This is a genomic window from Salinisphaera shabanensis E1L3A, from assembly GCF_000215955.2.
Taxonomy (GTDB): Bacteria; Pseudomonadota; Gammaproteobacteria; order Nevskiales; family Salinisphaeraceae; genus Salinisphaera; species Salinisphaera shabanensis.
The window spans coordinates 1-55537 of the sequence record NZ_AFNV02000024.1; the positions used below are offsets into that span (position 1 = coordinate 1).

The following is a 55537-nucleotide window of genomic DNA, read 5'->3' on the forward strand; positions in this document are numbered from 1 at the left end:
CTTCGCCGCTTAAGTGAACGGCATTAGGCCGGAAGCCGGGCTTTTTAACTACGCCGCTATGGCGTTAATACAGCAACGTCCGCTTACGAAGCGTTGCTGTCGGTGCTACCGGGCGTAACCTCGGCGGCTGCCGACGGCGCCGGCGCGCTCGCTTTCTTGGTGGTGCGCTTGCGCGCGGTGGCAGTGCCGGATTTGGCATTCGACGCGCTGGCCGTGCTCTTGCGAGTCGACGCGGTCTTACGCTTGGTGGCCGTCGTCTTGCTCGCGGCAGTCTTGCCGCTCGCGCTCGTCGTGGCCTTCTTGGCGCTGGCTGTCTTGCGGCTGCTCGAAGCACTGCGCTTGCGCGTTGCAGACGCTTTCTTCGACGTATCGCCGGAGAGCTTGCCAATCACCGACTTGTAGCCGCTGGTGACAACGTTGCTCAGCTCGTTCGTCGTCTGTACCAGCAGGTCTATGGTGTCCTTGTAGGCCGACACGATCTGATCGCGGCCATTGGGCACATAGGCTTGCGGGTTGTTGGCGATCTTACGAACGCCGTCGGTACGCGCCTTGTCGAAGCTCGACTTGGCAGCGGCAAAAATGTTCTTGGCAGCACCGATCTCGGTGTTGGCCAAGGTCTGACCGTTCTTGGTGACGACACCGACAGCCTTGCGCTGGGCGTCGAAATAGGCCTTGAACGCGTCCTGATAATTGCGACCGGCGGTACCGACGCGATTACGGACATCCGAGACGATTTCCTGAATCTTCATGGTTGGCCCTCTCACAATAAGTTCTTTTCGTTTGCTGCGTCGCAGCATACGGATACCTTAACGCGCGTGTTGCAGCGCGTCAAACATGGGCCATAGCACGAATTCATTGCGCATAACCAGTGCAACTGGATATCCTTACACAATGAACGAGCTCACTGAAAAACAGCGCCGGGTATATGCCTTCATCCGCGACACGATCGCCGAACGGCATACGCCACCCACTCGCGCGGAGATCGCCGAGGCGCTGGGTTTTGCGTCGGCGAATGCAGCCCAGGCACATCTGCGCACGCTCGAGCGCAAGGGATTCATCGAACTCAACGCCCGATTGAGCCGCGGCATCCGCCTGACCGCCACCGACGATGCACCCGAGCCGAGCGATGTGGAAGCAGGTCACGCCTTGAATCTCGCCGTCATAGGGCGCGTTGCAGCCGGCGCGCCGCTGCTGGCCGTGGAGCACGTCGAACGCCATTGCGAGGTCGACCCGGCGCTCTTCGCGCGCACGCCCGATTACCTGCTGCGGGTCAGCGGCGACAGCATGACCGGCGTGGGTATATTCGATGGCGATCTGCTGGCGGTCGCCCAGGCAAGCGAAGTACGTAACGGCCAGGTCGCCGTCTTCCGTGTCGAAGACGAAGTGACGGTAAAACGCTTTGCGCGTGACGGACACACCGCACGGCTGCAGGCCGAAAATCCGGACTACGACGACATCATCGTCGATACCCGGCGCGAATCCCTGGCCCTGGAAGGCATCGCCGTGGGCGTGATTCGCAACCTGCAGTAAGTCTATGTTCGTACGGGCGCGCCGGCCGCGCACCCGCTAGCCGATGAAGGTTATGACCCCGACCGTGCGCGCCGTGCTTCGGGGCTGTCCGGGCCGGGGACGATTACAGCCTCGATGCGTCGATTGGCACGCCGCCCTTCAGCTGTATCGTTTGAAGCCACCGGGCGCGTGTCGCCAAAGCCGCGGGCACCGATGCGACGCGCCGGAATGCCGTTTTCGACCAGCTGCTGGGCAACGGTACGCGCCCGTGCTGCGGAAAGCGCGAGATTGAAGGCACGGACCTTGTCTTCGCGGGTGGGCGCCTGTTCTTCCAGCCCCGGATTGGCGGCCACGAATCGATCGATCGACTCGGACGATGGGCCCACGTTGTCGGTATGCCCGAAGATCGCCACGCCCACGGTTGGATGCGCCTTGAGCAGTTCGGCAAGCTGGCGCACCGTCGCCTGGGATTCGGCTTTTATGCGCGCGGTGCCGGTTTCGAAGGAGACATCGCCGAACTGATCGGGCACCACTTTCTGCCCGATCAGCTCGCGATCGGCCGCCGAAATCGGGCGCACCGCGCCAGCGGCTGCCGAGCCCGCGCTTTGTTCGGGCTCGCGTGCCTTGAGCTTGTCGTTGACAGCGATAAGGGTTTCGAGATTGATCTCGCGTATCGCGGTATAGCGCGCAATTTCGGCCAATCGTTGCGCCCGATGCGCCTGTTCAGCCACCTCGGCAAGCTTGGCATTGTCCGGACGCCGTTTGTTGGCAAGCGACTGCCAGCCCTGTTCGGCCTCTTCCAGGGCGCTGCGCGCGCCTGCGAGCTCGTCCGAACCGTAGTTGTCGACGTCACGCTGTGCCTCGGCCGCAGCCACGGCATCGCGTGCATCTTCGAGCGGCTCGAATTGGGCCTCACCGTCTTGAACCCGCTTGATCTGGCTATGCCAGGCGGCATTCTGGGCGTTGATCCCGGTCAGCGCCGGGCTTGGCGGCACCACGTTGGTTTCGAACACCGAACAGCCGGCGATCAGGGGCGCCAGACCCAGCGCAATCATCCAGGACTTTTTCATGGCGAGGCCTCCGTCTGCGCGGCACCCGAGCCATCGAGCTGACCCTGCAGTTCTGCAAGCTTGGTCTGTACAGCCTTTGCCTGGGTCTGGGTCAGCGCGGAGCGGGCATCAAGCTCGGCGGCTTCAACCAGCGCTTCCACGCGGGCCCGCTCGGTGTCGCTGAGCTCTCGATTGGCACGCGCTGCGCTATAGAGAATATCGCGTGCGGTGGCGATACGCCGGCGCGACGCATCGACGACACGCGGCGCAAAGGTATCGGCCTCGGCTGCGCGTGCCTTGGCCAGCGCCTGCTCGGCGGGCGCCAGTACGCTTTCATCGGGCGCGCTGGGCGATACCACCGTATTCGATGCGCACCCGGCGCTCGCGAGGATCAAAAGCCCGGCAGCCAGTGCGCGGATTAGAGGATTCGACGTACTCGCCGGCATGCGGCTTCTCCATTATCTTTGACGGTGCGCTCGACCCATTCAGCCCATCCGGCCAGAGCGGCAAGCCCGGGATTCTAACAGCGCTTTCGGTATCAGCCACGTACAGCCGTACGGCGAGCCGCCTCGAGCGCACTCGGACGCCCAACATCGATCCAGGCGCCGCGATGATGCTCGCCGCTGGCCCTGCCCTGATCCAGCGCTTCGCGTATGACCGCAGAGAGCGCAAAGCGTTGCGTCTCGCGCGCGGCAAAACGGGCCGGATGGAATACACCGATGCCGGCATAGGTCAGGCGCGGCCCGCGATCGATCAGACGGCCATCGACCAGACCGAAGTCGCCGTGTTCGTGATGCGCCGGGTTATCGACCAGCACGCAGTGCACATCGGCATCGGCACGGTCGCGCAGTCGAGCATAGTCGTAATCGGTAAAGACATCGGCGCTGATCAGCGCAAACGGTGCATCACCGAGCAACGGCAAGGCACGCCGTACGCCACCGCCGGTATCCAGCTCGCCGGGCGTTTCGCGGCTGTAGTGCAACCGCAGCCCCCAGGCACTGCCATCACCCAGCGCGGTCACGATCTGTTCGCCGCGATAGGCGACGTTGATCACCACGTCTTCAAAGCCACCGGCGGCGAGTGCATTCAGATGATGGCCGATCAGCGAGGTCTGGCCGACTTCGATAAGCGGCTTCGGCATCTCGTCGGTGAGCGGGCGCAGGCGCTCGCCGCGACCGGCGGCAAGAATCATCGCTTTCATCGGCACGCTCATGGCGCAGATCGGGCCAGCAACGGCGCCAACCCGGCCAGCGGCTCGTATTCGGCCACGACCGGTTCGAGATAACGCACGAATCGCGGCGTATCGGCCAGATAGCGCGGTTTGCCGTCGCGATGGGCGATGCGTGCAAAAATGCCCAAGACTTTCAGATGGCGTTGCGCGCCCATGAGCGCGAGATCGCGCTTGAATACATCGAAATCGTCGCCGACCGGAATACTGCGCTCGCGCGCGGCGTCCCAGTAATGCCGGACCCAGCCTTCGATTCGGTTGGCCGGCCAGCTGATGAAGGCATCACGAAACAGACTGGCGAGATCATAGGTCACCGGCCCGTAGCGCGCGTCCTGGAAATCGAGGACGCCCGGCAGCGGGTGGCTGATCATGAGGTTGCGCGGCATGTAGTCGCGATGCACATACACCTGCGGCTGGGCGCAGATCTCGTCGAGCAGGAATATGAATGCCCGGTCGATATCGGCCTGCTCTGCCGCGGTCGGCGTATAGCGCAGATGGCGTGCGAGATACCAGTCGCGAAACAGCTCCAGCTCCGCTGCGAGCGTGGCACGATCATAGTCGGGTAGTACGCCGGGCGCGCTGGCCTGCTGCCAATCGATCAACGCGCCGCTGGCTGCGCCGAACAGGGCGTCGGCATTGTCGGCATCGAGCACGTCGAGAAAGGTACGCGTGCCCAGATCGGAAAGCAGCAGGAAGCCGCGTTCGTAGTCGCTCGCCAGAACGCGTGGCACGTTCAACCCGGCCTCGGCCATCAGTTCGGCGATACGCACGAACGCCGGGTTATCCTCGCGCTCGGGCGGCGCATCCATGGCGATATAGCTGGCCGGCGCGGCGCCGTCGTGCACCTCGGCACGAAAATAACGACGAAAGCTGGCATCGGCAGAGGCCACGGTCCAGGTCGGCGTTGCGCCGAGTTGTTGCTCGACCCATGCTTCGAGCGCTGCGCGGCGGACATCGGTTACATGCGTCATGCCACGTGCTCCCGGCGCCGGCGCGCGCGTTGTTTTATTGCGGGTATTCGACGGGGTGCGCATAATCGGGCGAACTTGGGGGTTCGCTCGCGAACACAACCGCTTTCTGCGGCGCTGCGCCGTGGCCACTGCCGCGCCTGCCGCCGTGTCAAAGGGTAAGACATCCCGCCGTGATTCGTATCGCTGTTCACTATTGTCGTTTCGGTGCTGGTCGTTTGGGTGCTGGCTGTTCGCAGAGCCACGCCGCCTTGTCGCGTGGGCGCTTTGCGCTACGCTTGCCGACGGTGACGCCGCTCGTGGTGAGCGTGTCCCTGGCCTGTGCGGGCGCGCTAGCGGCCAAGCCTAGCATTGCCGCCGAGATGGGGTGTGCCGTGAACACCCCGCCGATCGCCCTGCCCGAGCCGAGCGCGGATTCCACGCTCATCGCCGATCAGGCCAGCCTCCAGAACGAAGTCGCCGAAGCGACCGGCAATGTGCGACTCGAACGCAACGGCCAGGCGCTGGAAGCGCCGTTCGTACGCTACAACCGTAATAGCGGCCGCGCCGAGGCACGCGACGGGCTGCAATATTATCGCCCCGGGTTGTTCCTGACAGCCGATAACGGCGATGTACTGATCAACGACGAAACCGGCGAATTCAACCAGGCGAACTACTCGGTACTCACCAACGGCGGGCGTGGCCAGGCCGCGACCGTGAACGCACTCGGTGCAGGCCGCTTCGAGTTGACCGACGCGAATTACACCACCTGCGACGGCGAAACCAAGGCCTGGCTACTGTCTGCCGATCGTATCGAGCTGGATCGTACCAGCGGTCGCGGCGAAGCCTTCGACACGGTCATGCGCTTCTATGGCGTACCGGTGTTCTACTCGCCCAATCTGAATTTCCCGATCGACGACAAACGCCATACCGGCGTGCTGCCGCCGACGTTCGGCAGCTCGAGCGATTCCGGCTTCGAACTGGCCGTGCCCTACTACTTCAATCTGGCGCCCAACTACGACGCGACCATCGTCCCGCGTGTGCTCGCCAAGCGTGGCGTGCAGATCGGCGGGCAGTTCCGCTATCTGTACGAACACCATCGCGGCGAGTTCGACGGCGAGTATCTGCCCAGTGATAACGAATACGACGACGACCGCGCGCTGTTCCACTTCGAGCATATCGGCCAGCTCAGCCCGAATGTCGGCATCGAGGCCAACTACAGCCGCGTGAGCGACGACGAATACTTCGACGACCTCAGCAACGGTCTGGCCGGCACATCCACCTCCCAACTGGAACAGGCCGTGCGCCTGACCGCAGTCGACACGGGCATCCGCTTTACCCTGCTCGCACAGGATTTCCAGACGCTCGACGATTACGACGACGACAACGACAATCTCGACCGCGCCTTCAGCAACGACCCGTACAAACGCATGCCCCAGGCACGCCTGGAAATGCTTACGCCCAGCGCGCCGTTCCGAGTGGGGCTGGATGCCGAATTCAGCAATTTCCGGCGCGACGACGATATCGACGCCTTTCGCACCGAAGCCCGCCCGCGCCTGTTGTGGGGCATGGATCGCGGCGGCTGGTATGCCAATAGCGAAGCATCCTATCGCCTGACCCGTTATGACCTGCGCGGCTTCGACGACGCCGAGAACTTTACCCGGGCCGATACCGGTGACGATGACGTGATCACCCGCGACATCCCGCAGTTCACGCTCGGCAGCGGCCTGCGTTTCGCGCGCACCTTCAACGACGGCTGGGTTCAGACGCTGGAGCCGCGAGCGCAGTATCTCTATACCGGCTACGAGGATCAGTCAGATATTCCGATCTTCGATTCCGGCGTGGCGGATTTACACTTCGACCGCCTGTTTTCCGATAACCGCTTCGTCGGCTCGGACCGTATCGGCGATGCCAACCAGCTCACCCTCGGCGTGTCCTCGCGCTTCATCGAGCCGGAAAGCGGGCGTACCGTAGCCAAGGTGGATTTCGGCCGGGTCACCGGTTTTCGCGACCTTCGCGTGAACATGCCGTCGAGCGGCGAAGTCGGCTACGGCGATCGCGGCTCGGACTATGTCGCCGGCCTGGAACTGCGTCCGACCGAGCACATCACCGCGCGCACCACGCTTCAGTACGACCCCGACGATAGTCGCGTGAATCGTGCGGTCGCGACGGCGAGTTATCGCACCGACGCCGGCTACCAGTTCGATATCGGCTATCGCCGCTACCGCGATTATCGGCCGCTGCGCGAAGTCGCGCGTATCGACGACGACAACACGCAGACCACACTGGTGCCGGGCGCCTACGAAGATCTGGAGCAGACAGCGGTCGGCCTGCGCGCACCCGTGACCGAAAATCTGGACGTGCTCGGGCGTTGGAACTACTCGCTCGAAGAGAGTCAAAACGTCGAGACGCTGGCCGGTTTCGAATACCGCCCCTCTTGCTGCTGGGCGGGGCGCGTAGCCTGGCGGCGCTATGTCGCAGACGACGACGGCAGCATGGATACCGCGATCATGTTTCAGTTCGTACTCAATGGCCTCGGCCAGTTCGGCGACACGGTGCAGTCATTCGTCGATGAAGACGTTTACGACGATGAAGACCGTGGCCGCAGCTCGAGCAGCTCTTTTGATACCATCCGCTTCCCATGAGATATCTCCTCGTAACGGGCCTAGCGCTCGCGATCACGCCATTGGCGTTCATCTCGCTGCCGGCAGCAGCTCAGAGCCTGGGTTTTCCCGACGATTACTCGCTGATGAGCCGGTCGTCCGACCGCACCGACGCCGCGCCCGCTACGCCCAGCGCGCAGACGCTGGACGAGATCGTGGCCGTAGTCGGCGAAGGCGTCATTCTGGAAAGCGAACTTAATCAGGCGGTTGCACGAATTCGTGCACGCGCCGGTGGGCGCGCCGATCAAATGCCGCCGAATATCCTGCGTTCACAGGTACTCGACCAGCTCATCATGCAGCGCCTGCAGGTACAGCGCGCGCAGGAGCGTGGTGTCGAGATCAGCGAGCAGGAAATCGACGACGGCATCCGTCGTATCGCCCAGCAGAACAACATGAACATGCAGCAGTTCACGCGCGCGGTCGCCGCGGACAGCATGACCATGGACCAGCTGCGCGCGCAGATTCGTGAAGAACTCATGGTCAGCAAATTGCGGCGCCAGGAAGTGATGTCGAAAGTCGCAGTCAGCGACGAAGACGTCGATCGCTATCTGGAGAACCAGTCGTTGCGAAACGCGCAGGATCGCGAATATCGCATTCGCCATATCCTTATGCCCATCGACCCGGGCGCGGATACGGCCACAATCGAAGCCACTCGCGATCAGCTTGAAGCGCTGCGTCAGCAGATCGTCGACGGCGATGCCGACTTCGCCGACGTGGCAGCCGCGCATTCCAAGGGCGAAAACGCACTCGATGGCGGCGATATGGGCTGGATGGAAGGCGACTACCTCACCCGTACGTTCCGTGATGTCGTACCGACCCTCGCGCCGGGCGAAACCAGCGAGGTATTTCGCGATGACCGGGGCTTTCACCTCGTCCAGGTCGAAGATGTCCGCGGCAACGACTCGCTGGCTAATCAGCCGAAAGTCATGGTCGAGGAAGTCCAGACCCGTCATATCCTGCTCAAGCCCAACGAAATCCGCGACAACGAACGCACCCGCGAACTCGCCCGCCAGATTCGTGAACGTCTTGAAGCCGGCGACGACTTCGCCGCCCTCGCGCGAGAATATTCCGACGATAGTGCGACCGCCAATCAGGGCGGTGACCTGGGTTGGGTACAGCCGCAGCAGCAGCGTCTAGACCCCGTCACCCGTCGTCAGCTTGAAGCGCTTGCCCCCGGCGAAGTCAGCCCGGTTTTCCAGGCAGCCGACGGCTACGAAATCCTCAAGGTGACGGATCGGCGCAAGCGCGACCAGACGCGCGAGGCCGCGCGCGAGCGCGTGCGGCGCACGCTCGGCGAGCAGAAGTCGGTCGAGGAAGGCGAGCTGTGGCTGCGCAAGCTGCGTGACGAAGCCTATGTCGACGTGCGCATGCCCGGTTATCAATCCACCGACGGTGGCTAGGCGGACTTGAGCACCACCGCCCGTCTTGCCTTCACGCCCGGAGAACCCGCGGGCATCGGCCCCGATCTGGCGGTTCGTATCGCACAGCGCGCACAAGCAGCCCAGCTGATCGCGGTCGCCGATCCCGATATGCTCAAAGCCCGTGCTGAATTGCTCGGGCTGCCGCTTACGCTCGAAACCATCGATTACGCCGCGCCGCCGCGTGCGCTGCCGGCCGGTACGCTGGGTATCGATCCGATACGGTGTGCCCATCCGGCGCGGCCTGGCGTACTCGATCGTGATAACGCCCGCTATGTGCTCGATACGCTCGATCGCGCTGTCGATCTCTGCCGCGACGGGCAATGCGCGGGCCTTGTGACCGGGCCTGTGCACAAGGCCGTGATCAACGATGCCGGCATCGTGTTTTCCGGACATACCGGCTATCTCGCCGATCGATGCGCGAGTGACGCGCCCGTGATGATGCTGGCAACCGACGACGGCGCATTACGCGTCGCGCTCGCGAGCGTGCATATCCCGCTGGCGGCAGTACCGGCCGCGCTCACGCACGAATCGCTCACCCATACGTTGCGCGTAACCGACCACGCGCTACGCGAGCGCTTCGGTATCGCCCGGCCACGACTGTTGGTCGCCGGTCTGAACCCGCATGCGGGCGAAAACGGCTATCTCGGGCGTGAGGAAATCGATGTCATCACCCCGGTCCTCGAGGCCGAACGAGCACGCGGACTCGATCTCGTCGGACCCTTGCCCGCCGATACACTATTTACGCCGCATCGTCTGGCCGGCGCCGACGCCGTGGTGGCGATGTATCACGATCAGGGCCTGCCAGTGATCAAGCACCTGGGGTTCGGGCGCACGGTCAATATCAGTCTTGGGCTACCCATTGTGCGCACCTCGGTCGACCACGGCACCGCGCTCGAGCTTGCCGGTGGCGACTCGGTCGATTACGGCAGCCTGCAGGCGGCCATCGACACGGCCCTACACATGACAGCGGCCGGGCGTACAAACTAGCGCCCTACACAGCGCTCGGGCTCGCCGGGCGCGCAATTCTTGGCCGGTGCTCGATGTGCCCCCGGCACAGCAGTCATCGCCCCCTTCGGAATTCGATCATGGCCCGTAAACGATTTGGACAACATTTTCTGCACGAGCGCGGCGTTATCGATCGTATCGTGAGCATGCTTGCGCCCGCCGCCGACGATGCGCTGGTCGAGATCGGCCCCGGCCAGGGCGCGCTGACCGAGCCCTTGCTCGAACGAGTAGATCGGCTGAGCGTGATCGAGATCGATCGCGATCTGATCGCCGAGCTCGAATCGCGTGCCGCACGCGATTCGCGGCTCGAGGTGATCGCCGGAGATGCACTGCGTATCGACTACGCGGCACTGGCTGAACGCCGCGGCCCGCTGCGGCTGGTTGGCAACCTGCCCTACAACATTTCGTCGCCGCTCTTGTTCGCCTTGCTGGGCAGCGCCGCGCCGATTATCGATATGCATTTCATGCTGCAGAAAGAAGTCGTCGATCGCATGACTGCCGAACCTGGCAGCCGCGACTACGGCCGCCTCACTGTATCCGTGGCGGCGCGCGCGCATGCACAGGCGTTGTTCGATGTCGCGCCGGGCGCGTTCAATCCGCCGCCCAAGGTGATGTCGTCGGTGGTGCGCGTTACGCCCCGCGCGCCGGATTTCGAGATCCACGACGGCCAACTCTTCGACCAGCTGGTCACGGCCGCTTTCAGCCAGCGGCGCAAGACGCTACGCAACGCCCTCGGGCGCTTTCTCGACGCGCAGGCGATCGAGGCCTGCAATATCGATCCCATGCTGCGACCCGAGCGCCTGGCGGCCGCCGATTTTGCACGTCTGGCCAATCGCGCCAGCAAGGAAAAGCGCGCTGGGTCCACGGATTGAGCCCGCTGCTAGATCGGATGCGTACTGCAACGCGTGAGTAGCCGCGCGAAAGCCCGCGGCGAGTACAGCGCCTTCTCATCGTCGCTGAACCAGAGCACGCGGTTGTGATTGATCAGACGCGCCAATGGTTCGGGATCGGCGACCGGGCCCAGCAGCACCGGGCACTTCAACTGTTCGATACGTGCGAACCACGCCTCGATATCGGGCCCGATTTGGGCCGCATCGATACAGGCGACATCGCAATCCGCCGGCACAGGCTTGTCATGATCGGCAAGCGTGAGCGCTCGCCGCACCGGCAGCGAACTGTGTGCGACGCGGCGCGAACGCGCGCTGATCAACCGTAGAATCAGATCGTTCGGATCCCGATCGGTACGCCGTAGCGCGTCACGCCAGACCGCCTCTGCATCGGCGAATGCGAGCATCGCGCTCGGGATCGGCAACACGATGGGCACGGTATTGATTTCCAGCGTGCGCCAATTGCTGTGCAACAAAGAAAACCGCCGCGCGATCCATTGCGTGAACGCGCGCAGCGCGCCCTTCTGCTCGGCCAATCGGGTGAGCGTATCGGCGTCGACCAGCCGCGTTTCCGGCGTACGCCAGGCAAGCGCGGCACAGGCGCCGGCCAGGACTTCGCGATTCACATCGCGCCAGATCGGATAGAAACGTAAATCTAGCGTGGCATCGCCCAAGTGCGGCTCGGCGTCCAGTCGTGGCGCGTGCAGTTCCGCCTGGGCAGGCGTTACGACCGTACTCGCGCGCTCCGACGCCGTTGCCTGCGCATCGGGCATCGGCCGGGGCGAGCGTGCGGGCGCCTCTGGTTTCGGCGTAGTTTCCGGTGCAGTTCCGGGCGCCGCGGGCTCGTGCTGCGGGTTCAAGGCCTCACGCTGAGTGGGCTCTGGCTTTTGTGGCGCCGCAGTCGAAGGCTCGGCCTTTACTACGGCCGGCTCCGAGCTCGGCGTTGCTGGCTTTTGCTGGGAGGCTGGTGCAGACGCCGCAGGCGGCGTGCGCACTGCAGAGGGGGAAGCGGGCTGGGACTGGGATATCGACGCCGACGCGGGGCGATCCGGCGCGACCGCTTTTCCGGGCGGCGCGGATACTGACTCGCGCGCGGCGGCACTGCTGCGCACGGGGCGGATCGGCTCGAACTCGTCGCCACCGGCTTCCTTGGCCCGGCCTCGCGTGAAACGCGACAGTGGCGAACGCGGGCTGTCGGGCGCCTCTTGCGTCGCGGGCGATGGTCTGCGCACATGCGCCGATGCCACGGGCGCCTCGTTTCGCGACGATTCTTGACGTTGCGTCGCGCCGGCAACCAGAGCTCCGACCAGGCCAACGAGACCGGCCAGCAGCGTGGTCAGCCAGATGATCAGGCCGACCCCAGCGTGCCCGAACACCTTGAACCAGCCAACACCGAACTGTGCATGACCGACCACCGAGGTATTGCCGGGGCCGTCAAGCGTGCGAACTGTCTCTGCCGATTCCAGGCGATAGTCCCAACCGCGCAAGCTTCTCGCCGTGCCAGCGCCGAGAAAGCCGAAACGATTCGAAAATCGCCCCCGCGAAACGAGTGTTACGTGGTCGGCGTTACGCACGGTCACGTAGTTCAATCCCAGTTCTGGATCAGCCACCAACGACTGCGTTGCCTCGATCAATCTGTTGGGGACGCGGTCCTGGCGAATATGGCCAGCCGTCGCGGCCGTGATCGCGTCGCCGGCCTCAGCAAGCGCTTGCGTACGCGCAGCACTCACCAGCTGAATGGTTTTCAGCCCACCATAGCCAACCAGAACCAGACAGAGCGCCGCCAATATGAAGAGGGCGTAGCGGGGCGTTGTGCCGGCATCGTCACCTGCAGCAAACATATTCACCCGTTACTATCCGTTGCGGCGACTGCGGTAACCGCCGGCCGGTGAGTCGTGGTTGTTCGTGCACCATCGGTATTGGAATGACGTAACCCGCGGGAATAGCGATCATGATCGCGACCGGTCGCCCGTACACCCAGGGGCCGGAGGAGCGTAGCCAGCGCACCGATCAACCCCAGCTGTCGAGCGGGCACCTGCCCGGCGCCTGCGGGCACGACCTTGCAGCATGTATATCGTGTGTTCATGACCCTACCTATCAAGCGCACTGCTATCGCGCACCCACACCGCGCACCGGCGCATGAGCTCGCGGGCGACCCGACGATCTGCCCTGCCAGCGCACGCAATCGCTCCACGACATGGGCACCGGATGTGTCGCGCGCTCAGATATACGCACTTTGCGAGCGTCGCCCTTCTCAACAGTAGCAGAATGGAACTTTTTACGATTCAGTTCTTTACCTTCTATCAAGCGGATACAGGGTAGCCCGCTGCACAGCCGGCCGGCCAGTTGTGAGCGTTATGTGCAGCGCGCGCCACCGCCTGCATGACATCGCCGTGCCGGGCATATGATCAGAGATATCGGCACAAACCCGCTCGAGTTGACCGCTGAGGCCGAATTCACGCGTGCCGCACCCTCTGCGCCGGTGTGGTCACCCCGCCCCTTTACTCGTCGTCGCGTCGCGACCAGCCACACGCGAATACGGTAAGCCAACGTATTGGCAGACTGACGGCGAACATGCCTCGTCTTCATTCTGCTGTGGCTAGAACCCGCCTCGATCCGATTTATGCGCGTCGGAAACGCATGCCAACTCGCCGCCGATGACCCGACGACAGCATCGTGGCTATACTGTGTGCTTTCTCCTTTTTTGCGGTGAATCTTGGCGACTTTCTGTATCGGCGACATCCACGGTGCCCGATCCACACTCGACCGACTGCTCGACCGCCTCCACACCATCGATGACCAGTGTCGCCTCTGGTTCGTGGGTGACCTCGTCAATCGCGGACCGGACTCGCTCGGCGTCCTGCGCCGCGTTCGAGACCTCGGCGAGCGTGCAGTGACCGTTCTCGGTAATCATGACCTGAGTCTGTTGGCTCTCGCTCAGCGAGACGACGCAGCCGCCACGGCCAAGAAGGGCCTGCGCGAAATATTCGAAGCGCCAGACGGCGATACGCTACTCGAATGGCTACGTCATCGCCCGCTAATGCATCGCGATGAATTGCTGGGCTGGACCATGGTGCATGCCGGCATTCCGCCCCAATGGACGATAGCCGAAGCGCAGGCCCGAGCCCGGGAACTGGAATCCACCCTACGCGGGCCCGCGCATGCCGAATTTCTTGCCGGGCTATACGGCAATACGCCGACGCACTGGAATCCGGAGCTTGTCGGGCTTGCACGCCTGCGTTATATCGCCAACGCGCTAACGCGCCAACGCTTCATCGCGCCGGACGGCGGCCTGGACATGGACTACAAGAAGACGCTCGCCGACGCGCCCTCAGGTCTCGTGCCCTGGTTTGCCTGGCCGGAACGCGCGGCCGCTAACGAGCGCATTGTGTTCGGGCACTGGTCTGCGCTCGAGCGTGTCGCCTGGCCAGAGGACCGGGTATGGGGCATCGATACCGGCGCCGCCTGGGGTGGCCAGCTAACCGCCTTGCAACTGGACGGCGCCGCGCCGCGCCTCGTTCAAGTCGAGGCGGGCGCGTCCGAAACAAGTCGCTAGAAGTTACGCAAGACGCCGAAGTTATAGGTCGTATCGAGATCTTCCACGCCCGGCTCGGGATTGTTGTTGTACTTATGATCGAGCCCGGCGCGCAGGCGCCACACGTCGCTGTTGGCAATCGGCAATTCCACGCCCAGCGCCGATTCGAGAATGAAGTTCTCGCTCGGGCTGTTGGTCACTTCGGGATAAGCGGTGAACTCGTGAGTCAGCGTAAGCCACTCACCGACGAGCTGCGCATAGTCCCAACCGGCCGAAAAGATGAGCTCGCTGTTGTTGCCGCCGTCGGTGTATTTCTCATACTGATGGCCTATACCACCACGCACCTTGAAAGTTAGGCGATCGCGACGCGCGAGAAAATAGCCCGGGCCGATCAACGTGCGTGAACGCAGATCAATATCCTCGAACTCGTCTTTCTCCAGTTCCTGCTGCAAGAACCAGAACAAACGCTGCGTCAAATCATCTTCGAAGCGCGCCTCGCCGAGATACTCTTCGGAGGTCGTTTCGTTGTCTTCTTCCTCCCGGTCTGCCGACGCCGACAGCGACAACCGCGTGCCGCCAGTATTGCGTAACGCCGACACGCGGGTCAGCAACGAACTGGTATCGGTGTTGCCCGATTTACCGTTTAGCGCGACTTCTGCGCTGCCCGACCAGTAATCCCCATTTTCCGGCGGCAGACTGTCCGCATTGGGCAGTTCGTAGTCATCTTCGTCCTGCTGCGCATCGACAACCGCCGGCGCAATCTCTGCGATATCATCGAGCGTCAGGCTCTCATTACCTGCGTCATCGCCGATATCGATTCGCTGGGTGTGCGGCTGCGCGTCGTACGCAAACCGCGCCTCGGTCTGGCGACCGCTGCTCAACAGCACCTTCAACGTATCGTCGCTTGCCAGCCCCTCGATCTGGTTCCGACTGATCGTTAGCGAATCAGCAAACGCGGTATCCATCATTATGCTGTCTGCTGACAACGACACAATCTCGCCGTTGATCCGGCTGCCGTCTTCCAGATACACGGTGTCGGCAAATACCGCCGGCGCGACGCAACACAACGCGGCGGCCCAGCCCCCGCGAACACCCAATTTCAAGCCCATCCGAACTCCCCCAAAGGAACAAGCCACATTATTGCAGCGCGGCATATTCTACCCACAAAAAAGCCGGCCCGAGGGCCGGCTTTTCAACGCTTGATGGAAACCTCAGGCTGAGGCTTCAAGCGTCTCGTCTTCGTCGTCTTCGATGACCGGTCGATCCACCAGTTCGACATACGCCATGGGCGCATTGTCGCCCGGACGGAAACCGCACTTGAGGATACGCAGATAGCCACCCGGACGCTGCGCATAGCGCTTGCCGAGTTCGCCGAAAAGTTTGCCGACTGCTTCCTTGTCCCGCAGACGCGCGAAGGCAAGACGACGATTGGCGACGCTATCGGTCTTGGCAAGCGTAATCAACGGCTCCGCAACGCGACGCAATTCTTTCGCTTTCGGCAGCGTGGTGCGAATCAGCTCGTGCTTGAACAGCGACGACGACATATTCTTCATCATGGCCGCGCGATGGGAAGATTCGCGCCCCAGGTTAGTACCGCTCTTGCGATGACGCATAGCTTTGTCCTTAGTCTATATTCGCGAAAAAACGCTAGGCTTTTTCGAGTTCGGCCGGCGGCCAGTTCTCGACCGTCATACCGAGTTTGAGGCCGTGCTCCGCCAGAACTTCGCTGATTTCGGTCAGCGACTTCTTGCCGAGATTCGGAGTGCGCATGAGCTCGGTTTCCGTGCGCTGGACCAGATCACCCACGTAATGGATGTCTTCTGCCTTGAGGCAGTTGGTCGAGCGAACCGTAAGCTCAAGATCCTCGATCGGCTTAAGCAACGTCGGATCGGTTTTGCCGGTTTCGCCCTTACGGGTCGACTCCTTGCGCGCCTCCAGATCCACGAACACCGAAAGCTGATCGTAGAGCGTGGCAGCCGCCGTACGGACCGCGTCTTCCGGCTCTACGCTGCCGTTCGTCTCGATATCGAGAACCAGTTTATCGAGGTCGGTACGCTGCTCGACGCGCGCACGTTCCACCGCATAGCTCACGCGACGGATCGGACTAAAGCTCGCGTCCAACCGCAAGGCGCCAATCTCGCTCGCGCCCGTGTCTTCTTCGCCCGGCTCCGACTTGCTCTGAGCGGGCTGATAACCACGACCACGCTCGACCTTCATGCTCATCCGCAGCTCGCCGCTGGTCAGATGCGCGATCACAAGGTCCGGATTGACGATTTCGACGTCGTGATCCGTGCTGATGTCGCCTGCCGTAACCGGGCCTTCACCACTTTTATGGAGATGCAACTCGGCTTCGTCACGCGAATGCATACGCACAGCCACGTTCTTGAGGTTAAGCAGAACGTCAATGACGTCCTCCTGCATACCCTCAACCGTCGTGTACTCGTGCAGCACGCCATCGATCTTTACTTCGGTGATCGCTGCGCCCGGGATAGAGGACAACAGAATCCGCCGAATAGCGTTGCCGAGCGTATGGCCATAGCCACGCTCGAGCGGCTCAAGCGCGATCTTGGCGCGCCGCTCGTTTGCCCGCTCCACCTCGACCAGGCGCGGTTTCAGCAATTCACTGGACTGCATAATGCAAATACCTCTTGCTGTCTAAGACAGCGCCTATTACTTCGAGTAAAGCTCGACTACCAGATTCTCGTTGATATCCGGCAACACCTGATCCCGATCCGGAACCGCTTTGAAGGTACCCTTGAGGCCCTTCTCGTCGACTTCGACCCACTCGCTTAGTCCGAGCTGGGACGCGACTTGGAGCGATTCGATGATGCGCGGCTGATGCTTCGCGCGATTACGGATGGCGACCGTATCGCCCACCTTCACTTCGTAGGACGGGATATTGACCGGGTAGTCGTTGACCGCAACCGCCTTGTGATTGACCAGCTGACGCGCTTCGGCGCGAGTGGAGGCAAAGCCCATGCGATAGACGACATTGTCGAGCCGCGTTTCCAGCTGCTGCAACAACACTACACCGGTCGCACCCTTGTTTTGCGCGGCCTTCTTGTAGTAGTTACGGAACTGCTTTTCCAGCACGCCGTACATATGCCGCAGCTTCTGCTTCTCGCGCAGCTGCAGGGCATAGTCCGACAGGCGCTGACGGCGCTGGGTGCCCTGGGCGCCCGGCGGCGTATCGATCTTGCACTTGCCTTCAAGCGAGCGGCCGCGCCCTTTGAGGAACAGGTCGGTTCCTGCTCGGCGCGAAAGCTTGCATTTCGGTCCTGTGTACTTAGCCATTGTTCTCTACCTGTTCCGGTTCGATCGCCCGAGCGCGCTAGACGCGGCGCTTCTTGGGCGGACGACAACCATTGTGCGGAATCGGGGTCACATCGATGATGCCGGTAACCTTGAAGCCAGCGCCGTTGAGTGAACGCACCGCCGCTTCGCGGCCCGGCCCAGGCCCTTTGACGCGCACCTCGAGATTTTTCACGCCGTACTGTGCCGCGCCTTCGCCTGCACGCTCAGCAGCGACCTGCGCTGCGAACGGCGTGCTCTTGCGCGAACCCTTGAAGCCACAGCTACCCGAAGTGCACCACGACAACACGTTGCCTTGACGGTCGGAGATCGTGATGATCGTGTTGTTGAAGGTGGCATACACGAACGCGATACCGTCCGTGACGTTGCGGCGTGCGCGCGCTTTGCGCGTACGAGATGCTGTGGAAGACGTGCCTGTCGCCATAAAGCGTTACCTGTACTCTCGTGCGAGAACGAACTAGCGGCGGATGGGCCGACGCGGGCCCTTACGCGTGCGCGAATTGGTTTTGGTACGCTGACCACGCACCGGAAGACCACGACGATGACGCAGGCCGCGGTAGCAGCCCAAGTCCATCAGTCGCTTGATGTTCATGGAGATCTCGCGGCGAAGGTCGCCCTCGATCGTGTACTGCTGCACCTGTGCGCGCAGCGCCTCGACCTCACCTTCGGTGAGATCCTTGATCTTGGTGTCGGTCGCCACGTTCGAGGCTTCGCAGATTTCGCGAGCCCGCGTGAATCCGACGCCGTAAAGCGATGTCAACGCCACTACCGCATGCTTGTTGATCGGGAGGTTAACTCCAGCGATTCGCGCCATTCGATTGATCTCCCAGCTACCGGGCAATGGTTGTCGCCAGCGTCAGAGCGCTAAGCGAATATTCAACCGTGGAAAAGCCCGCCAATATAGCCTTTCTGTTCTGTGATTACAAGGTTTTTCGACTAACCCTGGCGCTGCTTATGGCGCGGGTCGGTCGAACAGATCACCATCACAGCGCCGTTACGCCGGATGACTTTGCAATTGCGGCAAATTTTCTTAACCGATGCTCTAACTTTCATGTCCTACCTCTGACATCTCGCCGACCGTAATCAGCGGTCGGTGGTGTAATCGTTGTTGCGCTTGTGACCGACGGGCTAGCGGAGCATGCCCGCGCCGGCACCGCCACGGCCTTGTGATTTCAGGTTGTTTTTCTTCATCAACCCTTCGTACTGATGCGACATCAGATGCGCCTGCAGCTGCGCCATGAAGTCCATGACGACAACCACAATGATCAGCAGCGAGGTACCGCCGAAATAAAACGGCACGTTGTACTGAAGAATCAGCAACTCGGGAAGCAGACAAACCGCAGTCACATAAACAGCGCCGGCCACGGTCAACCGGGTCAGCACTGTATCGATATAGTTCGCCGTCTGAATACCAGGACGCACACCCGGAATGAACGCGCCGGACTTCTTCAGGTTATCTGCCGTCTCACGCGAATCGAATACGAGCGCGGTATAGAAAAAGCAGAAGAAAATAATCATCAGCGAATAGAACAGCACATACAGAGGCTGTCCCGGCGCAATGGCATTCGATACCCAGTTCGCAACCGAACCACCTTCACCCAGAAACCGCACCACAGTGGCCGGGAATAGAATGATGCTCGACGCGAAAATCGGCGGAATCACACCGGCCATATTGAGCTTGAGCGGCAAGTGCTGCGTCTGCGCTGCGTACATCCGTCGCCCACGCTGACGTTGCGCGTGATGTACGGGAATACGCCGCTGTGCGCGCTCCACGAACACCACGAACGCAAGCACCGCCATGGCACCGACGAACAACGCGATGACAAAGAAGACACTCAGCTCACCAGTACGCACCAGGTCGAGCGTGCCGCCAATAGCCGACGGAAGCCCGGCGACGATGGCCGCGAAGATCAGCATCGAAATACCGTTCCCGATACCGCGTTCCGTAACCTGCTCGCCAAGCCACATCAGGAACATCGCGCCCGTCGTCAAACAGACGGCGGTTGTAAAGATAAACGCGAATTCACTCGTACCGCTTTGGGCGATACCCTGATTCCATAGTGCGATGCCTGTCCCGATAGACTGGAACGACGCCAGGGCAACCGTTCCGTACCGGGTGTACTGCGTGATCTTGCGGCGCCCGGCTTCGCCTTCTTTCTTGAGGTCTTTCAGAGCCGGTACGGTCGCTGTCATCAACTGCATGATGATCGACGCCGAAATATACGGCATCACGCCCAGCGCGAATATCGACAGACGCTTCAGCGCACCACCGGTAAACATCACGCCCACGTCGAGAATCGTACCCGCCTGTTGCTCGAACAGACGCGCCAGCTGCGCCGGATCGATACCCGGCACCGGGATGAACGTGCCGATACGAAAAACGATCAGCGCACCCACCAAAAACAGCAGGCGCTGACGCACTTCCGTGAGGCTACCCGAGTTCGGGTTGAAGCCGCCGGGCGCTGCAGTGTTGGGCCGCTTCGCCATGATTACTCGGCTACGCTGCCGCCGGCCGCTTCGATCGCCTTGGCGGCACCAGCCGTCGCGGCGACGCCCTTCAAGTTGACCGCGACGGTGACTTCACCCGTCGCGATCACCTTAGCGCGACGCGCGTCGCGCGACACGATCCCAGCCGCTTTCAAAGCCGCGAGATCCACGTCGCCTTCGAGACGGTTCAAATTATCGAGACGGACTTCGGCCGGCGCATTCACCGGGCTGCGAAAGCCGCGCTTGGGTACGCGGCGCTGAAGCGGCATCTGACCGCCTTCGAAACCGACCTTGGTATAGCCGCCGCTACGCGCCTTCTGGCCCTTGTGACCGCGGCCCGCGGTCTTGCCGAGGTCCGAACCCGGACCGCGACCGACACGCTTGCGCTCTTTGCGCGCGCCGTCGTTTGGCTGAAGATCGTTGAGTTTCATCCTAGGACTCCTGGATCGCGAGCATGTCGACGATCTTGTTGATCATGCCCCGGTTTTCCGGCGTGTCCGCCACCGTCACCTGATGATGCATCCGACGCAGACCAAGACCACGCACGCAGGCGCGATGACGCTTGACCCGACCGATCGGACTCTTGATGAGTTTGATCGTAATTTCTTTGTTGGCCATCTCGCGCTCTCCGTTAAGCCGTGATTTCTTCGACCGACTTACCGCGCTTCGCCGCAATGAACTCGGGATCATGCATTTCGCGAAGCCCGTTGATCGTCGCGCGAACAAGGTTGATCGGATTACGCGAACCGTAGCTCTTGGCGAGGACGTTGCTCACGCCTGCGACCTCGAACACGGCGCGCATGCCGCCACCGGCGATCACACCCGTACCTTCCGAGGCCGGACGCATAATCACTTTGGTCGCGCCGTGGCGGCCGATGATGGCGTGCTGGAGCGTCGAGCCGTCCTTGATCTGGACACGGATCATGCTTTTGCGCGCGGCTTCCATCGCCTTGGCGATCGCCAGCGGCACTTCGCGTGCCTTGCCATATCCGAAGCCCACACGGCCCTCGCCATCGCCGACGACCGTCAGTGCAGTAAAACCAAACTGACGACCACCCTTGACGACCTTGGCGACGCGATTGACGGTGATCAGCTTCTCGAGCAGATCGCCTTCGGTGCGTTGTTCGTTACGTGTTGCCATTGCGAAAAATCCCGTTAGAACTGCAGGCCGCTTTCACGCGCGGCATCGGCGAGCGCCTTGACTCGACCGTGATAGGCGAAACCCGAACGATCAAAGGCAACGGCGTCGACGCCAGCAGCCTTGGCACGGTCGGCGATAGTCCGGCCAATGACACGCGCAGCGTCACAGTTGCCGGTTTTGCCGCATTCTTCGCGCAGCGTCTTCTCGACGGTAGACGCGCTCGCAACGGTGCGAGAGCCGTCGGGCGCGACGATCTGTGCGTATATATGCTGCGGCGTACGGTGTACGGACAAACGGTGCGCGCCGAGGTTGCGCATGTGCATGCGGCCTCGACGGGCGCGGCGCAGTCGCGAAATCGTTTTCTTGTGCATGGCGTAATGAATCTGTTGTTGGCGGTAAATGAAACCAGCCGTTGATTACTTCTTCTTCGCGTCCTTACGAACCACGCGCTCATCGGCGTAGCGTATGCCTTTGCCCTTGTAGGGCTCCGGCGGACGGAAGTGGCGGATTTCAGCAGCGGCTTGACCCACCACCTGCTTATCCGCGCCGGTAAGAACGATTTCCGTATTGCTGGGCGTGGCCACCGTGACGCCCTGGGGCATCTTATAGGCGACCGGGTGCGACAGGCCAAGCGACAGGTTGAGCGTATCGCCCTGCGCCTGTGCGCGATAACCCACGCCGACCAGCTCGAGCTTACGCTCGAACCCTTCGCTTACACCCTTGACCATGTTGGCCACCGTGGCTCGCACGGTGCCGGCCATGGCCATGTTGGGCTTGCGACCGGTCGGCTTGGCTGTGGCCTCGCCGTCGGCAACTTCTACATCGACGCCGTCCGGCAGACGGAAGACCAGCTCTCCGTTCTTGCCCTTGACCCGCACGTCGCGTGCAGCGACATTGCATTCCACGCCGCTGGGCAGGCTGACCGGGGCCTTAGCTACTCTGGACATATTCGAACTTCCTGTGCTTTGCTCGACGCGCCTTACGACACGTAGCAGAGAATCTCGCCGCCGTGACCCGCATCGCGCGCTGCGCGGTCGGTCATCACGCCTTGCGACGTGGACACGATCGAGATGCCGAGACCGCCAACTACCGAAGGCACATCTTTCTTGCCGCGGTAGATACGAAGACCCGGCTTCGACACGCGCTCGATATGCTCGATCACGCCATGTCCCTGGAAGTATTTAAGCTCGACGCGCAGGCGCGGCTTACCCTCCAGCTCAGTGGTCTCGAATCCGGAGATGTAGCCCTCTTCCTGCAGAACCTGGGCGATCGCCAGCTTCAACTTGGACGAGGGCATTTCGACGCTTTCCTTGTCTGCCGACTGCCCGTTACGAATACGGGTCAACATGTCGGCGATAGGGTCAGTCATACTCATGCGTACCGATACCTTTTCTGTGGCCTACCAGGAGGACATTACGAGACCGGGCACTTCACCGCGCATTGCGGCTTCCCGCAATTTATTACGCGAGAGCCCGAACTTGCGGTAAACACCGCGCGGACGACCGGTCGCCTGACAGCGACGCGTTACCCGGGTGGGGCTGGCGTCACGCGGCAGAGCCTGCAGTTCCTGCGCGGCAGCGAAACGCTCTTCAGGCGTCGCCTCCGGGTCGTTGATACGTTCCTTGATCGCAGCGCGCTTTTCGGCGTATTTCGCCACCAGCTTCATACGCTTACGATCGCGGGCGATCATGCTTTTCTTTGCCATACTTTGGGTCTCCGGAGCCGGCTTACTTGCGAAACGGGAAGTTAAACCCGTCAAGCAGGGCCCGCCCCTCTTCGTCGTTCTTTGCCGAGGTCGAGATCACGATATCCATACCGCGCAGCGCATCGACCCGGTCGTAATCGATTTCCGGGAACACGATCTGTTCACGAATACCGAGGCTATAGTTGCCGCGACCGTCGAACGAACGCGGGTTCAGGCCGCGAAAATCGCGAATACGCGGCAGCGACACGTTCACGAGACGGTCCAGAAATTCGTACATCTGACGGCGACGCAGCGTGACCTTGCAGCCGATCGGCCAGCCTTCACGGATCTTGAAACCTGCGACCGACTTGCGGGCGCGGGTCATGACCGGCTTCTGACCGGCGATCTTGGCCATATCCGCAATCGCCGATTCGATCACCTTGCGATCGGACACCGCCTCGCCAACACCCATGTTAAGGGTGATCTTGGTCACGCGCGGCGCAGCCATCGGGCTGGTGAAGCCGAACTGCTCCATCAGCTTCGGGACGATCTGATCGGTGTACACCGATTTCAAGCGCGCCGGATGTTTACTCGTATTTTCCATGGCGTTTTCCATGTCATTCACCTACGCGTCGACCACTTCGCCGGACGACTTGTAGATACGAACCTTGCGTCGGTCCGCACCTTCGCCCAGCCACTTGAAACCGACCCGCTCACCCTTCTGGGTGTCCGGGTTGTACAGCATCACGTTCGAGATATGCAGCGGCATCTCGCGTTCTTCAATGCCACCCTGGATGCCCTGATTGGGATCCGGGCGCACATGCTTTTTGGCGATGTTGATGCCGTCGATCACGATCTTGTCGCCCAGCACACGGTTGACCGTGCCGCGACGACCGCGATCCTTGCCACTAATGACGATCACTTCATCGCCACTACGAATCTTTCTGGAGCTCATAGAACCTCCGGCGCAAGCGAGATGATGCGCATGAACTTCTCACGCAGCTCGCGCGTGACCGGCCCGAAGATACGGGTGCCGATCGGCTCATTGTTGTTGTTGAGCAGCACGGCAGCGTTATTGTCGAAACGGATCAGCGACCCGTCGTTGCGACGAACACCGTGACGCGTACGCACCACGACTGCATTCATCACTTCGCCTTTCTTGACGCGACCACGCGGGATCGCGTCCTTGACGCTGACCTTGATGATGTCGCCAACGCGCGCGTAACGACGATGCGAGCCGCCCAGCACCTTGATGCACTGGACGCGGCGGGCGCCGCTGTTATCGGCTGCATTGAGTACCGATTCTGTCTGGATCATGGCTGTCGTTTATCCTGCGGTATCGAATTCGCCGGCCTTCTCGACCACGCGCCGCAGCGACCACGCCTTGCGGCGCGACACCGGGCGGCCTTCTGCGATTTCCACGAAATCACCCACCTGACAGGTGTTTTCGGGATCGTGCGCCTTCAAACGCGTGCTGCGACGCATGTACTTGCCGTACAGCGGATGCTGCGTGCGCCGCTCGATAAGCACCACGATGGTCTTGTCCATCGCGTTACTCACGACCTTGCCGGCCAGTACGCGCTGACGCTTTTCCTGCTCGGCGGCGGTGTTATTGGTTTCGCTCGTTTCGCTCATGGCTCAACTGTTCCTATTTGCCGGCTTCGCGCAGCACAGTCTTGATGCGCGCGATGTCACGACGAATGACGCCGAACTGATGGGTCTGCGCGAGCTGCCCCGTGGCCTGCTGCATGCGCAGATTGAACTGTTCGCGACGCAGCGACAGCAGCTCTTTCTCCAGTTCTTCGGCCGATTTCTCGCGCAATTCTTTCGCTTTCATCTTCGCCTCTACAGAATCTTGCGTTCGACAAAGGCCGTCTTCACCGGCAGCTTCGAGGCCGCCAGACGAAATGCCTCCTGGGCAACTTCGCGGCTGACGCCTTCCATTTCATAGAGCATGGAGCCGGGCTGCACCTTGGCGACCCAGAACTCGACGTTGCCCTTGCCCTTACCCATACGAACTTCGATGGGCTTCTTGGTGACCGGCTTGTCCGGGAACACACGGATCCAGGTCTTGCCGCCACGCTTGATATGACGCGTCATGGCACGACGAGCAGCCTCGATCTGACGCGCGGTCAGACGACCCCGCTCGACCGCCTTCAGGCCATACTCGCCAAAGCTGACCGCGTTACCACGCTGGGCCAGACCGCGGTTACGGCCTTTCTGGACCTTGCGGAATTTGACTCGTTTCGGTTGCAACATCGCTGTTTACCCCGCGGCCGCGCCGGTATCGGCGGGCTTTTCTTCGATCTTGGGATCGGTATCGAACACTTCGCCCTTGAAGATCCAGACCTTGACGCCGAGCACGCCGTACGTTGTCTTGGCTTCAGCCAGGCCGTAATCGATGTCGGCACGCAGCGTATGCAGCGGCACGCGACCGTCGCGATACCACTCGGTACGCGCGATTTCGGCACCATTCAAGCGACCGGCGACGTTGACACGAATACCACCGGCGCCGAGGCGCATCGCATTGCCGACCGCGCGTTTCATCGCGCGCCGGAACATGATGCGGCGCTCAAGCTGCTGGGCAATATTCTGGGCCACAAGCAGGGCATCAAGTTCCGGACGGCGAATCTCTTCGACCGACAGATGAACCGGCACGCCCATACGCTCGGAGACTTCCGCGCGCAGCTTATCGATATCCTCGCCCTTCTTGCCGATGACGATGCCCGGACGCGCCGTATGAATCGTGATCCGGGCGCTACGCGCCGGACGATCGATCTGGATACGGCTGACCGAGGCATGCGCCAGCTTTTCGCGAATGAAATCACGGATCTCGAGATCCGTATTCAACGCGTCGCGATAGCCGGCGTTCTCGGCATACCAGCGCGAGCTCCACTCGGACGTGATACCGAGACGGAAACCGACAGGATGTACTTTATGACCCATATCTTTATCCGATTACTTGTCTGCGACGCGAATCGTCACGTGACTCGTACGCTTGAAAATCCGATCGGCACGACCACGAGCACGGGGCTTCATGCGCTTCATGGTCGGACCTTCGTCGACCATGATCGTCGCGACCTTGAGCTCGTCGATATCCGCGCCTTCATTGTGCTCGGCGTTGGCCACGGCCGACTCGAGCACCTTGCGCACGATATGTGCGGCCTTCCTGGAAGAGAACTGCAGCGTCTCCAAGGCGCGCTCGACCGGCATACCCCGAACCTCGTCGGCGACGAGACGGGCTTTCTGCGGCGAGATACGCGCGAAACGAAGTTTGGCGAACGATTCCATATTGATAAGTCCTCGCCTTAACCCTTGCGGTCGCCCAGATGGCCCTTGAAGGTGCGCGTCGGCGAAAACTCGCCGAGCTTGTGCCCGACCATGTTTTCCGACACGAACACCGGCACGTGCTGACGGCCGTTATGCACGGCGATCGTCAGGCCGATCATGTCCGGCGTCACCATCGAGCGACGCGACCACGTCTTGATCGGACGCTTGGTGCTGCTGTTCGCGGCTGCTTCCACCTTGGCGGCGAGATGCAGATCGACGAACGGGCCTTTCTTGATTGAACGGGGCATAGCTATTCCTGTGCCTTTATAAAACGCGGCTTACCGCTTCTTACGCTTGACGCTGCGACGAACAATCATGCCGTCGGTGCGCTTGTTAGCACGCGTCTTGAAACCCTTGGTCTTCCAACCCCAGGGGCTGGTCGGATGCCGACCGCCACTGGTCCGGCCTTCACCACCACCATGGGGGTGATCGACCGGGTTCATCGCCACACCGCGAACGGTCGGGCGACGACCACGCCAACGCTTCGCGCCGGCCTTGCCGAGCTGACGCAGGCTATGCTCGTAATTGCCGACCTCGCCTACCGTCGCACGGCAGTTGATATGTACGCGCCGCGTTTCACCGGACTTCAGCCGGATCACCGCATATTCGCCCGCACGCGCCGCAACCTGGATTGCAGCACCGGCACTACGGCCCAGCTGCGCACCCTTGCCGGGCCGCATTTCCACGCAATGCACGGTCGTGCCTACGGGAATACTGGCCAGCGGCAACGCGTTGCCGGGGCGAATCGGCGCCTGCGGACCGGACACGATCTTCGTGTCAACGGTCACACCGCGCGGCGCGATGATGTAACGACGCTCGCCATCGGCATAGCAAAGCAAGGCGATATTGGCGCTACGATTCGGATCGTATTCAAGGCGCTCGACCTTGGCCGGCACACCATCCTTGTCCCGCTTGAAATCTACCAGGCGGTAATGCTGACGATGACCGCCGCCACGGTGACGCACCGTAATGCGACCGTTGTTGTTGCGACCACCCTGTTTGTGCTTCTTGACGACCAGCGAGGATTCCGGCTTGCCGTTATGCAGCGACGCATCCTTGACGCTGACGACGAAGCGGCGACCCGCAGATGTCGGCTTGGCTTTCTTGAGTGCCATAGTTTCTTACCTTTTGGCGCTTGCTACGAGCGCTTACTGGGTGGCGCCGTCGAGGAAATCGATTTCCTCGCCCTGGGCCAACGTGACGTAGGCCTTCTTCCAGCCACTACGCACACCCGGACGACCACGGAATCGCTTGAGCTTGGGCTTGACGTTAACCGTATTCACGCCCTCGACCTTGACGTCGAAAAGCGTGGCCACCGCCGTCTTGATCTCGGCCTTGCTCGCCGTATTCGCAACTTCGAAGACGACCTGATTGTTCGCGTCGGCCACCACGGTGCTCTTTTCAGAGATGTGGGGCGCGCGCAGAATCTGAAAGATGCGTTCCTGATTCATTGCAGCCAACCTTCGAGCGCGCGCAGCGCGTCTTCCGTAATGAGCACATTCTCGGCACCGACCAGCACGACCGGATCCAGCGCGTTCACGGCGACCACGTCCAGGCCGACAACGTTATTGGCCGAATAGCCAAGCTTGTCATCGACTTCGGAGACCACGATCAGGCCGCGCGCCTCGCAGTTCTGATCGGACAGCGCCTTGAGCAGACCCTTGGTGCTGCGCGCTTCCAGCGCGGGCGCCTCGATGACCGTCAAACGCTCCTGGCGCAGCAGCTCCGAGACGATCGCACTCATGCCGGCGCGATACATCTTGCGGTTGACCTTCTGCGCGTAATCGCGCGGGCTCGCCGCAAAGGTCACACCACCGCCGGTCCAGATCGGGCTGCGAATGGTGCCGGCACGGGCACGACCGGTACCCTTCTGGCGCCACGGCTTCTTGCCGCCGCCGCGCACTTCGGCACGATTCTTCTGCGCCTTGGTGCCCGCACGAGCGCCAGCCAGATACGCCGTGACGATCTGATGAACCAGATCCTTGTTGAACGGACGAGCAAAGATCGCATCGGAAACCGAAACCGTCTTGCCGCCTGTTGCCAAATTGAGTTCCATGACTTATGCCTGTCGTAAAAGTCGGGCCTAGCCGGCCTTCTTGACCGCGGGGCTGATGACCACGTCACCACCCTTCGCGCCCGGAACGCCGCCCTGGATCAGAATCAGGTTGCGCTCCGCATCCACACGTACGACCCGCAGGTTCTGAACGGTGGTGCGCGCATTGCCCAACTGACCGGACATCTTCTTGCCCTTGAACACATGGCCGGGCGACTGGTTCTGGCCGATGGAACCCGGCGCACGGTGCGCCTTGGAGTTACCATGCGTCATGCGCTGCGAGCGGAAGTTATGGCGCTTGATGACGCCGCCATAACCTTTACCGATCGAGCGCCCAACCACGTCCACGATCTGCCCTTCCGAGAACAGCGACACGGTCAGCTCGCCACCGACGGCCAACTCGACCTGTTCGGCTTCGGCCGGCTCTTCGCCTTCCTCGGTCGGCTGCGGAGCAGCAACCGGAACCGTCGGCCATTCGCCTTCGACCCGGAACTCCCACAAGCCGCGACCTGCTTCGACGCCGGCCTTCTTGAAGTGCCCGGCGGCGGCCTTGGTCACGCGACTTGCACGACGTTCGCCCGTGGTTACCTGAATCGCGCGATAGCCGTCACTGTCGCTGTCCTTCATCTGAACGACGCGATTGGGCTCGACTTCGACGACCGTTACCGGAACGGACACGCCATTTTCGTCGAAAACGCGAGACATGCCGCGCTTGCGACCTACCAATCCAATAGCCATGTGTTAAGTACCTTCTCGCTTATCGCCACTCGCTAGAGGGGGCGACAGTTCAAGTTTGGTTGCATCCAGTGAACGAAGCCCGCGTGCAGCGGGCTTCGTTCGCCAGGGCCGCGGACTATACCAGACCGCAACCGTTTTGTCTCGTTCTTACTGCAATTTAATTTGGACGTCGACGCCCGCAGCAAGATCCAGCTTCATGAGCGCGTCCACGGTCTTCTCCGTGGGCTCCACGATATCCATCATCCGCTTGTGCGTGCGGATTTCGTACTGATCGCGCGCATCCTTGTTCACATGCGGCGAAATGAGGATCGTGTAGCGCTCCTTTCGCGTCGGCAGCGGGATCGGGCCGTGCACCTGCGCACCCGTGCGCTTGGCGGTTTCCACGATCTCACGCGCCGACTTGTCGATCAGGCGATGATCGAAAGCCTTGAGGCGAATACGAATGTTCTGACTTGCGGCCATGTTTATTCCGTAATCTTGGTCACGACGCCGGCACCCACGGTGCGGCCGCCTTCACGAATGGCGAAGCGCAGGCCTTCTTCCATCGCGATCGGGTGGATCAGTTCGACGTTCATCGTGACGTTGTCGCCCGGCATCACCATCTCGGTGTCGGCCGGCAGTTCACACGCGCCCGTCACGTCGGTCGTGCGGAAGTAGAACTGCGGACGATAGCCCTTGAAGAACGGGGTATGACGACCGCCTTCTTCTTTCTTGAGCACGTACACTTCGCATTCGAACTTGGTGTGCGGCGTGATCGAACCGGGCTTGGCCAGCACCTGGCCGCGCTCGATGTCTTCACGCTTGGTGCCACGCAGCAGTACGCCGATGTTGTCGCCGGCCTGACCCTGGTCGAGCAGACGACGGAACATTTCGACACCGGTGACGGTGGTCTTGGTGGTGGGGTTGATGCCCACGATTTCGATGTCGTCGCCGACATTGACGATGCCACGCTCGACACGACCGGTGGCGACGGTGCCACGACCGGAGATCGAGAAGACGTCTTCGACCGGCATGAGGAAGGCGCCGTCCACGGCACGTTCCGGCTCGGGAATGAAGTCGTCCATGGCGCGCACGAGCTTGGCGATGGCTTCGATGCCGTATTCGCCTTCGTCACCTTCCAGCGCCTTGAGCGCGGAGCCGACGATCACCGGGGTGTCGTCACCGGGGAAGTCGTAGGCGTCGAGCAGTTCGCGCACTTCCATTTCGACGAGCTCGAGCAGCTCTTCGTCGTCGACCATGTCGGCCTTGTTGAGGAACACGACGATATGCGGCACGCCGACCTGACGCGACAGCAGGATGTGCTCACGCGTCTGCGGCATGGGGCCGTCAGCAGCCGAAACCACCAGAATCGCGCCGTCCATCTGGGCGGCACCGGTGATCATGTTCTTGACGTAGTCGGCGTGACCCGGGCAGTCGACGTGGGCGTAGTGACGCGCTTCACTTTCGTATTCGACGTGCGAGGTCGAGATCGTGATACCACGCGCCTTTTCTTCCGGCGCCTTGTCGATCATGTCAAACGCCGACAGCTGCGATCCGAACAAACGGTTCGATACCACCGTCAGCGCCGCCGTCAACGTGGTCTTGCCATGGTCCACGTGACCAATCGTGCCGACGTTTACGTGCGGCTTGTTACGCTCGAATTTTGATTTGGACACGGCGACTACCTCTTATGCCTTTTGCGACTGGTTGCGGGTGAGCCCTTCGATTACATGCGAAGGTGCTTCCGAATATTTCTCGAACTGCATGGTATAGGTGGCACGACCCTGGCTCATGGAGCGCAGATCGGTCGAATAACCAAACATTTCCGACAGCGGCACTTCAGCAGACAGCTGCTTGCCGGTGGGAATGTCTTCCATACCCTTGACGGTGCCGCGACGGCGATTCAGATCGCCCATCACATCACCCATGTATTCTTCGGGCGTGACGACTTCGACGTCCATCATCGGCTCAAGCAGAACCGGCGACGCCTTGCGCGCACCATCCTTGAACGCCATCGAGCCGGCTATCTTAAACGCGGCCTCGCTGGAGTCAACATCATGGTAGGAACCGTCGTACAGCGTGACCTTAAGATCCACCATCGGATAACCGGCCACGACACCGTTGGTCATCGCCTCTTGGACGCCCTTGTCCACAGAGTTGATGTATTCCTTCGGCACCACACCACCCGTAATGGCGTTGACGAACTCGTAACCCTTGCCCGCCTCTTCTTGCGGCTCGAGCCGCAGATAGACGTGGCCGTACTGACCGCGACCGCCGGACTGACGAACGAACTTGCCTTCCTGCTCGACTTCCTTGCGGATCGTTTCGCGGTAGGCCACCTGCGGTGCACCGACGTTGGCTTCCACGCCGAATTCGCGCTTCATGCGATCGACGATGATTTCCAGATGCAGCTCGCCCATGCCCGAAATGATGGTCTGCGCGGTTTCCTCGTCGGTACGCACCTGGAAGGACGGATCCTCCTGGGCCAGCTTCGACAGGGCCACGCCCATCTTTTCCTGATCGGCACGCGATTTCGGCTCGACGGCCACCGCGATAACCGGGTCGGGGAACTCCATGCGCTCGAGAATGACCTGGGAGTCCGGCGCACACAGCGTATAACCCGTGGTGACATTCTTCAGGCCAACCACAGCGGCAATATCACCCGCACGCACTTCCTTGATCTCCTCACGGGAGTTGGAGTGCATTTGCAGGATACGGCCGACGCGCTCTTTCTTGTTCTCGATCGGGTTGTAGACCGAGTCGCCGGAGGAGAGCACACCCGAGTAGACACGAATGAAGGCCAGCGAACCGACGAACGGGTCGGTCGCGATCTTGAATACGAGCGCCGAGAACGGCTCTTCGTCACTGGCGCGGCGCTCGATCTTGACTTCAGGATCGTTCGCGTCCTGGCCCTTGATCGGCGGCACTTCGGTCGGCGCCGGCAGGTAGTCGACGACCGCGTCGAGCATCGCCTGCACGCCCTTGTTCTTGAACGCGGTACCACACAGGCACAGGCAGATTTCGTTGTTGATGGTGCGCGTGCGCAGACCGGCCTTGATGTCGTCGTTCGACAGCTCACCGTCTTCGAGGTACTTGTCCATCAACGCTTCGTTGGCTTCGGCGGCGGCCTCGACCATCTCTTCGCGATACTTCTCTGCATCGGCCTTGAGATGGTCGGGGATTTCGCGCGCTTCGAACGTACGACCTGCGTCTTCTTCGTTCCAGTAGATCGCCTGCATGCGCAGCAGATCGACCACGCCTTCGAAATCGTCTTCCGCGCCGATCGGCAGCTGGATGGACACCGGATGGGTGGCCAGACGATCGCGCATCATCTGCACGCAGCGATAGTAGTCCGCACCCAGCTTGTCCATCTTGTTGACGAACACCAGCCGCGGCACGTGGTACTTGTTGGCCTGGCGCCATACCGTTTCCGTCTGCGGCTCGACACCGGCGTTGGCATCGAGCACACATACCGCGCCGTCGAGCACACGCAGCGAACGCTCGACTTCGATGGTGAAGTCAACGTGACCGGGCGTGTCGATGATGTTGATACGGTACTGCTCGGGGAACTGCTGCTCCATGCCCTGCCAGAAACAGGTGGTCGCAGCCGAGGTGATGGTGATGCCGCGCTCCTGCTCCTGCGCCATCCAATCCATCACGGCCGCGCCGTCATGCACTTCGCCCATCTTGTGAGAGATGCCGGTGTAGTAGAGCACACGCTCGGTGGTCGTGGTCTTGCCGGCATCGATATGCGCCATGATGCCGATGTTGCGATAGCGCTCGAGAGGATGCTTGCGGGCCATGAAAGTCTCTTGAATCTTGCGAAATGGAGCGCGCGAAAACCGCGCGTCTTACCAGCGGAAGTGCGAGAACGCCTTGTTGGCGTCGGCCATCCGGTGCGTGTCTTCGCGCTTTTTAACCGCGGCGCCACGATGCTCGGAGGCATCCAGCAGCTCGCCAGCCAGACGCTGAGCCATGGAATGCTCGCCACGCTTGCGCGCTGCGTCGATCACCCAGCGCATGGCCAGCGTAGTACGACGCACGGCACGCACTTCGACCGGGACCTGATAGGTCGCACCACCGACACGGCGGGACTTGACCTCGACCGCCGGACGGATGTTGTCCAGCGCTTCCTCGAGAATCTCGAGGGGCTCGTCGGTGCCTTTCTTGGTACCGATCTGGGTCAGCGCGCCATAGACGATGGCCTCGGCCTTCGACTTTTTGCCATCTTCCATGATCATGTTCATGAACTTGGCCAGCAACTCGCTGTGATAGCGCGGATCGGGCAGAATTTCGCGACGCGGCGCGGATGCACGACGGGACATAGTGAACCTTTAGGTAATTCGGTGAACTAGTGCGTTCGGACTAGGACTTCGGCTTCTTGGCGCCGTACTTGGAACGGCCCTGGCGGCGTGCCTCGACGCCCGAGGCGTCCAGTGCACCGCGCACCGTGTGATAACGCACACCGGGCAAATCCTTTACACGACCGCCACGAATGAGCACGACCGAGTGTTCCTGCAGGTTATGCCCTTCGCCGCCGATATAGCTGGCGACTTCGAAACCGTTGGTCAGACGAACACGTGCAACCTTACGCAGCGCGGAGTTCGGCTTCTTCGGCGTGGTGGTATAGACACGCGTGCACACACCACGGCGCTGCGGACAGCCCTGCAGCGCGGGCACGTCGTTCTTCTGGCGCTTGTCTTTGCGGCCCTTGCGGACCAGTTGGTTGACCGTAGACACGTCGTCACCCTACTCGATCGATTAAAAATATTAAGGCAGCGCGACCCGACGTCGTGCTGCCGTTAAAGGACGGCGGATACTAATAGTGGCGCGCCGCGCTGTCAAGCACGGCGCGCCATATCACCTCAGGCCGAGTCTTCGTTGGTGGATTCCTCGGCTTCGGCCTCGTCGCTGGCGCCGGGGATCTGTTCGTCGCGCGGCAGCGCGCCTTCCAGATCCAGCGGCCCGAGACGCTCGCGGCGGCGCTGCTCGTGGTACGCAAGACCGGTACCGGCCGGAATCAGACGACCGACGATGACGTTCTCCTTGAGGCCACGCAGGTCGTCGCGGGCGCCGCGCACGGCGGCCTCGGTCAGCACGCGCGTAGTCTCCTGGAACGATGCCGCCGAGATGAACGACTCCGTCGACAGACTGGCCTTGGTGATGCCCAGCAGCAGGCGGTCGAATGTGGCCGGCTGCTCGCCCTTGGCCTCGACCCGGCGGTTTTCGTTGAGTACCGCCTGGTATTCCGCCTGTTCGCCCTGCAGGAAGGAGGTATCGCCGGCATCGACGATTTCCACCCGGCGCAGCATCTGACGCACGATCACCTCGATGTGCTTGTCGTTGATGCGCACGCCCTGCAAGCGGTAGACGTCCTGGATTTCCTTGACCAGATAGTCCGCCAGTTTCGGGATACCCTGCAGACGCAGGATGTCATGCGGCATCGGCTCGCCATCGGAGATGATTTCGCCCTTCTCGACGTGCTCGCCTTCGAACACGTTGATCTGGCGCCACTTGGGAATGAGGATCTCGTTCTCGTAGCCTTCCGAGTCCACGATCTTGAGGCGCTGCTTGCCCTTGGTCGCCTCGCCGAAGCGAATCGTACCCGCGGCCTCGGCAAGAATCGCCGGAACCTTGGGCTTGCGCGCCTCGAACAGATCGGCCACACGCGGCAGACCACCGGTGATATCACGCGTCTTGGACGATTCCTGCGGAATACGTGCGGTGACGTCACCCACGACCACGCTCTGGCCGTCCTCGACCACCACGATGGCCTTGGGCGGCAGACTGTAGGCCGCCGGGATTTCGGTGCCCGGGAAGTTGAGCTCGTTGCCGTCGTTATCCAGCAGCTTGATCACCGGACGCAGGTCGCGATTGCCCTGGCCACGCGATTTCGGCTCGGTAACCACCAGCGTGGATACACCGGTGATCTCGTCGATTTCGCGCTGGACGGTCACACCCTCGATGAACTCCTCGAATTTCACCTTGCCGGCGACTTCCGAGATGATCGGGTGGGTATGCGGGTCCCAGTCGGCCAGACGGGCGCCGGCCTCGACCACATCGCCCTCGCCCACATGCAGACGTGCACCGTAGGGGATCTTGTAGCGTTCCTTCTCGCGATAATTGTCGTCCATGACGCCAATTTCGCCGGAACGCGACACGGCCACCAGGTGGCCGCCCTCGGCATGTTCGACCGTCTTGATGTTGTGCAGTTTGACGGTACCGGCGGACTTGACCTCGACCCCGTCGGCCGAGACCGCACGCGATGCGGCACCACCCACGTGGAAGGTACGCATGGTCAGCTGGGTACCCGGCTCGCCGATCGACTGCGCAGCGATCACGCCCACCGATTCGCCAATGGAAACCTGCTCGCCCCGGGCCAGATCGCGGCCGTAGCACTGCGCACAGACACCGAACGGCGCTTCGCAGGTGATCGGGCTCCGCACGTGGACCTCGTCGATCGAGTTGACCTCGAGCAGATCCACTTCCTTTTCGGAGAGCAGCTGTCCGGCGTTGAGCAGGGTGTGGTTGGTGGCCGGATCGACAACGTCGGAGGCCAACACACGACCGAGCACGCGCTCGCGCAGGGGTTCGACCACATCGCCGCCTTCGACGATGGGATACATCTTGATGCCCTGGTCGGTCCCGCAGTCGTGATCGGTAATGACCACGTCCTGGGACACGTCCACGAGACGGCGGGTCAGATAACCCGAGTTCGCGGTCTTGAGCGCGGTATCGGCCAGACCCTTACGCGCACCATGTGTGGAGATGAAGTACTGGAGTACGTTCAGACCTTCACGGAAGTTCGCGGTAATGGGCGTTTCGATGATCGAGCCATCCGGCTTGGCCATCAGGCCACGCATGCCAGCCAGCTGACGAATCTGGGCCGCACTACCACGCGCGCCGGAATCCGCCATCATGAAGATCGAGTTGAACGACGTCTGGTCGATGGCATTGCCTTCGGAGTCGACCACTTCGTCGAGACCTAGCTTGTCCATCATCGCGCCCGCGATCTGCTCGTTGGCACGCGACCAGATATCGATGACCTTGTTGTAGCGCTCGCCCTGGGTCACGAGACCGGAGGTGTACTGCTCCTCGATCTCCTTGACCTCGTCCTCGGCACGCGCCAGCACGGTGGTCTTTTCTTCCGGGATCACCATGTCGCCCACGGCGATGGAAATACCCGCCTTGGTGGACATGCGAAAACCCGTGTACATCAGCTGGTCAGCGAACACGACCGTGTCCTTGAGACCGACATCGCGATAGCTGGAGTTGATGACATCGCCGACCGCCTTCTTGTCCAGCTCACGGTTGATGAGCTTGAAGGGCAGACCCTTGGGCAGGATTTCGGACAGCATCGCACGGCCGACCGTGGTTTCCACGATCCGGGTCACCGGCGTCTGGTTGTTGTCCTCGTCCACGTCGACGTCGTTGATACGCACCTTGATATGCGCCTGCAGATCGACCTGCTGGGCATCATAGGCACGATAGACCTCGGAGACGTCCGCGAAGGTCATGCCCTCGCCGAGCTGATTCACGCGCGAACGCGTCATCCAGTACAGGCCGAGCACGACGTCCTGGGTCGGTACGATGATCGGCGCACCGGAGGCCGGCGACAGGATGTTGTTCGACGCCATCATCAGCACGCGCGCTTCCAGCTGTGCTTCGATGGACAGCGGCACGTGCACGGCCATCTGGTCGCCGTCGAAGTCGGCGTTGAAGGCGGTGCAGACCAGCGGATGCAGCTGGATCGCCTTGCCTTCGATGAGCACCGGCTCGAACGCCTGGATACCCAGACGATGCAGGGTCGGCGCACGGTTGAGCATGACCGGGTGCTCGCGGATGACTTCCTCGAGCATATCCCAGACTTCCGGCTCTTCACGCTCGACCATCTTCTTGGCAGCCTTGATCGTGGAGGCCAGCTCCAGACGCTGCAGGCGCGAATAGATGAACGGCTTGAACAGCTCCAGCGCCATCTTCTTGGGCAGACCGCACTGGTGCAGCTTGAGCGTCGGGCCGACCACGATGACCGAACGGCCCGAGTAGTCGACACGCTTGCCCAGCAGGTTCTGACGGAAACGGCCCTGCTTGCCCTTGATCATGTCGGCCAGCGACTTGAGCGGACGACGGTTGGAGCCGGTGATCGCGCGACCGCGACGGCCGTTGTCGATCAGCGCGTCCACGGACTCCTGCAGCATGCGCTTTTCGTTGCGCACGATGATGTCCGGGGCGTTGAGTTCGAGCAGGCGACGCAGACGGTTATTGCGGTTGATCACGCGACGATACAGATCGTTGAGATCCGAGGTCGCGAACCGACCGCCGTCCAGCGGCACCAGCGGACGCAGATCCGGCGGCAGCACCGGCAGCACGCGCATGATCATCCACTCGGCCTTGTTGCCCGACTGCTGGAAGTACTCCAGCAGCTTCAGGCGCTTGCCGAGACGCTTGATCTTGGTGGCCGAACCGGTGGCATTGAGCTCTTCGCGCATGCGCTGGGCTTCTGCGCCCATGTCCATGTTGCGCAGGATATCGAGCACCGCTTCCGCGCCCATCTTGGCCGCGAATTCGTCGCCGTACTGTTCGACCGTATCGAGGTATTCCTCTTCGGTGAGCAGCGAGTACGGCTCGAGCGGGGTCATGCCCGGATCGGTGACCACATAGGCTTCGAAATACAGCACGCGCTCGATCGCGCGCAGCGGCATGTCGAGCAGCAGGCCGATACGGGACGGCAGGCTCTTGAGGAACCAGATATGGGCGACCGGCGAGGCCAGGTCGATATGACCCATGCGCTCACGACGTACCTTGGTCTGGGTGACCTCGACGCCGCATTTTTCGCAGATCACACCGCGGTGCTTCATGCGCTTGTACTTGCCGCACAGGCATTCGTAATCCTTGACCGGGCCAAAGATACGCGCACAGAACAGCCCGTCACGTTCCGGCTTGAACGTACGGTAGTTGATGGTTTCCGGCTTTTTCACCTCGCCGAACGACCACGAACGGATCGTTTCCGGCGACGCGAGGCCGATCTTGATGGCGTCGAATTCTTCGACGTCGTCGGCGCTCTTGAACAGATTCAGCAGATCTTTCATGGGGTACTCCAGATCGTGAGGGGCGTGGACACAACGCGCGGCGGTGGGTTAATCCGCCGCTGGCGGCCGGGCTTGCCGGCCGTCACCGCGTACCTCACTAATCATCTTCCTCGAGTTCGATGTTGAGACCCAGCGAACGGATTTCCTTGGTCAACACGTTGAACGACTCCGGCATCCCGGCATGCATCTGGTGATCGCCGTCGACGATGTTCTTGTACATGCGGGTACGACCCGTCACGTCGTCGGATTTCACCGTGAGCATTTCCTGCAGCGTGTAGGCTGCGCCGTAGGCCTGCAGCGCCCAGACCTCCATCTCGCCGAAGCGCTGACCACCGAACTGCGCCTTGCCGCCCAGCGGCTGCTGGGTGACCAGCGAGTACGGGCCAGTCGAACGGGCATGCATCTTGTCGTCGACCAGATGGTTGAGCTTGAGCATGTACATATAGCCGACGGTCACCGGGCGCGAAAAGGTTTCGCCGGTACGGCCGTCGATGAGCGTGGCCTGGCCCGATTCCGGCAATCCGGCGAGCTTGAGCAGACGACGAATCTCGTCTTCGTCGGCACCGTCGAACACCGGCGTGGCCGTGGGCATACCGCCCACGAGGTTGCCGGCCATCGTCATCATCTCTTCATCGTTAAGACTGTCGATGTCTTCCTGGGTGCCGCCTTCGGTGTAGTAGGCCTTCTTCAGGAATTCCCGAATCTCGCCTACCGCCTGCTGCTGCTCGAGCATTTCGCCCACGCGCAGACCGATGCCGCGTGCGGCCCAGCCCAGATGCGTTTCCAGCACCTGACCGATGTTCATGCGCGAGGGCACGCCCAGCGGGTTGAGCACGATATCGGCCGGGGTACCGTCTTCCAGATACGGCATGTCCTCGACCGGCACGATCTGCGAGATCACGCCCTTGTTGCCGTGACGGCCGGCCATCTTGTCGCCCGGTTGTACACGACGCTTCACGGCCAGATAGACCTTGACCATCTTGAGCACGCCCGGTGCGAGTTCGTCGCCCTGGGTGATCTTTTCCTTCTTCGAAGTAAAACGACGCTCGAAGTCGGCTTTCTGATCCTTCAGGCGCTGGGCGATGGATTCGAGCTGCGACTGCGCACTTTCGTCCTGCAGACGGATATCGAACCACTTGCCGCGATCGAGGCCGTCGAGATAGTCGGCGGTGATCTTGGCATCGGCCTTGAGCTTGTTCGGGCCGCCGTCGGCGACCTTGCCCACCAGCATGCTGCGCAGGCGATCGAACAGGTCGTCCTCGAAGATACGCTGCTGGTCGTTGAGGTCCTTGCGCACCTCGGCCAGCTCGTCTTCTTCGATCGACAGTGCACGGGCGTCCTTCTCGACGCCGTCACGCGTGAATACACGCACGTCGATCACGGTGCCGTCCATGCCCGGCGGCACCCGCTGCGAAGAATCCTTCACGTCGGATGCTTTTTCACCAAAGATGGCCCGCAGGAGCTTTTCTTCCGGGGTGAGCTGGGTTTCGCCCTTGGGTGTGACCTTGCCGACCAGGATATCGCCGGCCTTCACTTCGGCGCCGATATAGGCAATACCGGATTCGTCCAGCTTCTGCAGCGCGGATTCGTTCACATTCGGGATATCCGAGGTGATCTCCTCCGGTCCGAGCTTGGTCTCACGGGCGACACAAGTCAGCTCTTCGATATGCACCGAGGTGAAACGGTCTTCTTCGACCACACGCTCGGAGATGAGGATCGAATCCTCGAAGTTATAACCATGCCAGGGCATGAACGCCACGAGCAGGTTCTGCCCCAGGGCCAGCTCGCCCATGTCGGTGGACGGGCCGTCGGCGAGCACGTCGCCACGCTCGATACGATCGCCCGGGGCGACCAGCGGCTTCTGGTTGAGACACGTGTTCTGGTTCGAACGCGTGTACTTGACCATGTTGTAGATATCCACGCCGGCTTCGTCGGCCGAGGTCTCGTCGTCATAGACACGAACCACGACACGCGAGGCGTCGACCTTGTCGACCACACCACCGCGGCGTGCGGTGACGGCGTTGCCGGAGTCGATCGCGACCTTGCGCTCGATACCGGTACCGACCAGCGGCTTGTCCGCACGCAGGCAGGGCACAGCCTGACGCTGCATGTTCGAGCCCATGAGCGCGCGGTTGGCGTCGTCATGCTCCAGGAACGGCACGAGCGAGGCGGCCACCGACATGATCTGCTTCGGCGACACGTCCATGAACTGAACGCGGTCCGGCGAGGCCATGGTGAATTCGTTCTGATGACGACAGGAGACCAGCTCGTCGACCAGATCGCCGTTGTCGTCGACCCGCGCGTTGGCCTGGGCGATGACGTAGCGGCCTTCCTCGATTGCCGAAAGGTACTCGACCTCTTCGGTCGCACGGCCGTTCTCGACCTTGCGATACGGGGTTTCCAGGAAGCCGTAATCGTTGGTTCGCGAATAGACCGACAGCGAGTTGATCAGACCGATGTTCGGGCCTTCCGGCGTTTCGATCGGGCAGATACGACCGTAATGGGTCGGGTGCACGTCGCGCACTTCAAAGCCCGCACGCTCACGGGTCAGACCACCCGGCCCGAGCGCGGACACACGACGCTTATGCGTGACCTCGGACAACGGATTGTTCTGATCCATGAACTGCGACAGCTGCGAGGAGCCGAAGAATTCCTTGACCGCTGCAGCGACCGGCTTGGCGTTGATCAGATCCTGGGGCATCAGACCTTCGGACTCGGCGATCGACAGGCGTTCGCGCACCGCACGCTCGACACGCACCAGACCGGTACGGAAGGCGTTTTCAGCCATTTCACCAACCGAACGCACACGACGATTGCCCAGATGGTCGATATCGTCCGTCTGGCCAATGCCGTTACGAATCGACACCAGCTCCTTGAGTACGGCGATGATGTCGTCGTTGGACAGCACGGACTCGCCGGTGGCCTCTTCGCGGCCCAGCCGGCGATTGAACTTCATGCGACCGACGGCCGACAGATCGTAGCGATCTTCGTTGAAGAACAGATTGCCGAACAGGTTCTCGGCGGCATCCTTGGTCGGCGGCTCGCCGGGACGCATCATGCGATAGATTTCGACCAGCGCCTCGAGCTGCGAGTTGCTGGGGTCGACCATCAACGTGCTCGAGATGTACGGGCCGTGATCCAGGTCGTTCACATAGAGGGTCGGCACATCCTGGATGCCGGCCATGCGCAGCGCATCCACGAGCTCTTCGGTCAGCTCGGTGTTCGCCGGCGCCAGCTCTTCACCGGTGTCGGTGTCGATGATGCCGCGCGCGAGCACCTTGCCCACGAGATAGCTTTCCGGCACCTCGAGACGATCCACGCCTGCTTCTTCAAGCTTGCGAATGTGGCGCACGGTGATACGACGGCCTTCTTCCACGATCACGTCGGAACCGGCCTTGATATCGAACGTCGCGGTTTCGCCGCGCAGACGTTCCGGCACGAGCTCCATTTCCACGCCCTTGTCGGACAGGTGGAACATGTTGGTCTCGTGGAAGATTTCCAGCATCTGCTCGGTGTCGTAACCGAGCGCGCGCAGGAGCACGGTCGCCGGCAGCTTGCGGCGACGGTCGATACGCACGTAGACGTTGTCCTTCGGATCGAACTCGAAATCGAGCCACGAGCCGCGGTACGGGATCACGCGCGCGGAATACAGGTACTTGCCCGAGGAATGCGTCTTGCCACGATCGTGGTCGAAGAACACACCGGGACTACGGTGAAGCTGGTTGACGATCACCCGCTCCGTACCGTTGATGATAAAGGTGCCGGTGTCGGTCATGAGCGGCAATTCGCCCATGTAGACTTCCTGCTCCTTGATATCCTTGACCGGCTTCGGGTTCGCCTTGCTGTCCTTATCGTAGATGATAAGACGCACGGTCACGCGCAGCGGCGCCGAGTAGATCATGCCGCGTACGCGACACTCCTTCTCGTCGAACACGGGCTGGCCGAGCCGATAGCTGACATATTCGAGCGCGGCACTGCCCGAATGACTGGACATCGGAAACACCGACGAGAACGCGGCATGCAAACCCATACCGGCGCGCTTTTCGGGATCGAGATCCTTTTGCAGAAACTGCCGGTACGAATCCAGCTGGGTCGCCAGCAGGAACGGCATCTCCAGCACTGAAGGCTGTTTCGCAAAGTCCTTGCGAATACGTTTTTTCTCGGTAAACGAGTAGGCCATGTCACTCAACCCTCTGGTTGGACTTGCTGCAAAACCGTGAGTATTTAGCAGCTGGTATCGCGCGCGTTCGGTCGGGGGCAACGGGAAAAGGCCGGCAGCGTCTCCGCTACCAGCCAATGCCCAAGATGCGTCAAATTATCGTTTCGAACAATGCCTTTGACGCGTCCTGCCTTACTTAAGCTCGACCTTGGCGCCGGCTTCTTCAAGCTTGGTCTTCATTTCTTCGGCTTCTTCCTTCGCAACGCCTTCCTTCAGGGTGGCGGGCGCGGATTCAACCATTTCCTTGGCTTCCTTGAGGCCCAGGCCGGTGATGGCACGGACAGCCTTAATAGCGCCAACCTTGTTGTCGCCGAAGCTGGCCAGAACCACATCGAACTCGGTCTGCTCTTCGGCCGCTGCGGCTTCGCCGCCGCCGCCGGCTGCAGCCATTGCCACCGGGGCAGCTGCAGAGACGCCGAATTTCTCTTCCATCATCTCGACGAGTTCGACAACGTCCATGACGGACATTTCGGAGATCGCTTCGAGTACTTCTTCCTTCGTAGCAGCCATTATGTGCTCCTAATACGTTTGGGGCCGTTCGGCCCGTTTCAATTGATTCAAGCAGCCTGCTTTTCGTCGCGGACTGCAGCCACGGTGCGGCTGAGCTTGGCAACCGGCTCGCGCGTGGTCCGCGCCAGCTTGTCGATGGGTGCTTTCATGACACGCATCAGCTGGGACAGAGCCTCATCACGGGTCGGCAGCTTGGCCAGACGGTCGAGCTGTTCACCAGGCAGCAACTGCCCGTTGAACGAAATCGCCGTCACCTTCAGGGCATCGTGATCCTTACGAAAATCACTAACGACACGAGCCGCCGAACCCGGATCTTCCAGGGAGAACCCCAGAATGACCGGACCGACAAACGCATCGGTCATGCATTCGTAATCGGTGCCCTTCAGGGCCAGCTTGGCCAGATTGTTCTTGACCACCTTCAAATACGCACCACCCTCGCGGGCGTTCACGCGAAGTGCGTCCATCTGACCAGCGGTGAGACCGCGGTATTCCGCAAGCACTGCGGAATGCGCGCGATTCGCCACGTCGCTGACTTCTGCCACCATGGCCTGCTTGGCTTGAAAACTCATGGCCATAGTCATCACTCCTTGAGCAAACCGACGACACATGTCGCCGGATGATTGACCGGACATGCCCGAGGACATGCCCGTCGACGACTGCCGATTGGCGCCTGAGCGCCGCACGACACACGTCATCTGCGTAGGCTGGCGTCGTCGCCTTTAAGAACCGAGACCTTCGGCTCGCCTAACGGTCTTTGACGACGCAGCCATCCAAAGAGCGGGCTGCGCTACAAAGAACTCCTTCACCGACGACACGACCAAAAAGGCCGCGCCGCCGAACATCCACTTATGCCGCGCTCGAACTCGTTGCGTCCACGGCAAGGCCGGGACCCATCGTCGTCGACAGCGACACTTTCTTGAAATACACGCCTTTCGCGTTCGCCGGCTTGGCCTTGCGAAGATCCGCAATCAGCGCTGCCAGGTTTTCCTTCAGCGCGGTGTTTTCGAAATCCACCTTGCCGATCGCGCAGTGAATAATACCGGCCTTATCGGTGCGGTACTGCACCTGACCGGCCTTGGCGTTCTTCACCGCGGTTTCCACATCGGTGGTGACCGTGCCGGTCTTCGGGTTCGGCATCAGACCCTTCGGGCCCAGAATCTGACCCAGACGGCCCACGACCGGCATCGCATCCGGCGTCGCAACGACCATATCGAAGTTGATTTCGCCTGCCTGAACCTGCTCGGCCAAGTCATTGAACCCCACGATGTCGGCGCCCGCAGCCTTGGCTTTCTCGGCGTTCTCACCCTGGGTGAACACGGCCACGCGCACACTCTTGCCGGTGCCGTTGGGCATGACAGTGGAGCCGCGCACGTTCTGGTCCGACTTGCGCGCATTCACACCGAGATTAACGGCCACTTCGACCGACTCGGTGAACTTGGCACTGGACAGCTTCTTGAGCAGATCGAGGGCTTCATCTACCGGATAGACCTTAACCGGATCGACCTGGTCGCGGATGGCAGCCTTGCGCTTGGAAATCTTAGCCATGGCTTAACCCTCCACCTTGATGCCCATCGAACGGGCACTACCTGAAATGATGCGAACCGCGGCATCCATATCGGCAGCATTGAGGTCTGCCCATTTGGTTTGCGCAATCTCTTCGACCTGCGCACGGGTGACCGTACCCACCTTGTTGCGCAGCGGATCGGCCGCACCACTGGTGATCTTGGCAGCCTTCTTCAACAGAATCGCAGCCGGCGGCGTCTTCTTGACGAACGAGAAACTGCGATCCGAGAACACCGTGATCACGACCGGAATCGGCAGGCCCGGCTCGATATCCTGCGTCTCGGCATTGAACGCCTTGCAGAATTCCATGATGTTCACGCCGTGCTGGCCCAGCGCCGGACCCACGGGGGGACTCGGATTGGCCTTGCCGGCCGGGATCTGCAGCTTGATATAGCCCGCAATCTTCTTGGCCATTGAACTACTCCTTCAGGTTCATGCGCCGCGGGCCTGACCCGGGCTCCCTGTGACAAAGAATGCGACGCACCGTGCGTCGCGATGATAGATCAGCTCTTTTCGACCTGATCGAATTCGAGATCGACCGGCGTCGAACGCCCGAAGATCGTCACCGCCACACGCAGACGGTTCTTTTCGTAATTGACTTCCTCGACCACGCCGTTGAAGTCCGCGAACGGGCCGTCGATGACACGCACCTCCTGACCCGGCTCGAAAACCGTCTTCGGACGCGGCTTCTCAACCGACTCTTCGACGCGGTTAAGAATCTGATCTGCTTCCGCGTCGGTGATCGGCGCAGGGCGATCGGCGGTACCGCCAATAAAGCCGAGCACGCGCGGAACACTCTTGACCAGATGCCATGTGTCGTCGTTCATTTCCATATGGACGAGCACATAACCCGGGAAAAACTTGCGCTCGGTCGTACGGCGCTGACCATCCTTGATCTCGACGACCTCTTCGGTCGGCACCAGGATGTCGCCGAAGTAATCCTCCATGCCGTGGCGCGCTGCGTACTCCTTGAGAGAGTCGCGCACTTTCTTCTCGTACTGCGAGAAAGCATGAACCACGTACCAATGCTTGGCCATAAGAATTCGCCTTGCGCCTAGCGGCCGGTCAGAAGTTGAACAGCCCAAGCGAGCACGATATCCAGCGCCCAGATGAACACGGCCAGAATAAGAACCACAACCACGACCATTAGCGTGGTTTGAACCGTTTCACGGCGCGTCGGCCACACCATGCGCCGCAGCTCGGTGCGCGACCCCTGGATATAGGCCCAGGCGGTTTTACCGATCGCGGTTTGCAGCGCAATAGCGATCGCAACCGCGGTGCCGCCCAACAAGCCGAGCACACGCACGAGATCGGTATGCGCCGTGAAATAGTAGTAGCCGACCATGCTCGCCAGCAGCACGCCTATAGCAAGCCATAGCAGCGCTGTATCGAGCAGGGAGCTCGTACGTTTTTCTTGGGTTGCCATCGACGACTCGACCGAAAGAAAAGAGGGAATGCCTGTTTACGTGGCAGGCCAGGAGGGACTCGAACCCCCAACCTGCGGTTTTGGAGACCGCTGCTCTGCCAATTGAGCTACTGGCCTATGCGCGTAAACTCATTGCCCGCGAAAAAGACGGCGGATGTTATCACAGTTTCCAGTTTTGGCAACTGCCCCGCCGCGCTCGCGACCTGGAGACACGAAAGCGGCACTACGAACGACCCGATGAATATGAGTCGCTCGCATGCCGCAATCGCGCTATTCAGCTATTCCGTAATCTTGGTCACGACGCCGGCACCCACGGTGCGGCCGCCTTCACGAATGGCGAAGCGCAGGCCTTCTTCCATCGCAATCGGGTGAATCAGTTCGACGTTCATCGTGACGTTGTCGCCCGGCATCACCATCTCGGTGTCCGCCGGCAGCTCACACGCGCCCGTGACGTCCGTCGTGCGAAAGTAGAACTGCGGGCGATAGCCCTTGAAGAACGGCGTGTGACGACCGCCTTCTTCTTTCTTCAGCACGTACACTTCGCATTCGAACTTGGTGTGCGGCGTGATCGAACCGGGCTTGGCCAGCACCTGGCCGCGCTCGATGTCTTCACGCTTGGTGCCACGCAGCAGTACGCCGATGTTGTCGCCGGCCTGACCCTGGTCGAGCAGACGACGGAACATTTCAACGCCGGTGACGGTGGTCTTGGTGGTGGGATTGATACCCACAATCTCGATGTCGTCGCCGACATTGACGATGCCGCGCTCGACACGACCGGTGGCGACGGTGCCGCGACCGGAGATCGAGAAGACGTCTTCGACCGGCATGAGGAAGGCGCCGTCCACGGCACGTTCCGGCTCGGGAATGAAGTCGTCCATGGCGCGCACGAGCTTGGCGATAGCTTCGATGCCGAATTCGCCTTCGTCGCCTTCCAGCGCTTTCAGCGCGGAGCCGACGATCACCGGGGTGTCGTCACCGGGGAAGTCGTAGGCGTCGAGCAGTTCGCGCACTTCCATTTCGACGAGCTCGAGCAGCTCTTCGTCGTCGACCATGTCGGCCTTGTTGAGGAACACGACGATGTGCGGCACGCCGACCTGACGCGACAGCAGGATGTGCTCACGCGTCTGCGGCATCGGGCCGTCAGCCGCGGAGACCACGAGGATCGCGCCGTCCATCTGGGCAGCACCAGTGATCATGTTCTTGACGTAGTCAGCATGACCCGGGCAGTCAACGTGGGCGTAGTGACGCGCTTCACTTTCGTATTCGACGTGCGAGGTCGAGATCGTGATACCACGCGCCTTTTCTTCCGGCGCCTTGTCGATCATGTCAAATGCCGACAGCTGCGATCCGAACAAACGGTTCGATACCACCGTCAGCGCCGCCGTCAACGTGGTCTTGCCATGGTCCACGTGACCAATCGTGCCGACGTTTACGTGCGGCTTGTTACGCTCGAATTTTGATTTGGACATTGCTCGCCTTTCGTCGTTGTTGCCGTGAGTTCAACTCACCGTAGCCGCGACGCCAAAACGCATCGCGCGCCGACGACGCGACTGCATCGCCGGCAAATTGGAGCCCATGACCGGACTTGAACCGGTGACCTCTTCCTTACCAAGGAAGTGCTCTACCGCTGAGCTACATGGGCCTTAGATTGTCATTGCCGCCATAGCGACAAGTTATGGAGCGGGCGACCGGGATCGAACCGGCATCATCAGCTTGGAAGGCTGAGGTTCTACCATTGAACTACGCCCGCGCTGCCAACCACCCGACTCTCGCCAATTCCGGCGCTGCCTGCAAGGGCGCTGCCCGATCCTGACGATTCAAACTTGTTCAAATGGTGGAGGGAGGAGGATTATTCGCGCCTTCGGCGCTCACCCTACGGGCCGGTCGCGTCACGCGACCGTTCTCGGCCGCTCCGCGCCCTCGTCGAACCGCTCGGTTCAAACCCTCCTCGGTCCGGCCTTTCTAATTGCCGCGACCACCAGTCGTTGTTTACTACGTCAATATGTCAAATGGTGGAGGGAGGAGGATTCGAACCTCCGAAGGCTGAGCCGACAGATTTACAGTCTGTTCCCTTTGACCGCTTGGGTATCCCTCCACAAACGAGCCGCGCATTGTTCGCAATCGAAACCCGATTGTCAACCGCTGGAAAGCGATCGTTTACAGTCGATGTGCACGTATGATGGGTGTGACACTCGAGTCAGCGATCAAACGGCGCGAGGAAAACGTGCACATGGATATAAAACAACTGCACTACTTGGTCGCGCTGGCCGAGGAACGACACTTCACGCGCGCCGCCGAGCGCTGTCATGTCACCCAGCCGACCCTGTCCGGACGCATCCGCCAGCTCGAACAGGAATTGGGGGTACCGGTCGTCGAGCGCGGCCAACGCTTTCACGACCTGACGCCGGAAGGCCGGCGCGTATTGCAGTGGGCACAAGCCATCCTGCGCGACTGCGCAGCCATGAACGAAGAACTGACGGTGCTCAAGGGCGGACTGGCGGGACGCCTGTCGCTTGGCGTGGTGCCGTCGGCATTGCCGATGGTCGTCGCGCTGACACAATCCATGCGCCGACGTTATCCCAAGGTGCAGTTCGCGATCTATTCGCGCACCTCCGACGAGCTACTGCGCGATATTCAGGACTTTCGTCTGGATGCCGGCATTACCTATCTCGATAACGAACCGGTCGAACATATGACCACGCTCGATCTTTATACCGAACGCTATCGGCTGTTCGTGGCCCACGATCATCCGTGGACGAACCGGCGCAGCGTGACTTGGCGTGAAGCCGCGGACGAGCCGTTATGCCTGCTGACACCGAACATGCAGAACCGGCGCATCATCGACCAGATTTTCGCCCAGACCCGCAAGACGCCGACCGTACCGGTGGAAACCGACTCGATCGTGAACCTCTGGGCCCATATCAAGTTCGCTGGCTTGAGCGGCATCCTGCCGGAATATTTTGGCGAGCTTCTGGGCGCAGACACGTCGATCCGCTCGATTGCGCTCGACGATATCGACAGCACCCACCGTGTAGGTCTGGTCACGCTCGAACGCGACCCGTTGTCGCCCATGGTTTCGGCGTTATTCGAGACCTGCCGCGAGGGCGGCTTGTTTCCATTGGGCACGAACTGACCCACAGGTTCGCTATCAGGTCGCGCGACGGCCGATCTCTTGCTGGGCCGCAGGATCTCCCGATTCACCACCGGATGACGGCTCGTCGCGAAGCGAATCGACAGCGGTGTGTACGAGTTCGTGCAGGCCATTACCGCCGGCGGCCACGTATTCGATCAATTGCGTCCGAATACGCGGCTCCCAGAACTTGCGAATATGTCCGTGCACGCCCTCTTCTGCACGCGCCTGAGGGTAGACGCTGAAGTACTGGGCGATCTGATTTGCCTGTCGCACCATCTTGTCGTTTTCCATCGCTTATCTCCTCGGGCGCTCGGCCATTTCGCTACTCGGCCGGTTCCCATTCCTTGTCACCGGCATCGAAACCGGCGGCCACGGAATCCGGATCGCGCACCGACTGCTCGCTTTCGATCTGCTGCTGCTTTTCGCGCGTATCGATATAGCGGCGCTGCCATTCCGACATGGTGTTACACGGCCTGACTTCGACGGCCGTGACCTTGTACTCGGGACACTCTGTCGCCCAATCGGAGAACTCGGTCGTCACCACGTTCGCGGCCGTTTCCGGGAAGTGGAAGGTGGTATAGACCACCCCGGGCGTCATGCGCTCGCTGACCTTGGCCCGCAGGGTGGTTTCGCCCATACGCGAGGCGACTGCCACCAGCGTACCGTCCTTGATGCCGCGCATTTCGGCATCGGACGGATGCACTTCGAGCCAGTCCTCGGCATGCCATAGCCGATTGGCGGTACGCCGGGTCTGCGCGCCTACGTTGTACTGCGACAGAATCCGGCCTGTAGTGAGCAGCAACGGGAACTTGCGGTTGGCCCGCTCTTCGGTGGGTACGAACGGGGTGAGCATGAACTTGCCCTTGCCGCGCACGAACGTGTCCACGTGCATGACCGGCGTGCCTTCGGGGTTGTCGTCGTTGCAGGGCCACTGCACGCTGCCCAGCGCATCGATCTTGTCGAAGCTCACGCCCTTGAAGGTGGGCGTGGTACGCGCGATCTCGTCCATGATTTCCGACGGATGGCTATAGTTCATCGGGTAGCCCAGCGCCTGGGCCAATAGCTGAGTAATCTCCCAGTCGGCATAGCCCGCGGGCGCGGTCTGGATCTTGCGCACGCGGTTGATGCGGCGCTCGGCGTTGGTGAAGGTGCCGTCCTTTTCCAAAAACGTCGAGCCGGGCAGGAACACATGCGCGTAACTGGCGGTTTCGTTCAGGAAGATGTCCTGAATGATCACGCACTCCATGGCTGCAAGACCGGCCGCGATATGCTTGATATTGGGGTCCGACTGAAGAATATCCTCGCCCTGCACATACAGGCCCTTGAAGGTGCCCGCCGTGGCAGCGTCGATCATGTTGGGGATACGCAGCCCCGGCTCCGAGCCGATGGTCACACCCCATTCTTTTTCGAAGATGTCACGCACGTTCTGGTCTGAGACATGGCGATAACCCGGGAGCTCGTGCGGGAACGAACCCATGTCGCAGGAACCCTGCACATTGTTCTGCCCGCGCAACGGATTCACGCCCATGCCGGGACGGCCGATGTTGCCGGTGGCCATGGCGATATTGGCCATGCCCATGACCATGGTGGAGCCCTGGCTATGCTCGGTCACACCCAGGCCGTAATAGATCGCGCCATTACCGCCCGTGGCATACAGACGCGCGGCTTCGCGCACCATCGAAGCCGGCACACCGGTGTATTGCTCGGTGTTTTCGGGGCTGTTCTCGTCGCGCAAAATGAACTCGCGCCAGCCATCGTATTCATCCATGTCGCAGCGCTCTTCCACGAACACGCGATTTTCCAGCCCTTCGCTCAGGATCGTATGCGCCATCGAATTCACGAGTGCAACGTTCGTACCGGGCCTGAGCTGGAGATGATAGTCGGCCTGCACATGCGGCGAACGCACCAGATCGATCGCCCGCGGGTCGCATACGATCAGACGCGCGCCCTGGCGTAGCCGACGCTTCATCTGCGAACCGAACACCGGATGGGCATCGGTGGGATTGGCACCGATAACGAGAATGACGTCGCATTTCTCGACGGAGACGAAATCCTGGGTGCCGGCCGAGGTGCCGAACGTCGAGTTGAGCCCGTAGCCGGTCGGCGAATGGCATACGCGTGCGCAGGTATCGACGTTATTGGTATTGAAGACCGCGCGCGCCAGCTTCTGAACCAGGAACGTCTCTTCGTTGGTACAACGCGACGAGGTGATCGCCCCAAGCGCGCCACTGCCATATTGCTCGCGGATACCGTTGATCTTGTCGACAGAAAACGCGATCGCTTCGTCCCAGCTGACTTCGCGCCAGGGGTCCGTGATCTTGTCGCGAACCATCGGCTTGGTGATGCGATCGGGGTGATTGGTATAACCCCAGGCGAAGCGCCCCTTCACGCAGGAATGACCCTGATTGGCCTTGCCCTGCTTAGCCGGCACCATGCGAACCACTTCGTCGCCCTTGAGCTCGGCGTTGAACGAACAACCCACGCCGCAATAGGCACAGGTGGTGGTGACCGAACGTTCCGGCATGCCCATTTCGACGACGTCTTTTTCGATGAGCGCTTCGGTGGGGCAGGCCTGAATACACGCGCCACAGGACACGCATTCCGATGACAGGAAATTGTCGTCGTCCGTGCCGGCGCTGATCATCGACGCAAAGCCACGCCCGTCGACCGTCAACGCAAAGGTGCCCTGCACCTCGTTACAGGCGCGCACGCAACGCGAGCAGACGATGCAACGCGAAGCATCGAAATCGAAATAGGGGTTGGAGCCGTCCACCGTGGCGAGCTGGTGGTTACGGCCCTTGTTGTAGCGCACCTCGGTCACATCGAGCCTGTCGGCAAGTTCGAGCAACTCATCGTCACCGTGGCCTTCCGGCGTGAGGCTTTCACCCGGATGATCCGACAGATACAGCTCGACCACGCCACGACGGATCTGGTTGAGCTTGTCGGTCTGAGTTGCGACCTGCATGCCTTCCGACACTTCGGTGGTACAGGAGGCCGGGTAGCCCTTGCGGCCTTCGATCTCGACCAGGCACAGCCGACAGGAACCAAACGGCTCCAGCATGTCGGACGCACACAGCTTGGGCACCTCGATGCCGGATTCGATCGCGGCGCGCATGACCGACGTGCCCTGCGGCACCGTCACCGACTGGCCGTCGATTTCGAGCGTGATCTGGGTATCGGATGAACGCCTGGGCGTGCCGTAGTTCACGGGGTTGAGAGATGCCATGGCTACCTCCTCTCGTTTTGTTCTTGTGGCCAGCGCGGCGCGCTAGCTGAGAGCGGCCGCGTCTTCGCGAACGCCGAAATCTTCGGAAAAATGGTTGAGCGCCGACAGCACGGGGAATGGCGCCATCCCGCCGTGAGCACAGAGCGAGCCGTTAATCATGGTGTCGCAGAGCTCACGCAACAGCTCGATATTCGCCTCACGTTCGTCTTCGGCAATGATGCGATCGATAACTTCCTGCGCGCGCACCGAACCCACGCGACAGGGCGTGCACTTGCCACAGGATTCCAGATCGCAGAACTCCATCGCGAAGCGCGCCTGCTGGAGCATGTCGACCGTGTCGTCGAAGACCACCACGCCGCCGTGGCCGATCATTGCTTTCTTCTCGGCGAACTCCTCGTAAGCCAACGGGGTATCGAAATGCTCGGCAGGCACATAGGCACCCAGTGGCCCGCCGACCTGGGCAGTACGCACCGGCCGTCCAGTCGCCGACCCGCCGCCCAATTCATTGATCATGTGATCGAGCGTCACGCCGAACGGCATCTCGTAGAGTCCGGGCCGGGCGACGTTGCCACACAACTGAATCGTGAGCGTGCCGCGCGATTTATTGATACCCAGATCGTGATAGTTCGGCGCGCCCTGGGCCATGATCGCCGGCACGCTGGCCAACGTAATCACGTTATTGATGATCGTGGGTTTGCCCATGAAGCCCTGAACCGCAGGCAGCGGCGGCTTGAACCGTACCAGGCCGCGCTTGCCTTCAAGGCTTTCGAGCAGCGAGGTTTCCTCGCCACAGATATACGCACCGGCACCGATACGCAGCTCGATATCGAAGGCCTTGCCCGAACCGAGCACATCGTCGCCGAGCATGCCTTCCGCCCGCGCGACATCGAGTGCGCGCCGTAGCACACGCTCGGCGTCGGGATATTCCGAACGCAAATAGATCAAACCGTGTTCGGCGCCGACCGCCACGCCGGCGATCGCCATACCTTCGAACAGGGTGAACGGATCACCCTCCATGAGCATGCGATCGGCATAGGTGCCGGAATCGCCCTCATCGGCATTGCAGACCACGTACTTCGTGGCACCAGCCGTGTCGTGCACGGTCTGCCATTTGATACCGGTAGGAAAACCGGCCCCGCCGCGCCCGCGCAATCCGGATTCCTTCACCGCATCGACGATCGCCTGGCCGCTGTTGTCGAGCGCCGCACGCAGGCCAGCGCTGCCGCCGTGAGCCACGAACGCGGTCCAATCCGTCGGCTCGATCACACCGCAGCGCGCGAACGTGAACCGTCGCTGGCCCTGGTCGCGCAGCAGTTGATCGATATCGCCCACGCAGCGCGGGTGCGACTGGTACTCATCGCCGGCAAGCAGCCGGGCCAACTCGGGCACATCGTCAGCCTCGATCGGACCAAAGCCAATACGCCGGCCTTCGCGCTCGATCTCGACCATCGGCTCCAGCCAATAAAAACCGCGCGAACCGGTCCGCACGATCTCTGCATCGGCCAATGCGCTCTGGTGCGCAAACGCTGCTGCGGTTTCGTTCGCGCCGATCGATACCGCGGCACTGTCGGCAGGAATAAAGAGCTTCATGACGCCGCTCCCGTGCCCGCCCGGGCAAACAGCGCGCTGACCCGCTGCGCGTTCATACGCCCGATGGTGCGTCCATCGAGCTGGACCGACGGCGCACAGGCGCAGTTGCCCAGGCAATACACCGCCTCCAGCTGCACGTCCGCATGGTGGCTGTCAGCTGCCGCACTGGCTGCAGCCCACACATCACGTCCGCCCACCGACTGGCAGGCCTCGGCGCGACATACCTTGAGGCTATGGGTGCGCTGCGGTTCGCGATGGAAGTCGTGATAAAACGTTACCACGCCGAATACTTCCGCCCGGGAGAGGTTCAGCGCATCGGCGATCTGCTGAATTGCATCGTCGGATATATGGCCGTAGTGCGCCTGTACATCGTGCAGAATCGGCAGCAGCGGACCCTCGCTTGCCTGGTGACGCGCGCAGATCGCAACCACATCGGGACCGGCCTTGCCGTTACTCCTCTCCATCGCCTCAACCTTTGTTCTCGGTGTTTGCTTTTTATACAAGCGCTTCGCGGAAGCGCTTTGAGTACCAGCAATACACCTCGCCAAGAAGGTGTCAAATTGGCGCGGCCAATAATGTTATTAGCGCACTCTATGGCGCACCGCAACGCATATGCCTGCTTCGGTGGCACGGCCGGCGACTCGGCATGGTCGACAAGGCTTCAAGGCGCAAGCCGTCAGAATAAGTGCGGATACGTGTCTGCCGAACGTTCCGATTTCGCAGTGCCTAGATAAGACGAAAGTCGATACACGACGAACGCTACAGACATCGCGACAGACATCGCGCCCGCATAGAATCGCGGCGGCGCAAACCGGCAACAAGCGGGACGAGAATGGAGCCGGCGACCGGGTTCGAACCGATGACCTGCTGTTTACAAAACAGCTGCTCTGCCAACTGAGCTACGCCGGCTTGGGCGAACAGCGCCGGCGGAACCGCCACGCGCTGGCGCACATTCTGCCGCGTGAAACGCGACCTGGCTAGCCCGCGGGCAGCGACGATTGACGCTGGGCATGCACGGCGAGCCCTTCGAGCACGAGATGCGGGCGCAGTGTCCATCGTTGCGCCAGATACTCGGCCAGCTGCGGCGCGCCGCCGCCGGTCAGCAGCAGTCGATCGGGCGACAATTCGACCGCGGCATTGTCGAGCAGGCTGATCGCGCTACGCAGCGTGCCGGCCGCGATGGCAGCATCGGTGTTACGCGCGAGCCACAGCGGTGCGGCGCTCTCGCGCGCCGGGCGAAGCTGTGTCTGACGGCGCAACGCGCCCCGCATCGTCGCCACCCCTGGCGTAATCAAACCGCCCTGGTGACGCCCGTCGGCATCGACGAAGTCCAGCGTCAACGCCGTGCCCGCGTCTGCGACCAGAACCGATCCGCGGCCTGCCGTGCGCGCTGCGATACAAGCCATCCAGCGATCCACGCCCAGGCGCTCGGGCTGGTCGTAGGCATTGATTAGATCGCCGGAACGGCTGCTGCTGACGGCCGCCTGCAGATTCGCGCCACCGCGCACCGCGAATTCACGCAGATGGGCCAGAGCTTCGGGCTGGGCGACACTCGAAACGTGAACCGCCTCGACCGAGGTGCGGGGCAACGCCTCAAGCCAATCCGCGTTACCGGCACGAACCACAACGCCTGTTTCGATAAGCGCGGTGCCCCGCGCCAACGCCCACTTGCAGCGCGTATTGCCGATATCCACAAGCAGGTTCATGACGCCAGCCGCAGACTCACGTCGCCGGAATAGACCGACTGCATACCGCTTTCGAATTCGACTTGCAGCGCACCGTCGGCCGCAATACCCCGTGCGATGCCAACCCG

At 61.5% G+C, this 55537-nt stretch carries 61 protein-coding genes, 5 tRNA genes and 1 other RNA gene (1 of these 67 cut by a window edge); 7 read left to right on the forward strand and 60 right to left on the reverse strand.

Annotated elements, in window-relative coordinates; translation table 11 throughout:
• Nucleotides 1–83: 83 nt before the first annotated feature.
• Nucleotides 84–749, reverse strand: a complete 666-nt coding sequence (locus SSPSH_RS14280) for a hypothetical protein (RefSeq protein ID WP_021031827.1) — start codon at nt 747–749, stop codon at nt 84–86.
• A gap of 142 nt (nt 750–891) precedes the next feature.
• Here SSPSH_RS14280 and lexA point away from each other — a divergent pair, with 142 nt between their 5' ends.
• Nucleotides 892–1530: a transcriptional repressor LexA gene (lexA, locus tag SSPSH_RS14285; protein WP_006913667.1), complete on the forward strand. Its 639-nt coding sequence runs from the start codon at nt 892–894 to the stop codon at nt 1528–1530.
• A gap of 50 nt (nt 1531–1580) precedes the next feature.
• On the opposite strand, the gene SSPSH_RS14290 is transcribed toward lexA, so the two are convergent.
• From SSPSH_RS14290 to SSPSH_RS14305, 4 genes are all read right to left on the reverse strand, one after another.
• Nucleotides 1581–2579, reverse strand: coding sequence for an OmpA family protein (locus SSPSH_RS14290; protein WP_021031828.1), 999 nt, complete (start codon nt 2577–2579; stop codon nt 1581–1583).
• Entirely contained in the window at nt 2576–3004 is a 429-nt protein-coding gene (locus SSPSH_RS14295) for a hypothetical protein (RefSeq protein WP_006913665.1), read from the reverse strand. The genes SSPSH_RS14290 and SSPSH_RS14295 overlap by 4 nt, the downstream gene beginning before the upstream one ends.
• A 92-nt stretch (nt 3005–3096) precedes the next feature.
• The gene (gene murU / locus SSPSH_RS14300) at nt 3097–3771 is read right to left on the reverse strand and encodes an N-acetylmuramate alpha-1-phosphate uridylyltransferase MurU (protein WP_006913664.1); all 675 of its coding nucleotides are present in this window, start codon (nt 3769–3771) and stop codon (nt 3097–3099) included.
• Nucleotides 3768–4757, reverse strand: coding sequence for an aminoglycoside phosphotransferase family protein (locus tag SSPSH_RS14305; RefSeq protein ID WP_021031830.1), 990 nt, complete (start codon nt 4755–4757; stop codon nt 3768–3770). The genes murU and SSPSH_RS14305 overlap by 4 nt, the downstream gene beginning before the upstream one ends.
• 248 nt (nt 4758–5005) lie before the next feature.
• On the opposite strand from SSPSH_RS14305, the gene SSPSH_RS14310 reads away from it, so the two are divergent.
• The 4 genes from SSPSH_RS14310 to rsmA all read left to right on the forward strand — a co-directional run bounded on the left by SSPSH_RS14310 (nt 5006) and on the right by rsmA (nt 10694).
• Complete coding sequence (locus SSPSH_RS14310; RefSeq protein WP_021031831.1) at nt 5006–7378, forward strand: LPS-assembly protein LptD; 2373 nt, start codon at nt 5006–5008, stop codon at nt 7376–7378.
• On the forward strand, nt 7375–8796 hold the full coding sequence (locus SSPSH_RS14315; RefSeq protein WP_021031832.1) for a peptidylprolyl isomerase: 1422 nt from the start codon (nt 7375–7377) through the stop codon (nt 8794–8796). The genes SSPSH_RS14310 and SSPSH_RS14315 overlap by 4 nt, the downstream gene beginning before the upstream one ends.
• Nucleotides 8797–8802: 6 nt before the next feature.
• The gene (gene pdxA, locus SSPSH_RS14320; RefSeq protein WP_006913660.1) at nt 8803–9804 is read left to right on the forward strand and encodes a 4-hydroxythreonine-4-phosphate dehydrogenase PdxA; all 1002 of its coding nucleotides are present in this window, start codon (nt 8803–8805) and stop codon (nt 9802–9804) included.
• Nucleotides 9805–9902: 98 nt separating this feature from the next.
• Nucleotides 9903–10694 (forward strand): 16S rRNA (adenine(1518)-N(6)/adenine(1519)-N(6))-dimethyltransferase RsmA, encoded by a 792-nt coding sequence (gene rsmA, locus SSPSH_RS14325; RefSeq protein ID WP_006913659.1) that lies wholly within the window; start codon nt 9903–9905, stop codon nt 10692–10694.
• Nucleotides 10695–10702: 8 nt separating this feature from the next.
• Here rsmA and SSPSH_RS14330 read toward each other — a convergent pair whose 3' ends face one another.
• Complete coding sequence (locus SSPSH_RS14330) at nt 10703–12556, reverse strand: EAL domain-containing protein (RefSeq protein WP_152522834.1); 1854 nt, start codon at nt 12554–12556, stop codon at nt 10703–10705.
• A gap of 869 nt (nt 12557–13425) precedes the next feature.
• Here SSPSH_RS14330 and SSPSH_RS14335 point away from each other — a divergent pair.
• On the forward strand, nt 13426–14265 hold the full coding sequence (locus SSPSH_RS14335; protein WP_006913657.1) for a symmetrical bis(5'-nucleosyl)-tetraphosphatase: 840 nt from the start codon (nt 13426–13428) through the stop codon (nt 14263–14265).
• On the opposite strand, the gene SSPSH_RS14340 is transcribed toward SSPSH_RS14335, so the two are convergent.
• The 47 genes from SSPSH_RS14340 to SSPSH_RS14560 all read right to left on the reverse strand — a co-directional run bounded on the left by SSPSH_RS14340 (nt 14262) and on the right by SSPSH_RS14560 (nt 47870).
• Nucleotides 14262–15353, reverse strand: coding sequence for a DUF481 domain-containing protein (locus tag SSPSH_RS14340; RefSeq protein WP_006913656.1), 1092 nt, complete (start codon nt 15351–15353; stop codon nt 14262–14264). The genes SSPSH_RS14335 and SSPSH_RS14340 overlap by 4 nt on opposite strands.
• A gap of 102 nt (nt 15354–15455) precedes the next feature.
• Nucleotides 15456–15857 (reverse strand): 50S ribosomal protein L17, encoded by a 402-nt coding sequence (rplQ, locus tag SSPSH_RS14345; RefSeq protein WP_006913655.1) that lies wholly within the window; start codon nt 15855–15857, stop codon nt 15456–15458.
• Nucleotides 15858–15891: 34 nt separating this feature from the next.
• Nucleotides 15892–16878: a DNA-directed RNA polymerase subunit alpha gene (locus SSPSH_RS14350; protein ID WP_006913654.1), complete on the reverse strand. Its 987-nt coding sequence runs from the start codon at nt 16876–16878 to the stop codon at nt 15892–15894.
• 36 nt (nt 16879–16914) lie between these two features.
• On the reverse strand, nt 16915–17538 hold the full coding sequence (gene rpsD / locus SSPSH_RS14355) for a 30S ribosomal protein S4 (RefSeq protein ID WP_006913653.1): 624 nt from the start codon (nt 17536–17538) through the stop codon (nt 16915–16917).
• Between the two features lie 37 nt (nt 17539–17575).
• Nucleotides 17576–17980, reverse strand: coding sequence for a 30S ribosomal protein S11 (gene rpsK / locus SSPSH_RS14360; RefSeq protein ID WP_006913652.1), 405 nt, complete (start codon nt 17978–17980; stop codon nt 17576–17578).
• 33 nt (nt 17981–18013) lie between these two features.
• Nucleotides 18014–18370 (reverse strand): 30S ribosomal protein S13, encoded by a 357-nt coding sequence (rpsM, locus tag SSPSH_RS14365; RefSeq protein ID WP_021031834.1) that lies wholly within the window; start codon nt 18368–18370, stop codon nt 18014–18016.
• A 122-nt stretch (nt 18371–18492) separates the two neighbouring features.
• Entirely contained in the window at nt 18493–18609 is a 117-nt protein-coding gene (gene rpmJ / locus SSPSH_RS18535; RefSeq protein ID WP_006913650.1) for a 50S ribosomal protein L36, read from the reverse strand.
• Between the two features lie 75 nt (nt 18610–18684).
• Nucleotides 18685–20043: a preprotein translocase subunit SecY gene (gene secY, locus SSPSH_RS14370; protein ID WP_006913649.1), complete on the reverse strand. Its 1359-nt coding sequence runs from the start codon at nt 20041–20043 to the stop codon at nt 18685–18687.
• Nucleotides 20044–20045: 2 nt separating this feature from the next.
• The gene (gene rplO, locus SSPSH_RS14375; RefSeq protein ID WP_006913648.1) at nt 20046–20474 is read right to left on the reverse strand and encodes a 50S ribosomal protein L15; all 429 of its coding nucleotides are present in this window, start codon (nt 20472–20474) and stop codon (nt 20046–20048) included.
• A gap of 1 nt (nt 20475) precedes the next feature.
• On the reverse strand, nt 20476–20661 hold the full coding sequence (gene rpmD, locus SSPSH_RS14380; RefSeq protein WP_006913647.1) for a 50S ribosomal protein L30: 186 nt from the start codon (nt 20659–20661) through the stop codon (nt 20476–20478).
• Between the two features lie 13 nt (nt 20662–20674).
• Nucleotides 20675–21184, reverse strand: a complete 510-nt coding sequence (gene rpsE / locus SSPSH_RS14385) for a 30S ribosomal protein S5 (RefSeq protein WP_006913646.1) — start codon at nt 21182–21184, stop codon at nt 20675–20677.
• Nucleotides 21185–21198: 14 nt separating this feature from the next.
• Entirely contained in the window at nt 21199–21555 is a 357-nt protein-coding gene (rplR, locus tag SSPSH_RS14390) for a 50S ribosomal protein L18 (RefSeq protein ID WP_006913645.1), read from the reverse strand.
• Nucleotides 21556–21600: 45 nt separating this feature from the next.
• Nucleotides 21601–22131, reverse strand: coding sequence for a 50S ribosomal protein L6 (rplF, locus tag SSPSH_RS14395; protein ID WP_006913644.1), 531 nt, complete (start codon nt 22129–22131; stop codon nt 21601–21603).
• Nucleotides 22132–22163: 32 nt separating this feature from the next.
• The gene (rpsH, locus tag SSPSH_RS14400; protein ID WP_006913643.1) at nt 22164–22559 is read right to left on the reverse strand and encodes a 30S ribosomal protein S8; all 396 of its coding nucleotides are present in this window, start codon (nt 22557–22559) and stop codon (nt 22164–22166) included.
• Nucleotides 22560–22583: 24 nt separating this feature from the next.
• On the reverse strand, nt 22584–22889 hold the full coding sequence (gene rpsN, locus SSPSH_RS14405) for a 30S ribosomal protein S14 (RefSeq protein ID WP_006913642.1): 306 nt from the start codon (nt 22887–22889) through the stop codon (nt 22584–22586).
• Nucleotides 22890–22911: 22 nt separating this feature from the next.
• Nucleotides 22912–23472: a 50S ribosomal protein L5 gene (gene rplE, locus SSPSH_RS14410; protein WP_040608321.1), complete on the reverse strand. Its 561-nt coding sequence runs from the start codon at nt 23470–23472 to the stop codon at nt 22912–22914.
• Between the two features lie 21 nt (nt 23473–23493).
• The gene (gene rplX / locus SSPSH_RS14415) at nt 23494–23823 is read right to left on the reverse strand and encodes a 50S ribosomal protein L24 (RefSeq protein WP_006913640.1); all 330 of its coding nucleotides are present in this window, start codon (nt 23821–23823) and stop codon (nt 23494–23496) included.
• Complete coding sequence (gene rplN / locus SSPSH_RS14420; protein WP_006913639.1) at nt 23820–24185, reverse strand: 50S ribosomal protein L14; 366 nt, start codon at nt 24183–24185, stop codon at nt 23820–23822. Before rplN ends, rplX begins: the two co-directional genes overlap by 4 nt.
• A 9-nt stretch (nt 24186–24194) precedes the next feature.
• On the reverse strand, nt 24195–24503 hold the full coding sequence (gene rpsQ, locus SSPSH_RS14425; RefSeq protein ID WP_006913638.1) for a 30S ribosomal protein S17: 309 nt from the start codon (nt 24501–24503) through the stop codon (nt 24195–24197).
• 13 nt (nt 24504–24516) lie between these two features.
• Nucleotides 24517–24705, reverse strand: coding sequence for a 50S ribosomal protein L29 (rpmC, locus tag SSPSH_RS14430; RefSeq protein WP_006913637.1), 189 nt, complete (start codon nt 24703–24705; stop codon nt 24517–24519).
• A gap of 8 nt (nt 24706–24713) precedes the next feature.
• The gene (gene rplP, locus SSPSH_RS14435) at nt 24714–25127 is read right to left on the reverse strand and encodes a 50S ribosomal protein L16 (RefSeq protein WP_006913636.1); all 414 of its coding nucleotides are present in this window, start codon (nt 25125–25127) and stop codon (nt 24714–24716) included.
• Nucleotides 25128–25133: 6 nt separating this feature from the next.
• Nucleotides 25134–25814 (reverse strand): 30S ribosomal protein S3, encoded by a 681-nt coding sequence (gene rpsC, locus SSPSH_RS14440; protein ID WP_006913635.1) that lies wholly within the window; start codon nt 25812–25814, stop codon nt 25134–25136.
• A 12-nt stretch (nt 25815–25826) separates the two neighbouring features.
• The gene (rplV, locus tag SSPSH_RS14445) at nt 25827–26159 is read right to left on the reverse strand and encodes a 50S ribosomal protein L22 (RefSeq protein WP_006913634.1); all 333 of its coding nucleotides are present in this window, start codon (nt 26157–26159) and stop codon (nt 25827–25829) included.
• Nucleotides 26160–26176: 17 nt separating this feature from the next.
• Nucleotides 26177–26446 (reverse strand): 30S ribosomal protein S19, encoded by a 270-nt coding sequence (rpsS, locus tag SSPSH_RS14450; protein ID WP_006913633.1) that lies wholly within the window; start codon nt 26444–26446, stop codon nt 26177–26179.
• Between the two features lie 30 nt (nt 26447–26476).
• Nucleotides 26477–27313 carry a 50S ribosomal protein L2 gene (gene rplB, locus SSPSH_RS14455; RefSeq protein ID WP_006913632.1) on the reverse strand — a complete coding sequence of 279 codons (837 nt, stop codon included), beginning with the start codon at nt 27311–27313 and terminating at the stop codon, nt 26477–26479.
• 33 nt (nt 27314–27346) lie between these two features.
• Nucleotides 27347–27649 (reverse strand): 50S ribosomal protein L23, encoded by a 303-nt coding sequence (rplW, locus tag SSPSH_RS14460; RefSeq protein WP_006913631.1) that lies wholly within the window; start codon nt 27647–27649, stop codon nt 27347–27349.
• Entirely contained in the window at nt 27646–28254 is a 609-nt protein-coding gene (gene rplD, locus SSPSH_RS14465) for a 50S ribosomal protein L4 (protein WP_006913630.1), read from the reverse strand. The genes rplW and rplD overlap by 4 nt, the downstream gene beginning before the upstream one ends.
• A gap of 27 nt (nt 28255–28281) precedes the next feature.
• On the reverse strand, nt 28282–28989 hold the full coding sequence (rplC, locus tag SSPSH_RS14470; RefSeq protein WP_021031836.1) for a 50S ribosomal protein L3: 708 nt from the start codon (nt 28987–28989) through the stop codon (nt 28282–28284).
• Nucleotides 28990–29136: 147 nt separating this feature from the next.
• Nucleotides 29137–29451 (reverse strand): 30S ribosomal protein S10, encoded by a 315-nt coding sequence (gene rpsJ / locus SSPSH_RS14475; RefSeq protein WP_006913628.1) that lies wholly within the window; start codon nt 29449–29451, stop codon nt 29137–29139.
• 2 nt (nt 29452–29453) lie between these two features.
• Nucleotides 29454–30644, reverse strand: coding sequence for an elongation factor Tu (gene tuf, locus SSPSH_RS14480; RefSeq protein ID WP_006913627.1), 1191 nt, complete (start codon nt 30642–30644; stop codon nt 29454–29456).
• A gap of 12 nt (nt 30645–30656) precedes the next feature.
• A complete protein-coding gene (gene fusA, locus SSPSH_RS14485) occupies nt 30657–32771 on the reverse strand; it encodes an elongation factor G (RefSeq protein WP_006913626.1) in 2115 nt (704 codons plus the stop codon).
• Between the two features lie 48 nt (nt 32772–32819).
• Nucleotides 32820–33293: a 30S ribosomal protein S7 gene (gene rpsG / locus SSPSH_RS14490; RefSeq protein WP_006913625.1), complete on the reverse strand. Its 474-nt coding sequence runs from the start codon at nt 33291–33293 to the stop codon at nt 32820–32822.
• Nucleotides 33294–33333: 40 nt separating this feature from the next.
• Entirely contained in the window at nt 33334–33708 is a 375-nt protein-coding gene (rpsL, locus tag SSPSH_RS14495; RefSeq protein ID WP_006913624.1) for a 30S ribosomal protein S12, read from the reverse strand.
• A 125-nt stretch (nt 33709–33833) separates the two neighbouring features.
• Nucleotides 33834–38057, reverse strand: a complete 4224-nt coding sequence (gene rpoC, locus SSPSH_RS14500; RefSeq protein WP_006913623.1) for a DNA-directed RNA polymerase subunit beta' — start codon at nt 38055–38057, stop codon at nt 33834–33836.
• 97 nt (nt 38058–38154) lie between these two features.
• Entirely contained in the window at nt 38155–42237 is a 4083-nt protein-coding gene (rpoB, locus tag SSPSH_RS14505; protein ID WP_006913622.1) for a DNA-directed RNA polymerase subunit beta, read from the reverse strand.
• A gap of 171 nt (nt 42238–42408) precedes the next feature.
• A complete protein-coding gene (gene rplL, locus SSPSH_RS14510; RefSeq protein ID WP_006913621.1) occupies nt 42409–42786 on the reverse strand; it encodes a 50S ribosomal protein L7/L12 in 378 nt (125 codons plus the stop codon).
• 47 nt (nt 42787–42833) lie between these two features.
• Complete coding sequence (gene rplJ / locus SSPSH_RS14515) at nt 42834–43355, reverse strand: 50S ribosomal protein L10 (RefSeq protein ID WP_040608322.1); 522 nt, start codon at nt 43353–43355, stop codon at nt 42834–42836.
• A gap of 277 nt (nt 43356–43632) precedes the next feature.
• Nucleotides 43633–44331, reverse strand: coding sequence for a 50S ribosomal protein L1 (rplA, locus tag SSPSH_RS14520; RefSeq protein ID WP_006913618.1), 699 nt, complete (start codon nt 44329–44331; stop codon nt 43633–43635).
• A gap of 3 nt (nt 44332–44334) precedes the next feature.
• On the reverse strand, nt 44335–44763 hold the full coding sequence (gene rplK, locus SSPSH_RS14525; RefSeq protein WP_006913617.1) for a 50S ribosomal protein L11: 429 nt from the start codon (nt 44761–44763) through the stop codon (nt 44335–44337).
• A gap of 89 nt (nt 44764–44852) precedes the next feature.
• On the reverse strand, nt 44853–45386 hold the full coding sequence (gene nusG, locus SSPSH_RS14530) for a transcription termination/antitermination protein NusG (RefSeq protein WP_006913616.1): 534 nt from the start codon (nt 45384–45386) through the stop codon (nt 44853–44855).
• Nucleotides 45387–45403: 17 nt separating this feature from the next.
• Nucleotides 45404–45775, reverse strand: a complete 372-nt coding sequence (gene secE / locus SSPSH_RS14535) for a preprotein translocase subunit SecE (RefSeq protein ID WP_006913615.1) — start codon at nt 45773–45775, stop codon at nt 45404–45406.
• A gap of 41 nt (nt 45776–45816) precedes the next feature.
• Nucleotides 45817–45892 (reverse strand) — tRNA-Trp (locus tag SSPSH_RS14540).
• A 161-nt stretch (nt 45893–46053) separates the two neighbouring features.
• Nucleotides 46054–47244: an elongation factor Tu gene (gene tuf / locus SSPSH_RS14545; RefSeq protein WP_006913614.1), complete on the reverse strand. Its 1191-nt coding sequence runs from the start codon at nt 47242–47244 to the stop codon at nt 46054–46056.
• A gap of 98 nt (nt 47245–47342) precedes the next feature.
• A tRNA-Thr gene (locus SSPSH_RS14550) sits at nt 47343–47417 on the reverse strand.
• Between the two features lie 34 nt (nt 47418–47451).
• Nucleotides 47452–47525 (reverse strand) — tRNA-Gly (locus SSPSH_RS14555).
• 82 nt (nt 47526–47607) lie between these two features.
• Nucleotides 47608–47739: non-coding RNA, RtT sRNA (locus tag SSPSH_RS18540), on the reverse strand.
• A gap of 46 nt (nt 47740–47785) precedes the next feature.
• A tRNA-Tyr gene (locus SSPSH_RS14560) sits at nt 47786–47870 on the reverse strand.
• A 135-nt stretch (nt 47871–48005) separates the two neighbouring features.
• On the opposite strand from SSPSH_RS14560, the gene SSPSH_RS14565 reads away from it, so the two are divergent.
• On the forward strand, nt 48006–48908 hold the full coding sequence (locus tag SSPSH_RS14565; RefSeq protein WP_051339883.1) for a LysR family transcriptional regulator: 903 nt from the start codon (nt 48006–48008) through the stop codon (nt 48906–48908).
• A 15-nt stretch (nt 48909–48923) separates the two neighbouring features.
• Here the strand turns inward: SSPSH_RS14565 and SSPSH_RS14570 are convergent, their stop codons facing one another.
• The 7 genes from SSPSH_RS14570 to SSPSH_RS19015 form a co-directional block, all read right to left on the reverse strand.
• Nucleotides 48924–49199, reverse strand: a complete 276-nt coding sequence (locus SSPSH_RS14570) for a formate dehydrogenase subunit delta (protein ID WP_006913612.1) — start codon at nt 49197–49199, stop codon at nt 48924–48926.
• 31 nt (nt 49200–49230) lie between these two features.
• The gene (fdhF, locus tag SSPSH_RS14575; protein WP_006913611.1) at nt 49231–52134 is read right to left on the reverse strand and encodes a formate dehydrogenase subunit alpha; all 2904 of its coding nucleotides are present in this window, start codon (nt 52132–52134) and stop codon (nt 49231–49233) included.
• 42 nt (nt 52135–52176) lie between these two features.
• Entirely contained in the window at nt 52177–53724 is a 1548-nt protein-coding gene (locus SSPSH_RS14580; protein ID WP_006913610.1) for an NADH-ubiquinone oxidoreductase-F iron-sulfur binding region domain-containing protein, read from the reverse strand.
• Nucleotides 53721–54188 (reverse strand): NAD(P)H-dependent oxidoreductase subunit E, encoded by a 468-nt coding sequence (locus tag SSPSH_RS14585; protein WP_006913609.1) that lies wholly within the window; start codon nt 54186–54188, stop codon nt 53721–53723. Before SSPSH_RS14585 ends, SSPSH_RS14580 begins: the two co-directional genes overlap by 4 nt.
• A 369-nt stretch (nt 54189–54557) precedes the next feature.
• Nucleotides 54558–54633: transfer RNA gene (locus tag SSPSH_RS14590), tRNA-Thr, on the reverse strand.
• A gap of 68 nt (nt 54634–54701) precedes the next feature.
• Nucleotides 54702–55430: a type III pantothenate kinase gene (locus SSPSH_RS14595; protein WP_006913608.1), complete on the reverse strand. Its 729-nt coding sequence runs from the start codon at nt 55428–55430 to the stop codon at nt 54702–54704.
• Nucleotides 55427–55537: the final stretch of a Bifunctional protein BirA gene (locus SSPSH_RS19015; protein ID WP_021031837.1), read on the reverse strand. Its footprint extends 117 nt past the window's final position; 111 of the gene's 228 nt are visible here — the last part of the coding sequence; the start codon falls outside the window, past its right edge; the stop codon is at nt 55427–55429. The genes SSPSH_RS14595 and SSPSH_RS19015 overlap by 4 nt, the downstream gene beginning before the upstream one ends.

Coding starts and splice junctions, on each gene's coding strand:
- rplF (WP_006913644.1), bottom strand. CDS start 22,131: ATGTCCAGAGTAGCTAAGGCCCCGGTCAGCCTGCCCAGCGGCGTGGAA.
- SSPSH_RS14290 (WP_021031828.1), bottom strand. CDS start 2,579: ATGAAAAAGTCCTGGATGATTGCGCTGGGTCTGGCGCCCCTGATCGCC.
- SSPSH_RS14295 (WP_006913665.1), bottom strand. CDS start 3,004: ATGCCGGCGAGTACGTCGAATCCTCTAATCCGCGCACTGGCTGCCGGG.
- lexA (WP_006913667.1), top strand. CDS start 892: ATGAACGAGCTCACTGAAAAACAGCGCCGGGTATATGCCTTCATCCGC.
- rplO (WP_006913648.1), bottom strand. CDS start 20,474: ATGAAACTCAACGATCTTCAGCCAAACGACGGCGCGCGCAAAGAGCGC.
- rplD (WP_006913630.1), bottom strand. CDS start 28,254: ATGGAACTCAATTTGGCAACAGGCGGCAAGACGGTTTCGGTTTCCGAT.
- SSPSH_RS14340 (WP_006913656.1), bottom strand. CDS start 15,353: ATGGGCTTGAAATTGGGTGTTCGCGGGGGCTGGGCCGCCGCGTTGTGT.
- rpsM (WP_021031834.1), bottom strand. CDS start 18,370: ATGGCGCGAATCGCTGGAGTTAACCTCCCGATCAACAAGCATGCGGTA.
- SSPSH_RS14280 (WP_021031827.1), bottom strand. CDS start 749: ATGAAGATTCAGGAAATCGTCTCGGATGTCCGTAATCGCGTCGGTACC.
- fdhF (WP_006913611.1), bottom strand. CDS start 52,134: ATGGCATCTCTCAACCCCGTGAACTACGGCACGCCCAGGCGTTCATCC.
- rplA (WP_006913618.1), bottom strand. CDS start 44,331: ATGGCTAAGATTTCCAAGCGCAAGGCTGCCATCCGCGACCAGGTCGAT.
- rpsH (WP_006913643.1), bottom strand. CDS start 22,559: ATGAGTATGACTGACCCTATCGCCGACATGTTGACCCGTATTCGTAAC.
- murU (WP_006913664.1), bottom strand. CDS start 3,771: ATGAGCGTGCCGATGAAAGCGATGATTCTTGCCGCCGGTCGCGGCGAG.
- rpsQ (WP_006913638.1), bottom strand. CDS start 24,503: ATGAGCGAAACGAGCGAAACCAATAACACCGCCGCCGAGCAGGAAAAG.
- rpmJ (WP_006913650.1), bottom strand. CDS start 18,609: ATGAAAGTTAGAGCATCGGTTAAGAAAATTTGCCGCAATTGCAAAGTC.
- rplL (WP_006913621.1), bottom strand. CDS start 42,786: ATGGCTGCTACGAAGGAAGAAGTACTCGAAGCGATCTCCGAAATGTCC.
- secE (WP_006913615.1), bottom strand. CDS start 45,775: ATGGCAACCCAAGAAAAACGTACGAGCTCCCTGCTCGATACAGCGCTG.
- tuf (WP_006913614.1), bottom strand. CDS start 47,244: ATGTCCAAATCAAAATTCGAGCGTAACAAGCCGCACGTAAACGTCGGC.
- SSPSH_RS14570 (WP_006913612.1), bottom strand. CDS start 49,199: ATGGAAAACGACAAGATGGTGCGACAGGCAAATCAGATCGCCCAGTAC.
- fusA (WP_006913626.1), bottom strand. CDS start 32,771: ATGGCCCGCAAGCATCCTCTCGAGCGCTATCGCAACATCGGCATCATG.
- rplB (WP_006913632.1), bottom strand. CDS start 27,313: ATGGCACTCAAGAAAGCCAAGCCGACATCTGCGGGTCGCCGCTTCGTC.
- SSPSH_RS14565 (WP_051339883.1), top strand. CDS start 48,006: ATGGATATAAAACAACTGCACTACTTGGTCGCGCTGGCCGAGGAACGA.
- SSPSH_RS14585 (WP_006913609.1), bottom strand. CDS start 54,188: ATGGAGAGGAGTAACGGCAAGGCCGGTCCCGATGTGGTTGCGATCTGC.
- SSPSH_RS14315 (WP_021031832.1), top strand. CDS start 7,375: ATGAGATATCTCCTCGTAACGGGCCTAGCGCTCGCGATCACGCCATTG.
- rplJ (WP_040608322.1), bottom strand. CDS start 43,355: ATGAGTTTTCAAGCCAAGCAGGCCATGGTGGCAGAAGTCAGCGACGTG.
- rpmC (WP_006913637.1), bottom strand. CDS start 24,705: ATGAAAGCGAAAGAATTGCGCGAGAAATCGGCCGAAGAACTGGAGAAA.
- rplC (WP_021031836.1), bottom strand. CDS start 28,989: ATGGCTATTGGATTGGTAGGTCGCAAGCGCGGCATGTCTCGCGTTTTC.
- rpsD (WP_006913653.1), bottom strand. CDS start 17,538: ATGGCTAAGTACACAGGACCGAAATGCAAGCTTTCGCGCCGAGCAGGA.
- rplX (WP_006913640.1), bottom strand. CDS start 23,823: ATGAGCTCCAGAAAGATTCGTAGTGGCGATGAAGTGATCGTCATTAGT.
- rplV (WP_006913634.1), bottom strand. CDS start 26,159: ATGGAATCGTTCGCCAAACTTCGTTTCGCGCGTATCTCGCCGCAGAAA.
- SSPSH_RS14305 (WP_021031830.1), bottom strand. CDS start 4,757: ATGACGCATGTAACCGATGTCCGCCGCGCAGCGCTCGAAGCATGGGTC.
- rpmD (WP_006913647.1), bottom strand. CDS start 20,661: ATGGCCAACAAAGAAATTACGATCAAACTCATCAAGAGTCCGATCGGT.
- rpoB (WP_006913622.1), bottom strand. CDS start 42,237: ATGGCCTACTCGTTTACCGAGAAAAAACGTATTCGCAAGGACTTTGCG.
- rpoC (WP_006913623.1), bottom strand. CDS start 38,057: ATGAAAGATCTGCTGAATCTGTTCAAGAGCGCCGACGACGTCGAAGAA.
- rplQ (WP_006913655.1), bottom strand. CDS start 15,857: ATGCGTCATCGCAAGAGCGGTACTAACCTGGGGCGCGAATCTTCCCAT.
- rplE (WP_040608321.1), bottom strand. CDS start 23,472: ATGGAAAATACGAGTAAACATCCGGCGCGCTTGAAATCGGTGTACACC.
- rplP (WP_006913636.1), bottom strand. CDS start 25,127: ATGTTGCAACCGAAACGAGTCAAATTCCGCAAGGTCCAGAAAGGCCGT.
- rpsS (WP_006913633.1), bottom strand. CDS start 26,446: ATGCCCCGTTCAATCAAGAAAGGCCCGTTCGTCGATCTGCATCTCGCC.
- rpsG (WP_006913625.1), bottom strand. CDS start 33,293: ATGTCCCGTCGTGCATCCGCGCCGCGTCGCGAAATTCTGCCCGATCCG.
- SSPSH_RS14580 (WP_006913610.1), bottom strand. CDS start 53,724: ATGAAGCTCTTTATTCCTGCCGACAGTGCCGCGGTATCGATCGGCGCG.
- rpsN (WP_006913642.1), bottom strand. CDS start 22,889: ATGGCAAAGAAAAGCATGATCGCCCGCGATCGTAAGCGTATGAAGCTG.
- rpsJ (WP_006913628.1), bottom strand. CDS start 29,451: ATGGCCGCAAGTCAGAACATTCGTATTCGCCTCAAGGCTTTCGATCAT.
- rpsC (WP_006913635.1), bottom strand. CDS start 25,814: ATGGGTCATAAAGTACATCCTGTCGGTTTCCGTCTCGGTATCACGTCC.
- SSPSH_RS14595 (WP_006913608.1), bottom strand. CDS start 55,430: ATGAACCTGCTTGTGGATATCGGCAATACGCGCTGCAAGTGGGCGTTG.
- rplW (WP_006913631.1), bottom strand. CDS start 27,649: ATGAATCAGGAACGCATCTTTCAGATTCTGCGCGCGCCCCACATCTCT.
- rpsK (WP_006913652.1), bottom strand. CDS start 17,980: ATGGCGACAGGCACGTCTTCCACAGCATCTCGTACGCGCAAAGCGCGC.
- rplN (WP_006913639.1), bottom strand. CDS start 24,185: ATGATCCAGACAGAATCGGTACTCAATGCAGCCGATAACAGCGGCGCC.
- rpsE (WP_006913646.1), bottom strand. CDS start 21,184: ATGGCAACACGTAACGAACAACGCACCGAAGGCGATCTGCTCGAGAAG.
- rplK (WP_006913617.1), bottom strand. CDS start 44,763: ATGGCCAAGAAGATTGCGGGCTATATCAAGCTGCAGATCCCGGCCGGC.
- rsmA (WP_006913659.1), top strand. CDS start 9,903: ATGGCCCGTAAACGATTTGGACAACATTTTCTGCACGAGCGCGGCGTT.
- rplR (WP_006913645.1), bottom strand. CDS start 21,555: ATGCACAAGAAAACGATTTCGCGACTGCGCCGCGCCCGTCGAGGCCGC.
- SSPSH_RS14350 (WP_006913654.1), bottom strand. CDS start 16,878: ATGCAGTCCAGTGAATTGCTGAAACCGCGCCTGGTCGAGGTGGAGCGG.
- nusG (WP_006913616.1), bottom strand. CDS start 45,386: ATGGCCAAGCATTGGTACGTGGTTCATGCTTTCTCGCAGTACGAGAAG.
- secY (WP_006913649.1), bottom strand. CDS start 20,043: ATGGCGAAGCGGCCCAACACTGCAGCGCCCGGCGGCTTCAACCCGAAC.